The following is a 54,661-nucleotide window of genomic DNA, read 5'->3' on the forward strand; positions in this document are numbered from 1 at the left end:
GAGTGTAGGAACGGATCTCAGTCAGCTTGAATTTTCCTGGCTGGTGTATAATAGCAATGGGGCATTAAGTTTGGCTGCGCCACGGGTTATCATTTCTAATGCGTATGAATTGAACTATCAGATTAAGGGTGATCCTTTTATTTTGGGGGAGCCTTATGTGGTGCGTTTAACCGTAAAAAATAAGAGCACCGGGGTCAGTTTTTTTCTTAATTATAATATTATAATTGGAAATAAGTATGGTACCGGCTGGCTGGTTTTGGAAGATAAGAATGGCAGGGGGGATCTTTCTTTTGTATTTCCGGATCATACGCTTGAACATGGTATTTATACGGACCGGAATACAACTCCACTGTTTGGTCCTAGAAAACTGGAACTTACACCTTTCCCTGTGGGAGATGATATTTCTGCTGTAGGAAAACGTTTATATATTTTGGCACAGAGTGGGAGCCAGGAGTATAATTATTTAACGATGGTCAAAAAGTTCGACTACAGTTATGAGTTTTTTAGTGCCCCTGCGGTCGAAAATCCTCAGGTAATGACCTGGACCAGTCAATATGTATATAGCGGGGTAAGGAATCCTGCACTGGGTGTCGTGATTAATAATAATAAGGCTCATTCTAATCTTGTCGGTGGTTTCCCGGGAGTGAAGAAATGGGGGGACGTGGCACTGAATCCTCAGGGCAGTAACAATTATTCTCTGGCGCCTTTTGTTGTTGGTGGTCCAACCTATCCGGCGATTGTTTATGATAATAAAGATAAGCGTTTTTACCATATCAGGGCATATAATCCGAGCCCTGTAGCGGGTTCTCTGGAAGCTTTTCCGTCGGGAGGGACTGCTGGTGTAAGTACGGTATTTGAGATGAATAATGTTGGAATGACAATGCTTTTTCAGGACTCGGCTGATGTGGTGCATGAGTATAATGCCGTGATGAAGAGTGATGACAATCAGGCTTATTTGCTGAGGTATAAAACAACTAATACTACTGAGGCGCCTAATATTACCCTGTCTAAAACCCTAATGAATGCACCAGGTATATTGTTGTACACCGCTGCCGCGGGATCAACTTCAACGCCACACATTTATTATAGTAATGACAATAGAGTGTCGCGTTATGAGACAAGTTCAAATACTGTAGTTGAAACGTTTGCCTTCCCGGTCGGGGAGCAGGTGACGGCTATAAAGTATGCGAAGTATACGCCAAACGATACTGATCCGGCGAAGAAAGCACGGCTGGTTGTTGCGACCTGGAATGGTACTGAAGGACGTGTGTATTATTTTACCATTAGCAGTACCGGAAGTATGGGTACCTATACACATACGTTTGGGGGTTTTGGGAAGGTAGTGGATATGGCCTATAAATATTAAATCACATAAAAACAAGATACAATGATCCGATTAAAAAAAATAAAGAAGTATTTGGTGCCGAAGGTTTTCTTTGTAGCTGCAATGATCTGCAGCAGTGCTTCTGTTCATGGGCAGAGCTCCGGTAGCTACGTAATTGACGGTCATATCGAAGGACTGGACAGTGGTAAGGTTTTTTTAAGTGCAACTTATCAGGGTAAAAATTTGACAGATTCTGTGGTGGTAAAAAATGGCAGTTTCAGTTTTAAGGGTAATATACCGGGTACATTGCTTTACGGTTTGCGATTTGGAAAGCAACATTACATAACTGTGGTTGTGCAGCCAAACGAAGAAATAAGGGTAAAGGGAAATCTTACAAACCTGGACAATGTGGAAATTTCCGGGGCTAAAGAGCAAAAGGTATGGGAGGAATGGATGAAGGTCTGGACAATGATCAGAAATCAGGCGGGGCGTCTTTATAAAATGGCCGATAGTATTGGCAAAGGAGACAGGACTGCTGTGGATGCTGGATTTGAACAATTGAATCTTCGGCTGGTTGATTCGGTGGAAGCTTTTGTTAGGCGGCATCCATCTTCGGCCATTGCGCCCTTTGTCATCACAGATCGTTTTGTCAATTACCCTAATCCGGAAAAAGCGCAAAGCAACTATGCTGTTTTGACTTCTGCAGGAAAGAATACGATTTATGGTAAGGAACTTGGACAGGCCATTTCTGTAAATGCTAAAACAGGCGTTGGTGTGAGACCGGATTTTACATTGCCTGACCGTGAAGGAAAAAGTTTTAAACTCTCTTCTTTAAAAGGTAAATTGGTATTGGTAGATTTTTGGGCAAGTTGGTGCGGGCCATGCAGAAAAGAGAACCCCAACCTGGTCAAGGCTTATGAGAAATACCATAGCCAGGGATTTGAAATTGTAGGTGTTTCATTGGATGATAAGAAGGAGGCTTGGATAAAAGCTATTGATGCAGACAAACTAACCTGGATACATGTATCTGATCTAAAAGGCTGGAAAAGTAACCTGGCTAAGGAATACGGGATCAGATCTATTCCAACCAATTTCCTGGTGGATAGAAACGGAAAGATCATTGCAAAAGATCTGCGCGGGGAGGCTTTAGAAAAAAAGCTTTCTATGATTTACAAATAGTTGGTAATGGATCTTATAGCCTTTTAGGCTATAAGATCCATTACCTCTAAAATGACGCTGCAAACCTGACGGATCTCCTCTTCTTTAATAATTAAAGGAGGGGCGATCCGCATGGCGGTTTCACAATGTAAAAACCAGTCGATCACCACACCGCGTTCTCTACATAGGGTACTTACTTTTTCTACCTGCTCAAAGCTGTCCAGCTGAATGCTCAGCATTAAACCTTTACCGCGAACTTCTTTAATTAGCGGATGGACAAGAAGCGTACGAAAAAGTTCTCCTTTTTTATTGACGTCTTTAACCAATTCTTCTTCCAGTATAACCTCCAGACTGGCGAGACCTGCACTGCAGGAAACAGGGTGGCCGCCAAATGTAGTGATGTGTCCAAGGATCGGGTTTTCTTTAAGTACACCCATAACTTCTTTATTGGCAATAAAGGCACCGATTGGCATACCTCCACCCAAGGCTTTGGCCAGTAATAAAATATCAGGAACGATACCAAAATTCTCAAAGGCAAATAATTGGCCGGTACGACCAAATGCGGCCTGAATTTCATCGAGAATCAGCAAAGCGCCAACTTCTGTGCAGCGGTTGCGAAGTTTGCTCATGTAATTTTCGGACGGAACCCGGATGCCGGCTTCTCCCTGAACGGTTTCTATGATCACACAAGCGGTTTCCTCTGTGATCATGGTAAGTTCTGCTTCTTCATTGAAGTGGATAAATTGTACATTAGGAAGAAGTGGACGGTAAGCTTGTTTATAATGCTCGTTTCCCATGACACTTAATGCACCATGAGTGCTGCCATGATAGGAATTGAAGCAGGAAATAATACCACTTCTGCCAGTATATCTTTTGGCGAGTTTTAAAGCGCCTTCTGTAGCTTCTGCACCAGAATTGACAAAATAGACATTGTTCAATGTTTCTGGTAATACGGAGATGAGTTTTTGCGCAAACAGGATCATTGGACTTTGTACATATTCTCCATAGACAGTGAGGTGCATGTATTTATCCAGTTGTGCTTTTATGGCATCGATTACTTTTGGATGTCGGTGTCCGATATTGCTCACTGCAAAACCGGAAACCAGATCAATATAGGATTTATTCTGTTTATCGTATAAATAGATTCCTTCTGCGTAATCGATTTCCAGTAAGTTAGGACTGGTGGAAGTTTGCGCGTTGTTGAGAAGGAAAAGTTGTTTGTTACTGATCATAAAATTATAAAAATATTAGCTCTTTTTGGAAACGGATGTTCTTTTGAGGGCGATGGTGCCTAAAATACCTGCAACAACAGAGGCAAGCAGGATGCCGTATTTAGCTTGGTTGATCATGGTCTCACTTGTGAAGGCGAGATTGCTAATGAACAGAGACATGGTAAAGCCTACGCCAGCTAATAAGGCGACCCCCGTAATGTGGGTCCAGTTGGCCTGGTCTGGAAGACGGGAGATCTTTAACTTCACCATGAGCCAGGTAAAGAGTAAAATGCCGGTAAATTTGCCCACAATGAGGCCGGTGGTAACCCCCATACTCACAGGGTTTAGTAATGCACTGAAAAAATCGGATCCTATGACCATGCCTGAGTTGGCTAATGCAAATAGGGGCATTATAATAAAAGCCACCCAGGGATGAAGGGTATGTTCAATCTTTTGTAAAGGAGTTTCTGCGGCGGTACTCAATGCCTTGATCTCTTCAATAGTCTGATGCTGCTGAGGGGTGGTCAATGTACTGTTGCTGGGAATTTCCTGCTCAAAATCTGCAGCAAGTTTTTTAAGTTTTTTTGCATACATCAGTTCGTCGATCTTTGTAGAGGCTGGAATGGTAAAGGCAACCAATACGCCGGCAATCGTGGCATGAACCCCCGAAAGAAGGAAGCCCATCCAGACCACGAGCCCCATGATCAGATAAAATGCACTGCTTCTGATGCCCAGAAGGTTTCCAATCATCATGATCACCAGAAAGAGTCCGGCTATACCAAGTGGAATGAAGTTTAAGTCAGAACTGTAAAAAAAAGCGATGACCAGGACTGCCCCAAGATCATCGGCCACAGCTAAGGCAGATAAGAATACTTTTACAGAAGATGGGATATGTTTTCCCGCCATGGATAGCAGAGCAAGGGCAAAGGCAATGTCTGTAGCCATTGGAATCCCCCAGCCGTGTTCGGATTCCATTCCTTTATTTATGAAAAAATAAATCAGTGCGGGAACGATCATTCCGCCGAGTGCGGCCATCATCGGTAAGGAGGCTTTTTTTATACTGGAAAGTTCTCCGTCCATAAATTCCCTTTTGAGCTCCAGTCCAATGACAAAAAAGAAAATAGCCATTAAGCCATCGTTGATCCAGATGTGCAGGGGTTGATCGAATACATGTTTATCAAAGCCTACTGACAAATGGAGATCCCAAACCTGGTGGTAAGAATTGTGATATGGTGAATTTGCCCAAATAATTGCTGCAACAACACTGATCAGCAGAACAATTCCACTGGTATACTCCAGGTGGATAAATTTGCTAACCGGGGCTATAATTTTATCAATAGGAGATTTCTGCATAGTGTATCTATTTAGGGCGTATGGCAAAAATAGGGTTTTATATTAAAATAAGATTTTAATATTGGAGAGTCTGTAAACAATTAAAACCAGAAGGTTTGTTTATTGTTCCTACTTTTACAGTTCTAAATTAGAGTACGATGGCAAATTTTTCAGAAATTATAAAATCGGATAAACCTGTTTTGGTTGATTTTTCTGCTGAATGGTGTGGTCCTTGTAAAATGATGGCACCGATATTAGGTCAGCTTAAGGGGATGATCGGAGATAAGGCAACGATACTTAAAGTGGATGTGGATAAGAACCCTTCTGTTTCGAAGATCTATCAGATTCAGGGTGTACCTACCTTAATTTTATTTAAGGGGGGGCAGATCAAATGGAGACAGTCTGGGGTTATACAGGCTAGTCAGTTAAAAACTATTATTGAGGGGGTAATAAACAGCTGAAACTGACTATGTAATTATTCTTTCTTTGATTTTAATGGCCGGATTTCCTGAATAAATTGTAAATGTATCCAAATTAGAGGTGGCTACTGAACCTACTGTCAATACAGCATGTGCTCCGACTGTAATACCCGGGCATACGATTGCCCCAGTTCCTATCCATGCGCCATCTTCTACTGTAATTCCTGCATTGCGGAGGTCAAAGGTACTTTTTGTGTAATCGTGATTTCCTGTGAGCAATATAGCTTTCTGCGAAATACAAACGTTGTTTCCTATATGGACCTCTTCCAGGTTTTCTATGTAACAATCCGAGAGCCAGGAGTGGTTGCCTAATGAAAATTTCCATGGATATTTAATGTGGATAAAGGGTTTGATGCGTACGTCTTTCCCGATTTTTGCACCAAATAACTGTAGTATGCCGACGAGCAAGGTGCTGCATGGAAGCAGGCCGGACCTGAACAACAACAAGCTGGTCAAATACCAGAGGCTGATTTTAAGTTTACCTGCCCCCGGATGATAGGATCCTTTGTTAAAGGCTTTTCTTAGTTTTGTTTCCATATTGGTTCTTAGAACGTACCCATGTCATGATCAGGAACCCCATGATACTGTAGGTAATGAGGTTGAATAGAAAATGTAGGTTTATCCTATAGCCTGGCCGCCAGTAGAGTGTAATGAGCAACAGGCGGAGTAGATTGAGACTTTGGAAGCTTGCTGCCCCTAACAGCAGGAATAGTAATTTAGATTTAATGGATTTGGAGTAAGCCATGACAAACGCTGTGAATGCACTCATGATTCCATAACCGAGACAAGAGTAGACCAGGTGAAAACCAGATCTGCCGGTAACATGGAGGTTAAAAATACTTTTTTTTACTTCATATCCCATCAGGTTCAACAAGGCTGCAGAAGAGGAAATATTAATTTCACGCCAGTATCTGATATAGTTGAGGTGCTGGTCCAACCATTGATTGTAGAACCTTCCGGGAGTTGTTATTCCTATAAAGGCGAGGTTACCGATATAGAGGAAAAAGAAAAACAGAAGAAACCTTAAGGCAAATTTTCTGCCGATGGGGGGGTGCGGTTTTATGCCTTTTAATCTGAACTGTTCTTCAATTTTTATGTCAACAATTAACCTGAACCAGAATGCCTGGAGGAAATGGTATAAGATACCGGTTGCTCCATCCAATATTCCTTTTTGGATGAAGAGACGAAAAGCAAAGTAAAGATAGGGTCTAAGGTATCTTGGAAAGGTATTCCACAATTGTTTTAACCAAGCTATACGTTCATTGGGGCCAGCCCACAGGTTGGTTCTACAGGTTTTAACGGGGGTGTATAGGAGCCGGTTGACTTCTTCTTCTGCGAGAAGATCGCTGTAACGATTGTGTTTTTCCAGCCAGAAGGAAATGTTGTTCTCTTTTAGATTTTCTTCAATCAAATATCCTTTTCTCCATATTTGCGTTGGTCCGGAAACCAGAAAACGATGGTCCATATTCTGGCTGAGATCGGAATAACCGATATTGTACCGGAACATCTTGAGCATATATTTAGGAAAGTAGCCTCCATGTTTGATCCACTGGCCTCTGAAAAGGTACTTTCTGTTGAAATAGATTCCGGTTAAGTGATGATGGTTCTGGTGTTTGAAGTTTTTGAGCTGAAGGTACAGCTCTGGACTAAGTATTTGATCTGCATCAAGTCCAATCACCCATGGTGTACGTATAGGAAAGATATGGAGGGCATAGTCCCATTGTTTAGGATGGTTGTCAAAGGAGCGGCAGGTATATTGAACCTGATAGGTATTGCAAATATCGAGGGTTTTGTCTGTACTGCCGGAGTCTAAAATGAAAATGGGGGCTTGAAGTCCCTTTATGGAATCCAGTAGTTTGGAAAGATGTATTTCTTCGTTGAAAGTAAGGATGATAAAGGTGTAATCAGTTTGCATTTTTTAAGGTTTGTTGGTACATTTCCTGATAAAGAATGGTTAGACGAGGTGCGGAGAAATCTTTCAGAATTTGTTTGGGTGCATATTTTCTGATTTCAGCCCTTTTCTGAATATCCTTATAGGCTTTGTAAAAGGTATGTGTTAAGTCTGTAATACTGGATTTGCAGATCCAGCCAAGATTATGTTGAAGTACATAAGCTGCTAATCCAACTTCTCTGGTCAGTAGAACCGGTGTGCCACTGGCAAGACTTTCTATGACCACGTTGGCGAAATTTTCATTTTGGGAAGGTAAAACCAGTAGATCGTGTTTTTGGATAAAATCAAATTTCTCCTGTTCGTTGAGATAACCTGCCCAGTTGATGTACTGATGTATGTTTAAATGAAAGCTTAGATTCTTTAATGACCAGACGTAATCGGGGCAACCTTGACCGGCTATGGATAAGTTCCATGCAAATTTAGTTCTGCTCAGCGCTCTAAGCAGTAGATCAAGTCCTTTTTTTTCTTCTATCCTGGAGAGAAATAGAAATTGGAAAGCTTTCTTTTTGGTTGTATAACAAGTTTTGGAGCTCTGTTTCTGATGGAAAAGGGAGCTTGGACAGTTGATGAAATTGGGAATAATATAGAGTTCTTTTGGTCGTAGTCCTATCTTGTGGATATCTTCCTTTTCCTTTTCTGAGGTGGTATGGACAATACATTGCTTCAGTAGCCAGCTTCCAATGGCTTTATGAAAGAGTTTCTTTCCCAATGATTTTCTGTTTTGCAATGTATACGGGGTAAGCATCCCTCTGGGTGATAAAATTACAGGTATGTGGTACCATCTGGCCAGTGCTGTAGATAAAATGGCAACCATATTCCACCAGGAATGGATATGGATAATCAAATGTTGTTTGCGATGGTTTTTAATTTGTTTTCGAAGATTCCAGAGTAAAGCAGGCGAAAAATGACTGTGGTCTTTTGTGAGGCGTTTAAAATACCAGACTTTAACGTTGTCCAGTAAACAGGTAAGATTTGTTGGGGTCTGCAGAGCGGATTGCCCATTGGCATTGGTAGTCAGAACTTCGATTTCTAAATGGCTTTTGACCAGTTCCTCGCATAGTTTAGAAACAGAGGTAATGGTACCACCATAGAAGTAAGCGGGTTTATAAGATGGCGTGATCTGGAGGACTTTTAGCATGGTTTAATTTTTTGAAGTATTTGAAAATGTTTGAGGAGATGGAACAGCAAGAGCATCATAAAAAAGCCGTATGTTATGTTGTTGATTAGAAATTCCCAATTATTTCCGCGCCAAAGCGGTTGAAAAAAGCCGTTGAAGATGATAATGCATCCTAGTGGATAACCGCCAAATATGTTTTCAGCTTTATTGCAAAGCCATTGGGCAATTAGACCATAAAGGAACATCGCTACAAAAACAATCAAAGTACCCCCACTCAGATAGGCATCGGTTACTGGCCGGGTCTTCGCAGAAGCTGCAGATAAACGGTTTACAGCTCCGCAGGTATATACCCTTTCCATAGAGACTTTCTCTGTATTGGGTTTTTGACTCCAGAAAGTTCTTGGAATTAAGGCATAGAAGGAGTTTCTTAAAATTTCGAAGCCATAATAGGGTTGCTGGTCTGGTACGGATTTGATATACTGGCAAAACATATCTGTTTCACTGAAACGGTAGGTTAAGAAATTCCAATTGTTATCACTGATCTTGGCTCCTTCGGAACCACTAAGCAGAAATTCGAATGCTTCCCGACGGACATCCTTTGATGGTTTGTGATTATTCCAGGATGAAGTCCTGATCATCAGGCTGAGGGTAGGCAAGGTGTATAACAAGAGGTAGAGCAAGGGAAGGAAGAAGATTAGAACTGTTTTTCTAAAGTAGGGGAAGGATATGAAGCCGATCAGCAGCAGGTTAACAAGGAGACTTTCTTTGTAGCCACTTAATGTTTCACTTAAGAGTTGTAAACTGAGGGCTGCTCCGGCAAGTGTTATCTGAAATGGTCTCCTGTGGAAAAATCCGGAGATGAATAAGTAAGAAAGACAGCATGCAGATAAATGGAGTAAATAGTATTTGATTTGCAGAAATGAGGGATAGTGATCCAGTACTAAAGTACAGAGGAAAGAGATGAAATACAGGCGGATCAATAGCGGAGTCAACTGCATTGTACATTGGTATTTCTGAAACAGAGTTTTGGTTTGATACTGTATACCTGTAACTAATCCGATATGTCCAAGAAGGGCTATTTGCTGGGATTTAGCGATTATAAAAGTTTGTGGGCTAATAATGAAATTACCTTTTACCGACTCCAAGTATTTGTACCCAATATGATCTGCAAAGTAGAATATGGAGGTGCAACACATGAAACCTGCAAAAATGAGTTGTATCAGAACAATGGGGCGCATAACCTGCAAAACCTGTGTTTGGTTGCTGTTTGTGTATTTCCATGGCGAAAAAAGTGTGTAGTAAAAGATAAACCAGGATCCTGAAAAGGCAATTAGATAGGACAGAACAGGGTGATGTGCTAATGCGAGTGAAATGAGCCAGGGTATGGCAATTGTAAATAAGTTCTGAATTTTCGTAGAGGATGTTAAAGACATTTTAGTGTGCTTTTAACTTGTTCATAAAAGTTCCATTTAGAGATGAGTTCGGCTGAAGCGATGCCTGCCCTTTCAAGTTCTTCATTACACTGAAGAAGCTGGTCGAGTTTTGTAGTCAAATCATTCAGATCATTATTTTTAAAGACCATTCCATTAGTTGCTGTAACAAGGTCAGTAGCAGCGCCACACTGGTCGGATACCAGTACTGCTTTGCCGCAAGCCATGGCTTCATTAATAGAAAGACCCCAGGTTTCATGTAAAGAGGGCAAACAAAAAAGATTGCATGCTTTATAAAAGGAGGGCATGTTTTTTTGATTTTGAAAAGGGAGGATATGGATGTTCGGGTGTGTTTTAGCTTCTTTTTCTAGAAGGGTTTGAAGTGGTCCGGAACCAATGTAAAGAAGATGGTGGTTCTTTTTGTTCAATTTTCTGAATGCTTTTAGAAGTAATATCGGGTTCTTTCCTTTGTTGAATTTTCCGGCGAAAAGAAGGAGGCTGTCTGTTTCTTTTAACCCAAGACTTTTGCGGATGAATGTACCCGAGCCGGTTGAATTGAAGCGTTCGTTGTCTACACTATGTGGAAGAAAATGGAGTTTTTCTTCCTTAACACCATAATACTTAAAATAAGCCTTGTTGTTGGTTCCTGCGTATAGTATGGTGTCTGCATGACTATATAGCCAGGTGAGGAAGATCTTTTTGAAAGGTCTTTTCCATAATGGGTATTTACCAGGTAAAATGGAGTCTCCCCTGAAAATGATTTTAACTTTGCCTTCAAAATGCCTTATAATTTTGAAATGACTTAGATTTGACCAGCCATAAATCAACAGGTGCCGGGGGTTGAATTCTTCGATTTGGTGGAAGGCATCTGGATTGATGATTCCCAAAAAATGGTGCGTTCCTGGGTGTTTGGCTGTGTTTTTCAGGAAGGTGTAATCGTATCCTTCCAGGAGAGGAATATCCCAGTTGACCTGACAAAGAAACTTTCTGTCGTAAAGAGAGGTCGTTCCACAGGTGTAAAATACTTTAAGTGGGGTCCTTTTTGCCAGTAGTTGGAAGAATGGAGCATAGTATTGAATGGGATGACTGATTATAATGGCCAGTCCCATTTGCAGTTCTTTAATCACGGTCTAACAGGTTTTTAAGATGATATTTGTATTGAGGGTAATTGAAATAAAGAAGACACAGATGTTGTCGTGCATAGGCTGTTTCCTGTGGTGTTGCCTCCTCAAGATGGCTCAAAATCGTGTGATGAAGTGTTTCCAGGTCGTCCGGATCTATTAATGTACCCAGTGCACCATTGGCTATTGCTTCTTTACTGCCGTCTTTGTTGCCACAGATAATTCGGCAACCTGTAGCAGCAGCTTCTGTAAAAACAAGGCCGAATCCTTCTTTTTTGCTTGGAAGGACAAAAATATCACATAGTAAATAGTGATCTGTAAGTGTCTTTTCGGGAATAAAGCCAATTATTTTGATATGATTTTGTAAGCTTTCTTTCCTGATCAGTTCCTGCAGGAAAGCCTTTTCTTCTTTGTCCGGGAGTCCGCCCAGGAGGTAACATATGTTGGGAAATCTCTCTCTTAATCTCTTTAGTATTCGTATCACATTCAAATAACCTTTATCACGTTCATTTGAACCGAGTCTGCAGATACTTAATAGTAGGGGTTGTGCGGGTTGTAAGTTGTAATGCGAAAGCAGGTAGCCAGGTTTATGAAGTATTCCTGGAATGTTGAAATAAGGATCCAGGCAGTTGTTCAATACGAAAGCATTCTGTCCTGTGATGCCGTGTTTTTTTTTGATTGTTTCTGCTGTGAAATGGCTTACGCACCAAATTTGAATGTATTGCTTTATAAACAATACCTTCCATTTAGAAAGCTTTCCCCAGATTTCAATTCCATGTGCGAGAAGGATGATCCTGGTGTTTGGCCTTAAAATTTTGATCATTAAAGCTATAGGAAGCAGGTGGATGTGACTTAGAAGGATATTTGGGTGTGACGAACTCTTTGCAATAGCATGCAGTGTGAACAATAATTTTTGATTGTTAAACCCCTTGAACTGTGCGGATGGTATATATCTGGAATCTGCTTGTGTGGTTTGGTCTTTTAAGGAAAAGACCTGCAGTGCGGAGTTTCTTTCTGCACAAATATCTGACAGGGCTTTGCTCAACGTCCGGCATACTTTCTGAATTCCTCCGGTGTCGCAAAAGCTACTTAGCGTAAGGAATAGGATATCATGTTTTCTTTTCATAGATCTTTGCTGTAGTTATCGGGTAGGTTATAGTATTCTTGTTGAAAATGATCTTTCTCGAAGCCGTTTAGTATTAGAGAGATATTGGGTAACCTGAACTCTTTAAGTAGTTTTTCGGGCAGGGTAGCAGAATATTTTTTGGATATTCCGTATCTAAGGATAAAGAGGTTAATATCTGATATCTTAAGTAGGGGAACGGTGTCTGAGACCAGGCCAACCGGAGCTGAATCGAGGAGGATATAATCGTAGGTCTTCTTTAGTTCTGCTATAAGCGCCTTCATTCTTGGGTGTTGCAGCAGTTCGGAGGGATTAGGTGGGACAGGCCCGGAGGGAATGAAACTGAGATTATTGATAAAGGTCTTGTGGCAGATTTGAGAAGTTGTCTGCTGTCCGGAAAGATAATTGCTCAGGCCATAATGGTTGCTGATGGATAAATCGAGATGTAGCGCTGACTTTCTCAGATCTGTAGCAATCATACATACTTTTTTATCGATTAAGCTTAATGAAGCAGCAAGATTCAATGAAACAAATGATTTGCCTTCTCCCGAATTGCCTGAAGTTATACAGATCACCTTATTGCTACTTTCTGTACAGAGGTAATCGAGATTAATACGGAGTGCTTTTATGGATTCTGAGAAATGGGAGCGGGGGTCTTCTATAGAAAGAACAGATGTAAGCCTTCTTTTTTTTGAATCTGTTCTTATATAACCTATTATTGGAAGAGAACTGAGTTCTTTCACTAATGAAGTGTCATATAACCGGGTGTTTAATTTGTGTTGCAGGAAGATGAGGAGCAAACCTGTTAGAAAACCTCCAAGCACGAAGTCGGTGTAGATTTGAATTGAAATAGGATATACAGGTTCATCTGGTAGGGATGCATAGTCTATAATCTGTATTCCTGATATAATTGCGGCTGCGGCGATGCCTGCTTCCAGTTTTTTTTCTGAAAGGTAATTGTAAACTTTCTGATTTACTTCAAAGTCAGACTGTAGTTGTATAAAATCTTTTTCTGTTTTCGGAAATGAATGCAGCGTTTTGCGGAGTCCGGCAGTTTGATGAGAGAAGTAAGAAATGAGTTTTCCATATTGTTGCTCCTGATTTTTTAAGGTGGATTGAATAGATTGTTTGATATTGCTGATTTGGTTTTCTACATAAATAACGGGAGAGGCTTCGGGCTTGTAAAGCAGCAGAAGCTCTGTTTTTTTCTGTAGAAGGGAGTTGTAATTGTGCAGAAGTGCGATCAGCTGGGGGTCTTGGATGCCTTGCAAATTATAATTCAATTTATCTGTTGAGATTGGCTGATTTAAGCTTTTAAGGACCTCCCTGTTGATCAGGTTCAGGATAGATAACTGCTGTTTTTCTTTTTCAAGATCAGATAATTTAGTGATCATTTCTTTTGCGCTGGAAGAGATATCTGAAAAACCGCGGGCAGTTTTGAAGTTTTGTATTTCCGATGAGGAACGAAAAAGTACGATGGCCATTTTTTTTAACAAGGTGTCTATAAACAGGGAGGTTTGTTTGCTGGGCGCACTACGTTGTGATTTGTCGTACTTTTGATATTCATTAAGGATAGCGTTTAGGATATCCCTGGCAAGGAAAGGATTCGGATCGCTAAATTGAAGCTTAAGAATATTTGTGTTTTGATTGTCGTCAACTTTCAGTTTTTCGATGATGTATTTAAGGAGGTTGGTTTCTTCATTGAATTTGAAGTGATAGTGCTGCGAAATATTTTTCCGTGGATTAAGAATCCGAAAAAGCAGGCCTGGAAGTACGACTATTGAGTTATACGCATACTTTCGGATGGTTTTCTTTCCTGCCAACAGGTACGAGAGTTGGAAGGCCTTTCTGCTGACGGGTTCAAATTTAAAAAGTATTTTGTTGTAGTTTTTTCCACTTAATTCCAGGATTTGTATATCTAGGGGCTGGGCCGGATAGAGGTTGATCATCCTAAATGGATGCGATACAAAAAAAGAAATTTTGTAATTCAAGGCAGTTATGGCTTTCCCGATTACATTTCTTGATGTCATTATTGTTTTCTCTGCTTCACTTTTGCTATTTCGGTCATAAGTATTTCTGATGGTGATGAGTTCAGAAAGCTCAGATCTTCGGTCCTCGAGTTTCAGAGATGCGCTAGCGCAGTATATAGAGGTACTTGTATATTGGAACAGAAAGGCTAAACCGATAGATATAGCCATAACCGCTGCAATATAATTCCACTTTTTCAGGATCAAATCCCATGTTTTTAAATGATGGTTTAAATTTTCCATTAAATTAATTTTAGCCTTGTTAAGGTGTCATTTTATTCTTTTATTTAATTTATTAGTTTTAATTTTTATATTTAAAGTAAAACTATTAATAATAAATGAAAGTTAGTATAGTGAGTGTTGTTTTAAATTGCAAAGATTATATTGGTGATTGTATTCTAGCTGTTATCGGGCAGGACTATCCCGAAATTGAGTATATCGTAATAGATGGGGGTTCTACGGATGGTACATTAGATGTTATTCAACAGTACCAGGATCGTATTCATGTCTTTGTCACCCAAAAAGATCAGGGTTTTTATGATGGGCTTAATAAGGGGATTGCCCTGGCAACGGGAGATATTATAGGAATACTAAACGCAGATGACGTCCTTGCCGCGCCTGAAACGATTTCTATTGTTGTCCGTAAATTTATGGAAACACTGTGTTATGGGATATATGGGAATTTGGAATACACGGACAGGAAAGACATTGGAAAAGTAGTAAGGAGCTGGAAGCCTGGAGAATTCAGTCCGGAAAAGCTTAAAAGAGGATGGATGCCTCCGCATCCTACTTTATACCTGTATAGAGATCTCTATGATCGTTGTGGGAACTATTCAATGAATTTTGGTACTTCAGCAGATTATGAATTTATTCTAAGATTGTTTTGTTCATATGGAACAAGTCTGGTATATATAGATCAATTACTGGTGAAGATGCGTAAAGGAGGGATGAGTAATGCAGGTGTAAAACCATTCTTATGGGCTTGTATACACGACTACAGATCGCTGTTACTGCATGGATTTCACTGGCCTGTACTGATTACAATTTGTAAAAAGCTTAGAAAAATTAAGCAGTTTTTCTACTAAAAAGACATAATTAGAAATATCTAACCTACCTAGATAGAATATAGGTACTTTTGCGGAAAAATTAACTGTGTTCATGAAGATAGCGATAAATGGTTTCGGTAGAATCGGGCGTGTTTTCCTACGTACGGCAATAGATAGAGGGGTTGATGTGATTGCGATCAATGATCTGGCAGACCCGGCAACCCTTGCACATCTGTTTAAATATGATACCGTACATCGTGGGTTTAAAGGTGAAGTCTCTTTTGATAAAGAAGCGCTGCTGATTAATGGTAAGCGGATTTTGGTATATTCCAATCCAAATGCAAATGAACTGCCCTGGGCTGAATTAGGAATAGATCTGGTATTAGAGTCTACCGGTAAGCATACCTCAAGGACAGCAGCGTCATTGCACCTGCAGGCGGGAGCGAAACAGGTATTGATTTCAGCACCGGCATCAGATAAAGATATTCCAATGGTGATACTTGGTGTAAATGATGAGGAAATTGATCTGAAAGCGGATGTGATTTCCAATGCTTCCTGTACGACCAATAATGTAGCGCCAATGGTTAAGGTGCTGGATGACAATTGGGGAATATTAGATGGCTATATTACAACCGTACATTCGATGACTGGGGATCAGAATTTGCATGATGCACCACATAAAGATTTAAGAAGGGCGCGCGCAGCTTCTGCTTCTATAATACCTACTTCTACAGGGGCGGCGAAGGCGATTACACATGTTTTTCCTCATTTGGACGGGAAACTCGGCGGAGCCGGGATCAGAGTACCGGTCTTGAATGGTTCTTTGACTGATTTTACCTGTATTTTAAAGAATCCTACAACTATTGAAGAAATTAATGCAGCTTTTAGAAAAGTTTCTGAAAATGAGATGAGTGCTATTCTGGAATATACAGAGGATCCGATTGTTTCTGTTGATATTTTAGATAATCCCCATTCTTGTATTTTTGATGCCCAGTTAACTTCTATTGTTGGAGATTTGGTTAAGGTTGTTGGCTGGTACGATAATGAATCAGGTTATTCTGCGAGGCTGGTGGATCTGGTTTTAAAAATTGCTGAACTTTATGATTAAATTAATTACGGATAAAGATACGCTATCACTAAGGAGTACAGTGCTTAGAAATGGTGCCTCTGAGGATGATTGTATTTTTCCTACTGATGGCGAGGGGTTTCACCTTGGGAGATTTGTGAAAGAAAAGCTGGTATGTATTGCCACGTTCTTTCCTGAAGATTATCCGGATCAGGGGGCGGGTGGATATCGCTTAAGAGGAATGGCAACAGATTCTGCTTTTGCAGGCAAAGGTTATGGAGCTCAAATTATAAATTTTGCAATAGATAAGCTAATAGCTGAGAATGCTTCTTATATTTGGTGCAACGCACGCAGTTCTGCGGTTGGCTTTTATAAAAAACAGGGATTTGAATTGATCTCTGATGAATTTGAGGTCCCGGGAATAGGTATGCACTTTAATATGATGTACAACTTAAATAGAATATGAAGACAATAGACCAATGCGATTTTAACGATAAAAAGGCTCTTGTAAGGGTAGATTTCAATGTGCCTTTGGATAAGGATTTTAATATTACAGATGATAAAAGGATGCGTGCTGCATTACCTACTATTAACAAGATTTTAAATGATGGTGGTGCTGTAATCTTGATGTCTCATTTAGGAAGACCAAAGGGTGGTCCTGAAGATAAATATTCTTTAAAACATATTCTTGGTGATCTTTCCAGGATGCTGGATCTGGAGGTGAAATTTGCTGATGATTGTATTGGTGAATCAGCTGTTGAAAAAGCGAAAAATCTGGAGCCGGGACAAGTATTGTTGTTAGAAAACCTTCGTTTTTACAAAGAGGAGGAAAAAGGAGATCGTGATTTTGCAGAAAAATTGGCCAGATTAGGTGATGTTTATGTAAATGATGCTTTTGGTACAGCTCATCGTGCTCACGCATCTACTGCAATTGTTGCTGAATTTTTTCCTCATGCCAAGTACTTTGGTTACCTGATGGCTGAAGAATTGAAAAATGCCGAAAAAGTAAATCACGGCGCTGTTAAGCCTTTCACTGCTATTATGGGTGGCGCTAAAGTTTCAGATAAAATTTTGCTGATTGAAAGTTTGCTTGAAAAAGTTGATAACCTGATCATTGGAGGCGGTATGGCTTATACTTTTGCTAAAGCACAGGGTGGTGAGATCGGTACCTCACTTCTTGAAGAAGATCGGATGGCATTGTGTTTAGAATTGATGGAAAAGGCTAAGGCAAAAGGTGTTAACCTTGTTTTGCCGGTGGACACAGTCATTGCTGATAAATTTGATAATGAGGCTCAAAAGAAGGATGTAGATTCTGGTCAGATCCCTCAGGATTGGATGGGATTGGATATTGGTCCAAAATCTATTGCCTTGTTTTCTGATATCATCAAAAATTCTAAGACATTGCTTTGGAATGGTCCTATGGGAGTTTTTGAAATGGATAATTTTGCTCATGGAACACGTGCTATTGCGGATGCGGTTGTTGCTGCAACGCAGGATAATGGTGCTTTTTCCCTTATCGGGGGAGGTGATTCTGCAGCTGCGATTGCTAAATTTAATCTGGAAGATCAGGTGAGTTATGTGTCTACCGGTGGTGGCGCATTGCTGGAATATATGGAAGGAAAGGAATTGCCTGGTGTAAAGGCAATTAATTCTTAATTTGGTAAGATTTACTTTTTATTAAATTATTCTGATTGTCAGAGATATTTATTATAGGCGTCTCGGTTTTTCCGAGATGCCTGTTTTGTTTTTACCACTTGCTGTACAGCCTGTAAGGTGCTAGAATAGAAGAAAATGGTAAAAAACACCTATGTTGAAAACTTTTTGTGGTAGAATGTGGTAAAAAGTGGTAGAAGTACCTATTTTTACACTACATAAAAAGTGTACATATTATAATGGTTCAATTGTTAGGAGAATTTGATTGTAAGTTAGATGCGAAAGGCCGACTGATGGTCCCTTCGAATCTAAAGAAACAATTGCCTAATGTTGAGCAGGAAGGATTGGTTGTTAACAGGGGTTTCGAGAAACATCTTGTCATCTATCCGAAAAAAGTGTGGGAGGGAATCGTGGAAGATTTGAGTAAATTAAATCCTTATGAACAGAAAAACAGGGAGTTTATCCGTTATTTCACCAGAGGTGCGACAGAACTAAGCCTGGATGCGACAGGAAGAGTAAATCTTCCAAAGTCATTACTGGAATCAGTAGGGATTTCTATTAATACGGAATTGGTGTTGGCTTGCCAGTTTGATAAAATAGAGGTCTGGTCTAAAACGGCTTACGATGCTTTGTTTGACCAGGAGCCGGAAAACTTTGCAAGCTTGGCTGAAGAGGTGATGGGAAATAAGAATAGGAGGGATGATGGAAAGTAATTATCATGTTCCAGTAATGCTTGAGGCTTGCCTTGAAGGTTTGAATATAAAACCTGATGGGGTTTATGTTGATGTTACCTTTGGTGGCGGTGGGCATTCCAGAGCGATTCTTGAAAAATTAGGGGAAAATGGGGTGTTGATCGCATTTGATCAGGATCCAGATGCTCAAAGAAATAAAATTAATGACCCAAGGTTTTTGTTTGTTGATCAGAACTTTGCCTTTTTAAAAAATAACCTGAGGTTATTAGGGTACAGACAAGTGGATGGAATTCTGGCAGATCTAGGTGTTTCTTCTCATCAATTCAATGAACCAGAAAGAGGTTTTTCTACCCGTTTTGATTCTTCATTGGATATGAGGATGGATAAGCAGGGTAAGTTGACAGCGGCAGATGTCTTAAATACTTATGCTGAGGAAGATCTGCATAAAATATTCGGGATTTATGGAGAGGTGAAAAATGCAAAATCCCTGGCCAGAACTATTGTCACTGCAAGGGCATCGGCTCCAATTATAACTCTAGCTGAATTTAAGAAAACGATTGCGGCACACATTCCTAAAGGGAAAGAACATAAATATATGGCGCAGGTTTTTCAGGCCTTGCGCATTGAAGTGAATGGAGAGATTGATGTGCTGGAGCGTTTTCTGGAGCAAACGGCAGATGTCATAAAGCCTGGCGGCCGCCTGGTGGTGATGTCTTACCATTCGCTGGAAGATCGCCCTGTAAAGAATTTTATTGCAAAAGGGAAGTTCAGAGGAGAGGTGGAAAAAGACTTTTATGGGAATCAGCAAAAGCCTTTTAATGTGATTACACGAAAGGCGATTATGGCAGATGAAGAAGAGCTGGTGAGGAATACCAGATCCAGAAGTGCAAAACTTAGAATCGGAGAAAGAATATGAGTAACCGCTTCAGAGAAGATATAGAGGAAGAAGAGCCAGAGCCGGAAGAAGAGCCGGTGTTGAAGGTAAAAAAGGAAAAGGTAAAAAATACGGAAAGTGGAAGGACGTTTTTTACAAAGCTTTTTACTGAAGGCGTAGTGACCAAGGAAGCTGCAACGGAGATGTTGCCGTTTTTGTTGTTTATATCCTTTTTGTGTATGCTGTATATAGCAAACAGTCATATGGCTGTAAAGAACATAAGAAGTATAGATAAATTAAATAAAGAAGTAAAAGAACTAAGCTGGGAGTATAAGTCTTTAAAAGCAGATCTGATGTTTAAAAGCAAACTGACGGAAGTGGCTAAAAAGGTAGATACTCTTGGTATAAAAGAATTAACGGCGCCGCCGAAAAAAATTGTAATAGGTAACGATGAACATTAGAGCGAACATATTATTGCGTGTTTATCTGGCTTTTGGCCTGATTGTACTGTTTGCCGTGGCAGTACTGATCAGGCTATGCGATGTACAGTTTGTGGAGGGACATAAATGGCGTGCCATGGCCGACAGTCTCTCTACAAAGTATGTCAATGTGGAGGCGGCACGCGGTAATATTTATTCTAATGACGGAAGTTTGCTGGCTACCTCTGTTCCTGAGTACGAACTTAGAATGGACTTGTATGCGGGTGGTATAGAAGACCGAGATGTTTTTAATGGAAAGGTGGATTCGCTGGCCCTGCGTCTGTCACAGTTTTTTCAAGACAAAACACCTAAGGAATATTCAAGATACCTGCGGTCTGCAAGGCGGGATAGTGTTCGCTATCTGTTGATAAAACGTAAGGTGAATTATCAGGACCTGAAGACAATAAGGACATTTCCTTTATTTAATATAGGTAAATATAGTGGCGGACTAATCGCTATTCAGCAGAACAAAAGGATTCTGCCGTTTAAATCGCTTGCTGCAAGGACAATTGGCTATAAGAATGAGAATGTGGCTAATGGTGTCGGTCTGGAAGGGACTTTCGGGAATTATATCAATGGAGAAAGCGGAAAAAGATTAGTGCAACGTATTGCCGGAGGGGTTTGGATGCCTGTGAACGATGAGGCAGAGATCGCACCAAAAGAAGGTGCCGATATTATTTCCACTATAGATATTAATATGCAGGATCTTGCACAAAGTGCTTTAGAGAAGCAATTAATTGCGAGTGATGCAGATCATGGATGTGTAATCTTGATGGAGGTTGCAACAGGAGAAGTGAGGGCAGTGGCTAATTTTACCAAAGTGGCTAAAGGAGAGTATAAAGAAACCTTTAATTATGCTATCGCAGGAAACCAGGATCCGGGCTCGACATTTAAAGTGGCCTCATACATGGCCTTGCTGGAAGATAAAAAAGTAGATACCAATACGCTTGTGGCTACTGGGAATTATAAAATCCCAGGACATATGATTAAGGACTCTCATGGTAGTATTGGCGTGGTTACGGTGAAAAAAGCATTTGAAGAATCATCTAACGCGGCTATTGCCCAAATGGTGGATCAGCACTATAAAGACAATCAGGCACAGTTTACTGATCATTTGTATGATTGGCACTTAAATGAGAAATTACGGCTCCAGATTCCTGGAGAAGCACAGCCGGTAGTTAAAAATCCGAAAAATAAAAGCTGGAATAAGAATATGACGCTGCCTCAAATGGCTTATGGTTATGAAATGCAGTTAACACCTTTAAAGATGCTTTCTTTCTACAATGCTATTGCTAACAATGGAAAATACATCGCGCCAATCTTTGTGAAAGAAATCAGGAGATTAGGAAATCCTATTGAGCAGTTCAAGGCCCGTGTAGTTAATCCTAAGATCTGCTCTGATGAGACCATGAAAAAAATGCATGCCCTGCTGGAGGGAGTGTTTACAGAAGGAACAGGAAAAAGCTTGGCCTCTCCTTTCTTTAGAATTGCTGGTAAAACAGGAACTGCACAGGTAGCAGACGGCAATAAAGGTTATAAAGCTAAAAAGCAATATCAATCTTCTTTTTGTGGTTATTTCCCTGCAGATCATCCTAAGTATTCTTTAATCGTAGTCATTAATGATCCTAAAGGTACTTATTATGCGGCATTGGTTGCGGGTCCTCCTTTCAGAGAGATTGCAGACCGGATTTATGCCAGTGACATGCAGATGTATAATGAAGTTTCAGACCGGTTGGTTGGAAATACAAAAAGTCCGGAAGCAAAGTCAGGACAGACCAAAGATGTTAAAAGAGTATATAATGCTTTTGGTATTAAAGCCTTGTATGCTGCTAAATCAGACTATTTCAATAGTGTGGATACCAGTAATGGAATCGTGTATGAGGAATACAGTGCAGTTAAAGGAGCAATGCCGAATGTGAATGGTATGGGCTTAAAAGATGCATTATACTTAATTGGTAATGCCGGGTTAAAAGCACAGGTTAAAGGTAGTGGAAAAGTGGTGAGTCAATCGATTCCCGCAGGAAGTAAAATTGGAAAAGGATTATCAGTACAAATAGAATTGAAATAAAATGCAGTTGCAGGAAATATTATATGGAGTAGCTATAACAGAACTGGTTGGATTAACCAACAGGGAGGTTAGCGCACTAACATTTGATTCCCGTCAGGTGGCGAAAGGATCAGTATTCTTCGCTATTAAAGGAACCTTGTCTGACGGACATTCCTATATTGCCCAAACTGTTGAGGCAGGTGCGGAGGTGATCGTTTGTGAGCAGATGCCATCGGAATTAAAAGAAGGAATAACCTATATACAGGTAGAGGATTCGCATATTGCTTTAGGCAAAGCGGCATCCAATTTTTATGAGCATCCTTCAGCTGGATTAAAGCTGATTGGAATTACAGGAACAAATGGTAAAACGACCATTGCTACATTGCTGTTTAAATTGTTCCGTGCTTTGGGTTATAATGTAGGCCTAATTTCAACTGTTCAGAACCAGATTAATGAGGAGATTATTTTGGCGACACATACCACACCGAATCCAATTGCATTGAACGAGTTGTTGCAAAACATGGTGCGTAGCGGATGTGATTTTTGCTTTATGGAGGTAAGTTCCCATGCCGTTGCACAGCATAGAATTGAAGGCTTGGATTTTACAGGAGGAGTGTTCTCTAATATTACACACGATCACCTGGATTTTCATAAAACATTTGAGAATTATCTGAAGGCCAAAAAGGCATTTTTTGATGCTCTGCCTAAATCTGCATTTGCCTTGACAAATGCAGATGACAAGAACGGAATGGTCATGCTGCAAAATACCAAAGCTTTAAAGAAAACTTATGCATTAAAGCAATTGGCTGATTTTAAAGCAAGAATTATTGAAAATAAATTTAGCGGGTTAAACCTGGATATTGATCATGTTGATGTTTTCTTTAAACTTGTAGGCTCTTTTAATGCTTATAACCTCTTGGCGGTATATGGAACAGCAGTTTTACTGGGTGAGGATAAATTTAATGTTCTGACTCTATTAAGTAATCTTACTGGTGCTGAGGGGCGTTTTGACTATGTAAGTAATAAACTCAACATCATTGGCATTGTAGATTATGCACATACGCCAGATGCTGTGCAGAATGTATTGAGTACTATTCATGATATTAGAAAAGGAACAGAGCAGGTCATCACGGTGATTGGTTGTGGTGGCGACAGGGATAAAACAAAACGTCCGATTATGGCGCAGGTCGCTTGTGACTGGAGCGATAAAGTAATTCTAACTTCAGATAATCCCAGAACTGAGGACCCGCTTTCTATTGTGCAGGACATGGAGGCTGGTGTTTCGCCAACAAACAGACGTAAAACCCTGACTATAGTTGACAGAAAGGAAGCCATAAAAACGGCCTGTCATTTGGCTAAGCCTGGAGATATTATTCTTCTTGCTGGAAAAGGTCACGAAAAATACCAGGAAATAAATGGTGTAAGGCATCATTTTGATGATAAGGAAATATTATTGGAACAACTAAACCTCATTAGCTAATGTTATATCATTTGTCAGAATATCTTCGCCAGCATTATGATATCCCTGGATTAAGGTTGTTTCAATACATTACCTTCAGGACTTCTCTTGCCATTATTATTTCCTTAATCATAACGACAGTTTATGGTAGAAGGTTGATCAATTACCTGCAGAAAAAGCAGGTAGGAGAAACGGTCAGAAATCTTGGATTGGAAGGGCAGATGCAGAAGCAGGGAACGCCAACGATGGGAGGGCTTATTATTTTATTAGGTATTTTAGTTCCAACATTATTATTGGCTAATTTGACCAATGTATATGTTATCCTGATGATTGTGACCACGGTGTGGATGGGTGCTGTAGGTTTTCTTGACGATTATATTAAAGTCTTCAGGAAGAACAAAGAGGGGCTGGCTGGTAAATTTAAGATTGTTGGCCAGGTTGGATTGGGCTTAATTATTGGCTATACTATGTATTTTAACCCTAACATTGTAGTCCGTCAAACTGTTTCGGAGACAGAAAAACCGACTTCCACCGCTCCAATCATATTAAGAGAAAAAGGCGGGAGTTACTATTATACCCAGGATGTAAAATCTACGAAAACAAATGTTCCTTTCTATAAAAAGAATGAGTTTGACTATGCTAAAGTATTGAAATTCACAGGAAAGGGTTATGAGAAATACGCATTGGCTGTATTTCTGTTGTTTACTGTGGTGATTATTACGGGCGTATCCAATGGTGCTAATATTACAGATGGAATTGATGGCCTGGCTACGGGGACCTCAGCTATTATAGGCATAACGCTTGGCTTATTGGCTTATGTGTCTGGTAATACGGTGATTGCAGATTACCTGAATATCATGTATATACCGAATTCAGGTGAATTGATGATTTTTGCCGGTGCTTTTGTAGGAGCCTGTGTTGGCTTCCTGTGGTACAACTCTTATCCAGCCCAGGTATTTATGGGAGATACAGGAAGCTTGGCTATCGGTGGTATTATTGCAGCTTTTGCTATTATGATCAGAAAAGAGTGGCTGATCCCTGTACTTTGTGGTGTATTTCTGATTGAAATACTCTCTGTTATGATACAGGTAAGTTATTTCAAATATACAAAAAGGCGTTTTGGAGAAGGCCGGAGGGTCTTTTTAATGTCTCCTTTACATCACCATTACCAGAAAAAAGGTTATCACGAAGCTAAGATCGTGACCCGTTTCTGGATCATCAGTATTTTACTGGCTATTATCACTATTGTAACCTTAAAAGTAAGATAATGGAAAAGCACAGGATCGTAATTTTAGGAGCAGGAGAAAGTGGAGTAGGTGCAGCAACCCTTGCCAGGAAGCAGGGTTTTGATGTTTTTGTATCCGATCTTGGACCTATTGCCGAACGCTATAAAACGATGCTGGAGGATCTGGGTGTTTCATTTGAAGAAAAGCAACATACAGAGGAATTGATACTAAACGCAACAGAGGTGATCAAGAGTCCCGGTATTCCAGGAACGGTACCTCTGGTGAAGCAACTAAGGGCTAAGGGAGTTCCGGTAATTTCTGAAATAGAGTTTGCAAAACGTTACACTCAGGCCAAAACTGTTTGCATAACGGGTTCTAATGGGAAGACGACGACGACTATGCTTACCTATCATATTCTAAAAAGGGCTGGATTGAATGTTGGATTGGCTGGTAATATTGGTAATAGTTTCGCAGCGCAGGTGGCGACTGAAAATTTTGACTGGTATGTACTGGAGATTTCCAGTTTTATGCTCGATGACATGTACCAGTTTAAGGCAGATATAGCTGTCTTATTAAATATTACACCTGATCATCTGGATCGGTATGAATATAAACTGGCTAACTATGCTGCATCCAAAATGAGGATTGTGCGGAATCAGACTTCCGTGGATTACTTTATTTACTGTGCAGATGATGAGGAAACCCTGAAAGTTTTAAAAAACACAAGGGTGGAGTCCAAACAATATCCTTTTTCGATCCGTAAAAAGATTGAAGAGGGGGCCTATTTAGAAGGGAACAACTTACACATCAATATAAACCAAGAGGATCAACTAACCATGTCTATTTCAGATTTAGCCTTGCAAGGCAAGCACAACATCTACAACTCTATGGCTTCGGGAATCGTAGCCAAAGTGCTGGATATCCGGAATGCAACCATTCGAGAAAGTATGGGCGATATCAAGAATATCGAACACCGACTGGAACATGTGGCCAAGATCTCTGGTGTTGATTATATCAATGATTCAAAAGCAACGAATGTAAACTCAACCTGGTATGCGCTCGAAAGTGTAAATCCACAGGTGATCCTTATTATGGGAGGAGTAGACAAAGGAAACGACTATGAGATGCTTCGTGAACTGGTACAGGGTAAGGTTAAGGCAATTATATGTCTGGGTAAAGATAATAAGCGGATACATGAGGCTTTTGAAGGTGATGTTGAGGTGATTGTAAATACATTCTCTGCACATGAGGCTGTACAAGTTGCTTATCATCTGGCTAAAAAAGGGGATACAGTATTGTTGTCTCCTGCGTGTGCAAGTTTTGATTTGTTTAAAAATTATGAAGACCGTGGAAATCAATTTAAGATGGCCGTGAAAGAACTATAAAGATATGAGAGCTGTTCAGACGCTTTTAGAAAAAACCAAAGGAGACAGATGGATCTGGCTGATCATCATTCTGTTGTCTCTGATCTCTATACTTGCTGTTTATAGTGCAACCGGTACGCTGGCCTATAAACAAGGGAAGACTGTAGAGAAGCTCCTGCTCACCAAGCACTTGATCTTTGTGGTGATGGGGATTGGTATGATCTATATTGCGCATTTACTGGACTATAAATACTATGCAGGAATATCTAAAGTGTTGATGGTCATAACTATTCCCTTACTGATCTATACACTTATTTTTGGAACGAACCTGAATGATGCTTCCCGTTGGGTGAAGATACCAATTATTGGTTTAACTTTTCAGACTTCCGATTTAGCGAAATTGGCATTGATTACATTCCTTGCCAGAACATTAACAAAGAAACAGGAGAATATAAAAGACGTAAAGAAAGCATTTATTCCTATCATGGCCTCTGTTTGCGCGGTGTTTGTTTTGATTGCACTTGCAAATATGTCCACTGCACTTATGTTGTTTGGCGTAAGTATATTGTTGCTGATCATTGGAAGAATAAGTATTAAACAAATTTCCATTGTTTGTGCAGGAGGTTTTGTCCTGTTACTTCTTGTTGCGATGTTAGGCCCAAGAAGAGAAACGTATAAGTCCAGGATCAATACTTTTTTACATCCTGAGATGCAGCATTCTGACAAAACTTATCAGGCTGATCAGGCAAAAATTGCGCTGGCTGCTGGTGGTGTATTCGGAAAAGGACCAGGAAATAGTACACAGCGTAACTTTTTGCCACACCCTTATTCGGATTTTATTTTTGCCATAATTGTTGAAGAATATGGACTTTTTGGTGCAATGATCATTATTGTGCTTTACCTGATTCTGCTTTACCGATGTATACGGATCGTCACGCAAAGCCCTAAAGCGTTTGGTGCTTTACTGGCAGCCGGACTGAGTTTTAGTTTAACCATTCAGGCATTTGCTAATATGGCTGTTGCAGTGGGTTTAGGTCCTGTTACGGGTGTACCGTTGCCTTTAGTGAGTATGGGAGGAACATCTATGATCTTCACCAGTATTGCATTTGGTATTATTTTAAGTGTAAGCAGGGATATTGAGGAAAATGGTAAAAAGGGCAAGGATATTGAAGAAGAAATTAATAACAAAGTTATTGTAGGTGAGATTCCTGCAATGTAATATTTAGAGAGATGAAACCAACAAAAATAATTATTTCAGGTGGCGGAACCGGGGGACACATCTTCCCGGCGATTGCGATTGCCAATGCGCTTAAGCGTATGGAGGAGGGCTGCGAAATTTTATTTGTTGGTGCAGCAGGCCGTATGGAGATGGAGAAAGTTCCGGCTGCAGGATATAAGATCGTGGGCTTGAATATTAGCGGAATGCAGCGAGGCTCGATACTGAAAAATCTTTCTTTGCCTTTTAAGATCATTGGAAGTCTGAATAAAGCTTTAAAACTGATCTCTGAATTTAAGCCGGATGTTGTAGTCGGCGTTGGTGGTTATGCTTCTGGACCATTATTATATGCAGCATCCTTAAAGGGTATTCCTTATTTGATCCAGGAACAAAATTCTTATGCGGGAATCACCAATAAATGGCTTGGGAAAAAGGCAGCCAAAATATGTGTGGCATTTGATCATATGGAGCAGTTTTTCCCTGCGTCGAAGATCCTTAAAACAGGAAATCCGGTACGGAAAGAAGCAGTAGATGTTTTTAATAAACATTTTGCGGGTGCAGAATTGCTGAAACTGGATCCTTTAAAGAAGACTATTCTGGTTACCGGTGGAAGTCTTGGTGCTGGAACATTGAATAAAAGTATAGAAAAACATTTACAAGAGATTCTGGATCAGGATGTTCAACTGATCTGGCAAACTGGAAAATATTATTATAAAGGAATTGTTGAGCGTTTGGGGGAGAATACCTATCCTCAGGTTAGGATCCTTGAATTTTTAAATAGAATGGACCTGGCTTATGCGGCGGCGGATGTGATCATTTCCAGGGCTGGGGCAGGAACTATCGCAGAACTTTGTCTGGTTAAAAAACCAGTAATCCTGGTGCCTTCACCGAATGTGGCAGAAGATCATCAGACTAAAAATGCGCTCGCGCTTGCGAAAAATAATGCCGCAATTATTATTACGGACCGCTCAGCAGAAGACACACTGGTTGATGAGGCGCTGTCTTTATTAAATAATACAGAGAAGTGTATTGAATTGTCGCTGAACATTGGCAAAATGGCTCTGGCGGAAGCAGATGAGCAAATCGCTGAAGAAGTTTTAAAGTTAGCAGGAAGGAGAATGAATTAAATGGAACTGGAAGCAATTAAAAGGGTATATTTTGTAGGGATCGGAGGAATTGGAATGAGTGCGCTTGCCCGTTATTTTGCTAAACGTGGCTGCCTGGTTTGCGGCTATGATAAAACCAGGACCAATCTCACTATCGACCTGGAGCGGGAAGGAATCTTGGTTTCTTACATGGATGATGATTCTGCTTTACCGGTAAGTTTTCATGAAAAACATGAAGATACTTTAATTGTATATACACCTGCTATCCCTAAGAATTCTGTGTTGATTCACTTTTTCAGGCAACGAGGGTTTGCATTGAAAAAACGCTCCGAGGTATTGGGAATAATCAGCAAAGGACAATTTTGTATTGCAGTTGCAGGTACACATGGTAAAACGACAACTTCCTCTATTGTTGCACACATTCTGACTCACAGCGGTTTTGGATGTACGGCTTTCCTGGGAGGGATAACGACAAATTATAACAGTAACTTTCTTTTAGGTGATAACCATGTAGTTGTAGTTGAAGCAGATGAGTATGACAGGTCATTTTTAACCCTTCATCCGGATCTGGCAGTGATTACTTCTATGGACGCTGATCATCTCGATATTTATGGTGATTCCTCAAATTTACAGGAATCCTTCCATTTGTTTGCTGGTCAGCTTAAATCAGAGGGTACTTTATTTGTAAAAGCAGGTCTGCCTATTACGGATGGAATTACTTATAGTCTGGATAAATATGCCGATGTAAGCGGGTTAAATATCCGGGTAGAACAGGCACATTTTGTGTTTGATTATCATTCTGAAGCGCAGAATATCAATGACCTGAACTTGATGTTGCCTGGTAAACACAATGTGGAAAATGCGGTTGCAGCCATTTCTGTTGCCTTAAAACTAGGGATTTCCCCTGAAAAAATAAAAGAGGCGGTGGCTACTTTTAAAGGCGTTAAAAGGCGGTTTGAGTATATTGTGAATTCTCCAGAGCATATTTATATTGATGATTATGCCCATCATCCGGAAGAATTAAAGGCTTGTTTTGATGCGGTTAGGCAATTGTACCCGGATAAAAAACTAACCGTTATTTTTCAACCTCATTTGTTTACCCGTACCAGAGATTTTGCAGATGATTTTGCACAGGTTCTTGGTACTGCAGATGATTTGATTCTATTGGATATATATCCAGCGAGGGAACTTCCTTTGGAAGGTGTAGACTCACAAATGTTACTGGATAAAATTGACCTGGCATCAAAAGCGCTTTACGGAAAAGCTGAGGTACTGGATGTGATTAAAAATAAACAGCCCGAGTTGCTTTTAACTGTCGGTGCCGGAGATATAGATACGATAATAAAACCTCTAAAAACAATATTGAGCCATGCTTAAAAGGATCAATTGGACATCAGTTTTGAAGGGGCTGGCCTGGGTAGTTTGCCTGGCCGGGGTGGTTGTGCTGATGAGTTTTGTGGGTGTAAAAAAGCACGCCGTGAAATGTACCAATGTGAAAATCTTAATACCGGGTGCAGATAATTTTATAGAGCGTGAAGAAATTGATGCGATTTTGAAGCAGAGTCAGGGAACATTAATTGGTAGGAAACTGGAAGGCATTAATCTGAACGACATAGAGCAAAAAATTAAATCCAATCCTTATATCGCTTTTGCTAAAATTTATGCAGACATGGATGGGGTGATTCACATTGAGATCAAGCAGAGGCAACCAATTCTAAGAGTGATCAATGCAGGTAGCCAGGATTTTTATATTGATAGAAACGGGCTTAAAATGCCGGTTTCAGCAAACTTTACTGCTAATGTACTTGCAGCTAACGGGGATATCAATGAGCCCTTTGGCGGCAGGTTGGATACCTTGAAAACACAGTTGGCCCAGGATTTGTACAAGACCGCATTGTTCATCAAAAGTGATACACTTTGGGATGCACAGATTGAGCAGATTTTTGTAGATGACAGGAAAGATATTGAACTGGTGCCGAGAGTCGGTAATCAGCGTATCATTTTAGGGAATGCAGATTCTCTGGATGTTAAGATGCGAAATTTGCTAACCTTTTATAAGAAAGCAATGCCTAAGGTTGGCTGGGATACTTATAAAACAATTAATATTAAATATACTAACCAAATTGTGTGCGAAAGAAACAAGCTGGATTCACTCGCACCTAAAGTATATAAAGCACCCGAAATACGGAGAGATAGTGCCCCCGCAACCAAGAAAGTTATAGACTCTATGGTGTTGGATGCTATTCTCCAGGAGGAGGGTGCAAAACCACCTCCGGCAGCAAAAACAAAAGTGAAAACAGATACCAAGAAAAACAAATAGTAATAAACTCAACAATCAATAATATAGTTATGGGCAAAGAAAAATCTACCATGCAGTCTCCAATAGTAGTAGGCCTTGACATTGGTACTACTAAGATCTGTGTGATCGTCGGTCGCAGGACGCAACACGGTAAAATTGAAGTACTGGGTATAGGGAAAGCAGAATCTGCGGGAGTAACACGCGGTGTGGTCTCCAATATTCAAAAGACAGTCCAGGGCATTTCTCAAGCTGTTGAGGTGGCTAGCGGGCAATCCAACGTAGAGATACGTGTGGTAAATGTTGGTATTGCGGGCCAGCACATCAAAAGCCTTCAGCACCGTGGGATCCTTACAAGAAGAGAGTTAAATAATGAAATAGGAAAAAAAGATATCGACAAGCTGATCGATGATATGTTCAAACTGGTTATGCCCCCGGGAGAAGAGATCATCCATGTCTTGCCGCAAGAGTTTACCATTGACAACGAACCTGGGGTCAAAGATCCGATCGGTATGGCGGGAGTGCGTTTGGAGGCGAACTTTCACATTATATCAGGACAGGTGACTGCGGTTAAAAATATTATGCGATGTGTGTCCAATGCTGGGCTGCAGACACAGGAGTTAATCTTAGAGCCTCTGGCTTCTTCCGAATCGGTGTTGAGCGAGGAGGAAAAAGAAGCTGGTATAGCTTTGGTTGATATTGGTGGTGGTACAACAGATATTGCGATCTTCCATGAGGGGATTATCCGTCATACGGCCGTGATTCCATTTGGTGGAAACAGCGTAACTGAAGATATACGAGAAGGTTGTTCTGTAATGAGGAATCAGGCGGAACTGTTAAAAACCCGGTTTGGTTCTTCGCTTGCAGAAGAAAATAAAGAGAACGAGATCATCTGTGTACCTGGGTTAAGAGGCCGGGAGCCGAAGGAGATTTCAGTAAAAAATCTAGCTTATGTGATCCAGGCCCGTATGGAAGAAATCATAGAGCACGTTTATTATGAGATCAAGTCATCAGGCTACGAGAAGAAACTGATTGGTGGGGTGGTGATTACCGGAGGCGGTGCTTTATTGAAGCATTTAGCTCAGCTTGTGGAATATGTAACTGGATTGGATTGCCGTGTAGGTTATCCAAATGAGCATTTGTCCAAATATGAAGACATGCCGAAGACGATCTATGATGATCTGAAGAGTCCAATGTACGCAACTAGTGTTGGTTTATTGATCAAAGGGATTCAGAAGGCCGAAGAGCTGATTGAGGAAATGAAACAACCAGGTGTCTATGTGGAAAAACAACAGGAAGTAAAAGAGAAAAGTAAGCGGAGCGGGGGTGGACTTTTTGATAAGTTATTGGCTAAAACTAAAGACTTTATCAAGGATGACATGAACGTGAGCGATGAAGATTATATTAAACCGTAATATTTTTCCACAAAACATGATTTTTCCACATTTCTAACAATTGTGGAAAACGCCTGTTAAAAAAGTGTTAATATTACAAGGAGAGATGAACAGGTACAGCTAATTTTTAAATAACTGATTCATAAAGATATGCAGTTCGAAATGTTAAAAGATAAGTCATCAATCATCAAGGTTATTGGTGTTGGTGGCGGTGGTGGTAATGCGGTAAACCATATGTACCGTCAGGGAATTACTGGAGTGGACTTTATTATTTGTAATACCGATGCTCAGGCATTGGAATTTAGTCCTATCCCAAACAAGGTGCAGTTGGGCGCAAGTTTGACAGAGGGAATGGGCGCAGGCTCTATCCCTGAAGTAGGTAAAAACTCTGCTATTGAGAATATAGACGACATCAAGCAGATGTTGGGCAGCACAACAAAAATGTTGTTCATTACAGCAGGAATGGGTGGCGGTACCGGTACTGGTGCAAGTCCTATTATTGCACAGGCTGCTAAAGAATTGGATATACTTACCGTTGCGATTATTACAACGCCTTTCTCTTTTGAAGGAAAGCGTCGTAAAATGCAAGCGGAAGATGGATTGGATGAGCTGAAAAAATACGTGGATTCCTACCTGGTCATCTCTAACGACAGGCTGCGTGAAATTTTTGGTAACCTGACCTTGGGATCCGCATTCGCTCAGGCAGATGATATTTTAACGACTGCAGCCAAAGGTATTGCGGAGATCATCACTGTTCCGGGATATATCAACGTGGATTTTAAAGATGTGCGTACAGTAATGAAGGACAGTGGGGTTTGTATCATGGGTAGTTTTGCCTGCGATGGCGAAAACAGGGCCCTGACTGCTGTGGAAGGTGCTTTAGCTTCTCCATTATTGAAAGATAATGAAATTGAGGGTGCAAGGTATATTTTGTTAAATATCAGTTCCGGTGTTCGTGAAGTAACCATGGACGAAGTGACCATCATTACAGACTATATTCAGGACAAAGCAGGTCTTTCTGCTGATCTGATTTGGGGTAACTGTATTGATGAGAGTCTGGAAGATAAATTATCTGTAACTATTATTGCAACTGGTTTCCAAACCACAGAGCAACGTGCGCACGATAAGAAAAATGTGAAGAAGATCTCTCTTCTGACACCAGAAGAGGCGCCGTTGATCAAACCGGTAGAGCCTGTAAATTCTTTTATTGAGCCTAGGGTCCAGCCGGTTTCCAGCGAGCCCGTTTTAAAGGCTAAAGAGGAAATTAAACAATCTGACCTTTTTGGAGATTTGTTTAATGGAAACAGGACCAGAAAGACTGAAGAGCCCGAAAATGCAGTAATCAGACATACACTTGTAGAAGAAGAAAAACCTTCGGCAGAAACACAGCAGGAATCAGGTTTTGAGTTTGAAATAAAACTTGCCGAAACAGATTTTGTTTTTGAAACTCCCGCAGCAAATTTTGGGACACCGGTTTCGCAGCAACAACCTGAACCTGTACAGGAAATAGGTTTGGACGATGATAAAAACGATGAATCTATAGAAGACCAATTAAAGAAATCCAAAGAAAGGATTTTAAGGTTAAAGGATTTAAGTATGAAACTGCGTACAACCAATGGTTTACAGGAGCTCGAAAATGAACCAGCTTATAAACGTAAACAGATGCAGTTACAACAGGTTCAGCACTCTTCAGAGTCTCAGGTTTCCAGGTTTACGCTAAGTAATGATGAAGATGGAACTACAGAGATCAGACCAAACAATTCGTTTCTGCACGATAATGTTGATTAATACACAACTGAAATAAAAGAAAGCCTTAGCAAAACCACTGTTAAGGCTTTTCTCGTAAAAATGATTTGAGTAAATTTGCAGCAAAAAATAAGTTAACTTAACAACATATAGAATTGGATATTTTTGAAAAGATAGCGAAGCATATGGGCCCAATTGGGCAGCACCAAAAATGGTCACATGGCTATTTCTCTTTCCCAAAATTAGAGGGAGATATTGCGCCGCATATGAACTTCAGGGGGAAAGAACATTTGGTATGGAGCCTGAACAATTACCTTGGCCTGGCCAACCATCCTGAGGTAAGAGAGGCGGATCAGAAAGGAGCAACTGATTTTGGGATGGCCTATCCAATGGGTGCCAGAATGATGTCTGGTAATTCTAAATACCATGAACAACTGGAGCAGGAGCTGGCAGCCTTTGTTGGTAAACCCGATGCTTTCTTATTGAACTTTGGTTACCAGGGAATGGTATCTATTATTGATAGCTTGGTAGACCGTAATGACGTCATCGTTTATGATGCGGAATCGCATGCCTGCATTATTGATGGCCTGAGACTCCATATGGGAAAACGTTTTGTTTATAAACATAACGATATCGAAAGTGCAAGAAAGCAACTGGAACGTGCTACAAAACTTGTTGAACAAAGCGGTGGAGGGATTCTTCTGATCACGGAAGGTGTTTTTGGTATGTCGGGCGCCCAGGGGAAGCTTAAAGAACTAGTCGATCTTAAAAAAGAATTTGACTTCAGATTACTGATTGATGATGCACATGGTTTTGGTACTATGGGTAAAACGGGTGCAGGAACTCATGAAGAACAAGATTGTATTGATGGGGTAGATGTTTATTTTGGAACCTTTGCAAAGGCGATGGCCGGCATTGGAGCTTTTGTCGCTTCTACAGAAGAAATCACTAATTTCCTGCGCTATAACATGCGATCACAGACTTTTGCAAAGGCCTTGCCTATGCCCATGGTCATTGGTCTGTTAAAACGTTTGGAATTGCTCAAAGGAAAATCTGAACTCAGAGAGAAACTCTGGAATATTGCTACTACATTACAGAAGGGCTTACGTGACCGTGGTTTCGATTTGGGGATTACCAATACAATGGTTACGCCCGTATTTTTAAAAGGCGAATTACTGGAGGCAACAGCCTTAACAATGGACTTAAGAGAAAACCACGGTATCTTTTGTTCAATTGTTGTTTATCCGGTTATTCCTAAGGGATTAATCGAGCTCAGACTTATTCCTACAGCTGTTCACACACTGGAGGATGTACAGCGGACGCTTGATGCTTTTAGTGAAGTTGCTGAGAAATTGAAAAGCGGATATTATAAGGAAAATCAATTTGAAATGTAGCCATTTATAACAACATAAGAGAAAGGCCTTTAAATGCATTTAAAGGCCTTTTTTGTGCTTGTTTGTTTTGTATTATGTTGATTTTCAGATTATTGTCTTTATATTGTACAAGGCTATATGTGAATAACCGCCTTGATTGTGGAAAAAAAGCGCATTTTGGCGATTTATTTCTTGTGTCAAAAGTTTTTTTATTAAAATAAACATGCTACTTTAGTAATAGAGTATAAACCTAACCTTAAAAACCTAAAAGAAGAATTAAAAATGGCAAAGATCGAGAAATTCAATGAATTGAAAGACCTTATTAACGGTCTTGAAGCAGATGCTGACAAGTTTTATAACAAAGCGAACAGCGCTGCAGGTACACGCGTGAGAAAAGGATTACAAGACGTTAAAAACCTTGCTCAGGCCATCCGTTTAGAAATTCAGGCAGCTAAGAACAAAGAAGCATAAGAATTGCAGATTTGTATCTCATAAAAAAGGCCTTCAAATTTTTGAAGGCCTTTTTTATGAGATTTACTTTTTAAGCCATCAGCTTTTTAAGCTGGGCAATAATTTGCTCTTCCAGTCCGGTAGAAACCCCAACCAGCGGTAATCTTACTTTATCTCCACAAATATCAAGATATTTTAGAGCTGCTTTTACGCCAGCTGGATTACCTTCTGCGAAAACAAGGCGGGTAAACTCTATTAAGCTTAAATGCGCAGGAGTAGCCTGAACAAACTCGCCTTGAAGGCATAGTCTGATCATCTCAGAAAGCGCCTTTGGTACCGCATTTCCAATTACAGAAATAACACCAACTGCTCCAAGTGCCATCATAGGCAGAGCAACAGGATCATCCCCGGAGATCAGCATAAAACCTTCAGGTTTATCACGGAGGATTTGATTAAATTGATCAAAACTGCCGGAAGCTTCTTTAGTACCGATAACATTCTTAAAATCCGTAGCAAGTCTGCAAGTCGTTTCAGGGCTTACATTACTGCCTGTTCTCCCTGGTACATTATAGAGCAAAACGGGTAAAGTACTGGCCTCACTAATCGCTTTATAATGCTGGTAAATACCTTCCTGGGTAGGTTTATTATAATATGGGCTTGCAGATAAGATGGCATCATAACCATTAGCTTCAAATGTTCTGATGCTTTCTGTTACTTCTGCCGTATCATTGCCGCCAATGCCAGCAACAAGCGGCAGGCGACCATTATTAATTTCTGCAGTATATTCCCAGATCTTCTTCTTTTCGTCCTTATTGAGTGTTGATGCTTCTCCTGTAGTACCTAAAGATACCAGATAGTCTACCTTTCCATGAACCATGTAGTTGATCAGGTTTTTCAACCCTTCAAAATCTACAGATCCATCTGCATTAAATGGTGTAACCAATGCCACACCGGTTCCATGAAATTTTTTCATTTTTAAATTATTATTTCAACATCTCTAATAAATCGTCCTCCGAGATCAGGGGAACATTCAGTTTCTGAGCTTTCTCCAATTTGGAAGGGCCCATGTTATCTCCGGCAACCAGATAGTTCAGCTTTGCAGAAATACTGCTCAGGATCTTACCTCCATTACTTTCAATTAAATCCTTAAGTTCCTCACGGCTGAATTTCTCGAAAACGCCCGAAATTACAAATGTTTTTCCAGTTAATTTCTCACTTTGAAGGGTAATTTCAATTTCTTTTGCCTGAAACTGTAATCCAGCAGCTTTTAGAAGCTCAATTTGCTGCAAATGTTCGGTTTTACTGAAATATTCTATGATGCTTTCGGCAATCCGTTGGCCAATTTCGTCTATGGCTGTCAGCTCTTCCAGGGTAGCTGTGGCAAGACGGTCGATGTTTTTAGTGCCAAATGCTAGTTTTCTTGCAACAGTTTCTCCAACATACCGTATCCCTAAACCAAAAAGTACCTTTTCGAATGGCATTTCTTTAGATTGCTCTATGCCTTTGAGCATGTTTTCTATAGACTTTTCTCCAAAGCGTTCAATACCTTTCAGTTCATCCGATTTCTCATGAAGAGTATAGATATCGCTAATATGTCTTAATAAGCCCCTCTGATAAAAATTTTCAATGGTTTCATCGCCTAGTCCATCAATGTTCATTGCTTTTCTGCCAATAAAATGCTGTATTTTTCCAACAATCTGGGGTGGGCAACCTTCATCATTAGGGCAGTAAAAAGCGACTTCACCTTCTTTTCTGATCAGGTTGGTCCCGCATTCGGGGCAAACCGCAGGATAGATGATTTTTAAGGCATCTGGTTTTCTTTTGGAAAGGTTTACATTAATGATCTTTGGGATGATTTCACCCCCTTTTTCAACAAATACACTGTCTCCTTGATGTAAGTCTAAACGCTCAATCTCGTTGGCATTGTGTAATGTCGCTCTTTTAACCGTTGTACCTGCCAGTAAAACGGGCTTTAGGTTAGCTACAGGCGTAACTGCCCCCGTTCTTCCAACCTGATAAGTGACCTGATCAAGTATGGTCTCTACTTCTTCGGCTTTAAATTTATAGGAAATCGCCCAGCGAGGTGATTTTGCTGTAAAACCAAGTTCTTGCTGCTGGCCATAGCTGTTTACCTTAATCACAATACCATCAATATCATAGCCCAGGTTGAAACGTTCTTCTTCCCAGTATTTAATGAAATCAAATACCCCGGTAATGGAATTCACCAGTTTGCTGTGTTCACTCACATGGAATCCCCAGGATTTTAACGTCTGCAAACTTTCCCAATGCGTCTTAAAATAGATTTTGTCGGTATTTAAAGAATACAAGAAGCAATCCAGCGGACGTCTGGCCACTTCTTTAGAATCTTGCATTTTTACCGTTCCTGCTGCAAAATTTCTGGGATTGGCATAAGTGACTTCTCCTAATTCTTCCCGTTCTTTATTGAGGCGTTCAAAAGCCGCACGGTGCATGAAAATTTCACCCCTGATCTCAAAAAGTTCTGGCGCCTGTGTTGTCTTTAACTGATGGGGAATGGTATGGATGGTTTTAACGTTTGAAGTAACATCATCACCTTTTGTTCCGTCTCCCCGGGTCACAGCCCTGGAGAGTTTGTTGTGTTCATACGTAAGACTGATGGATAATCCATCAAATTTAAGTTCGCAAACGTATTGGAAATCGTCTCCTATTGCTTTTTTAATCCTTTCATCAAAGTCAAGGAGATCTTGTTCGTTGTAAGTATTGCCCAAAGAAAGCATGGGCCATTTATGTGGGACTGTGACGAAATTTTTAGTGATGTCTCCGCCAACTTTCTGAGTAGGGGAATCAGGATCTGCAAATTCCGGGTTTTCCCGTTCCAACTTTTGCAAGGCTTCTAACTTTTGGTCAAATTCATAATCGCCAATAGTCGGCATGGCGAGTACATAGTAATTATAGGTGTGCTGGTTAAGCTCTTTAACCAGGGCATCCATTGTGTCTTTTATAGCTGATTTCGACATACAGCGAAGATACGAATGATTATAATTTACTTTCGATTTCTTTAAAAATACTCAGATAATCTTTTTGGAGCTGACCGCGAAATAATAAAAGGATTTCCGTTAGCTGTTCAAGTTGTTCTTCCTGAAAAGGATTTTCCCACAAGCGCATACAGATCCGGTTTAAAGCGTAGGTTATGTTTTCAATTTTCTGATAACTGAGCAGATATCTGCTGGAGATGAAGTTATTTAGAAAACGAAGAAAATGATCCAGGTCCTTGATTCCTGCTAAATTGAGAAAAGACTGTAGTTCGGGCGTATTGGCTTGCTGAAGTTGTTCGTAGAATCGGTTGATATTGATTCGGCCTTCAATGGTCAGCAGGTGGTCCAGCATCAATTCCAAACCAATATGTGCCAGGAAGAAAGGTTTTACAGGACCAGATTGTAAAGAGGGCAGCAACAATTGTTTTAATGTTGCAGTCCGGGTGATGAAAAAATCTGAAGAATGGAATAATTTATCAACCTCAAGGTGCCTTTCCCACCCACAAAGCAAGGATTGATGGTGTGGATTGTCTAAAAATAAATGCGCTTCTTTTTGAGGGTTAAGGTTCCAGTCTTTATGCGCATTTTTAACAAAATCGGGCAATACAACACCAATTACAATGTTGTGGTCTGGATTATGTCTTTCAAAATAATAATGCGATAAGAAGTTCATCGCTTTAAATGTAATGAAAATTGTTTGGAAAGCGGATGATCTTCAGGTCAATTTGGGGAGAAGAAGAATTCAATTTAACAGATAACATAGCTTTTCCTATATTTGCCGCAAAAGGATAGAAACAATGACCAATTTTGTAGAGGAACTAAGATGGAGAGGCATGTTGCAGGACATGATGCCTGGTACTGAGGAAAAATTAAATGAGGGCATGACATCCGGGTATATAGGTTTTGACCCAACAGCGGATTCATTGCACGTGGGGCATTTGACCCAGATCATGACGCTTATTCATTTCCAGCGCGCCGGACATAAACCTTATGCCCTTGTTGGGGGTGCTACAGGAATGGTAGGAGATCCTTCTGGTAAATCTGACGAAAGAAATCTTCAGACAGAGGCTATGGTAGAACATAACCTGGCTGGAATGAAAAAACAACTTTCTAAATTTTTGAAATTTGAAGAGGCTGGTAATGGTGCAATAATGGTAAATAATAATGACTGGTTTAAAGATATGAACCTGTTTACTTTTATCAGAGACGTAGGCAAGCACATTACTGTTAATTACATGATGGCCAAAGATAGTGTGAAAAGACGTTTGGAAGGCGATTCTGGATTGTCCTTTACAGAGTTCTGTTACCAGTTGATCCAGGGTTTTGATTTTTACTACCTCTGGAAACACCACAATTGTCTGGTCCAAATGGGCGGCTCGGATCAATGGGGTAACATTGTAACGGGTACTGAACTGATCAGACGCAAAGATGCAGGTACGGCCTTTGCGATCACCACGCAACTTATAAAGAAAGCCGACGGCACCAAATTTGGTAAAACAGAAAGTGGTGCGGTTTGGCTGGACCCGGAAAAAACCTCTCCGTATAAATTCTACCAGTTTTGGCTAAATGCTTCTGATGATGATACAAAGAAATGGATCAGAATCTTTACACTGAAAACACAAGCAGAAATAGAAGCTTTGGAGAAAGAACATGATACTGCACCTCATTTGCGTATTCTGCAAAAATCTTTAGCCGAAGATATTACGGTTAGGACCCATTCTGTAGAAGCCTTGGAGACTGCCATCAAAACCTCAGAGTTTTTGTTTGGCAATGGCTCCCTGGATTTTTTTGCAACTCTAAGTGATGCGCAGGTACTGGAGATTTTTGAAGGTGTACCTCAGCATAAAATTTCTAAGGCAGAGTTAGAGGGTGGAATGGATGCTTCAACTTTACTGGCCGAAAAAACAAGTGTATTCCCCTCAAAAGGCGAAGCAAAAAAGACCATACAAGGTGGTGGGGTTTCTTTAAATAAAGAGAAGATTAAAGAGGCTTCTGTTGTATTCAATGCAGCACATCTGTTAAATGGTAAATATATTATTATACAGAAAGGAAAAAAGAACTACTTTCTTTTAACAGCAGAATAGTTTAAGACTTTTATAAAAAGAAAGCCGTTAAATGTAAGCTTTAACGGCTTTTTTTATGAAATAATTGGACCGATATCTAATCCGGCTATTGTACCAGTAAATTACAGCCCCGGATGTCTGCATTGTCAAAACGACCCAGTACTTCAAAAGAACCATCCGGGTATATTTTTCCTAGATCCTGCGTCGCAATAAAAGAGCAGGAATTCACATTGGCGAGGTCGATGATATTGATGCCGCCAGTTTGGTGGTTTCGAATTAAACTCAAAGGATCGTTAGTGTCGCGCAGTACAATTTTCATCCACGCAGGACAGTAAAAAATACCTTCTCCAAAAGAATAAGCTTGTGAAAGGAGCTCTGTCATTCCATATTCGCTGTGTATAGCACTTACGCCAAAACCAGCCTGAAGCAAATCATGAAGCTCTTCTCTCACCATTTCTTTTCTTTTGCCTTTCATACCCCCCGTTTCCATGACAATCAATTCAGGGAAATCCAGCCGATAGCGCTCAATAAAATCGAGCAGGGCATAAGTGACACCTATTAAAATGGTTCTTTGCTTATTGTCTTGTAGTTTCTTTAGCTTCTGGTAGAGCTCGTCATGGTTGTGCAGGAAATAGCCACTATCGGGATGTTTGCTCTGTTTTAGTAATGCATCTACCATATATATCAAAGAAGATCCATCTCTTTCCAGGTAAGAGGGTAAGAGTGCCAAAAGGCAGGTATCTTCTATCTTCCCATAAAACAGTTCAAAAGCCTTGTTAAAACTATCTTCATAGATACTGACATCTGTAACCATATGACGGCTTTGGACCATGCCGGTTGTACCCGAGCTACTGAAAATAATTTCCGGTATTTTCGGATTACTCAGTACTTCATGCGTTTTAAAAAAGGAAATGGGTAGATAAGGGATATCCAGTACGCTGCTGATGTGAGCAGGAATGATGTTGAGGTGCCGGATATAAGATGCATATACTGCACAATGTTCTGCCTGATGTTTGAAAATGGCCAGTGCCGTTTCATCAAACTCAGAATCATTGTTGATGGAAAATATTTGCTGGATAGGATTCACCTTGCAAAAATACACAAGATTTTTGTTTTAGAATGCGCTTTAGCCAGCATGTTGTCCTGATTTTGTTTTTTTACACAGGATAGCCTTGCGGAAATGATATCCGCAAATGCCGCTGATTGCTGCAATAAAACCACCAAGAATTCCAGTCAGTATCAATACCAGTATCCATGATTTTACGGCGAGCATTTCTGCAATGCGCCCCGCCAATATATTGTGATTTGGAATGCTCTTAAACAGAGCCATACCAATCCACAATAGGAAAATTGCTGCAAAAGGAAACCATAATGATATTTTAGCAGTTTTTCCGATCAGACCACAGGTTACAAAACTGATGATCACAATGACCCACCATGGAAAGATGATCTGTAATAGAAATGAAGCAATTAGTATAACAATAAAGACCATAATCTATTTGTTGGAGATGTGAAGGTTAGAAATTATTTTGGCGGATGGATCCTTTGGTGTCTGCATAAAGTACAAGTCATACAATTCTCCCCTGGACCAGGTTTCGATCATATTGTCATAAAAGGGGCTGCCTGGATTACCAGACTGACCACCCGGAAATACCCCATGTCCTTTGGGGTTTTTACCCAGTTCAACCACCATTCTCCATGATGGCCCGTTCTTTTCACCAAGGGCATTAATGGTACTTTTTGCACCACCCATCATTAAAGTCTTTGAGCCCAGTCCGGGAATATTGGCTAAATGGGGTACATGGGTTTGTTTCACCCTGGCCCATTCCCAGTTCTTCCCGATAGGACCAAGTTTTTTTTCCAGGCTGTCACAGGCATATTTAAAAGATTCATTAACCAGATCGTTCAGTGTTTCCTTTTTGGAAGTCAGAACATTGTCAAACCATTTGGAGTTCGGGTCTTTCAGGATGAGCTCTATCGTCCTGTCCCTGGATGGATAACGCATTGGAATTCCTTTAATAGTGAAATCGTCATCCCATATGTCAAAAAACAAACGTGTAGACCACAAATCAAAGACACTGGCGCCAATTTCTTTTGCATTATAATATTTATTCCATTTGCTGATGATGTTAAAGGCTTCCTTTTGCGTTGCGTTCAGGGCATTGTTGTCTACGCGGCTGAGCAGGGCAGGAAGCAGATTCTCTGCAAAAATACTGTAAGCGTCACTTTGCATGAGTCGTATACTGTCGGCTGTCGCATTAGTCATCTTACTTAAACGATCATTGATGCGCTTTCCCCGTTCATAAGAACTGAATTCCCAGTTGATATAATAGGGATAGGTTTGATCGGTAGAACTCTGATTGGCAGAACTTACAAAATGACGCGGCGGATTTTTAACTGTGGGATTTTGTGAAGCAGGTATCCAGCCCTGCCAGTCACTTTTAGGGTCGCTGCCGTCCAGAATAAATTTGCCCTGGTCCTTCCATTTTAAAGGAAATTTACCATTTGGTGTAATGGCAATATCGTTATCTGCGGAGGCAAAAATGAAGTTTTGCGCGGGAGCAGTATAATAGGTGAGTGCTTTTCGGTAGTCGGTATAGTTTTTTCCCCTGTTAAGGTAGTAGAAGGTCATGAGTTCATTTGACTTTTCATGGGCTATCCACCTCAAAGCATGGCCTAAAGGAACATTGTCTGCCCTGGAAAGTTTCTCTGGTCTCTGGAAATAGACCACCGGCCCGTGATGGGTGTAAATTACCGTATCTGTTTCTGTGTGACTTCCTCTGATTTTAATTTTCTCCAGTCTTTCTGCGGTCCTGTTCCACTTGTTGTCGTACCAGTATTCTTTGTGACTATTGTCTTTAAATTTAATTTGATAGAAATCCAGCACATCGGCTGCCACATTCGTTACACCCCAGGCAATATTCTGATTAAACCCTATAGTAATACCAGGCGCTCCTGGAAGTGAAACACCATAGGCATTTAAACCCGGAGCATGCAATTGTATCTGATACCAGATAGAGGGTAAGGTTAGATCCAGGTGCGGGTCATTTTCCAGAATTGGTGAACCGGAAGCTGTTTTTTCGCCCGACAATGCCCAATTATTGCTGCCAATTCCGTCTATTTTTTGCTTTGTTCTGATGTCACCGGTAACCATCTGATTGAAGGCCAAAGGAACTGCCGGAATAGGAAGAGGCTTAAAGTCCCATTTTGTACCTTTCGGGATGATAGGATCTTCTCTGAAAGGATAATCCGGGAAGAGATTATTGGTTACCTCAGGGCCATATTTTTTAAGGATATTGGACATGTAAAATTCGTCGGAACCCATGGCCAGAACGGCCGACATTTGTTTGAGCAGCAAAGCACATTTAAGTGGGGTCCAGTCTTCAGGTACAAAATCAAGTATCTTATACTCCAAAGGGAGGTTCGCTTTGGAAAGAGAGTGGATATAGGCATTAATCCCTTCGGTATAGGCGGTCATCATCTCTTTGGATTTTGGGTCCTGCATCATACCTTCCAGAGAGTTTTCAGCACCATAAACCATTCCCATACGGCGTTGGTAACGGTCAAGTTCAATGGCCTTACTACCTACTACTTCGGATAAGCGACCGGCAGCAAAGCGGGTCTGAAAATCCATTTGCCATAAGCGGTGCATAGCGGTAACATAACCCTGAGTATAATAAACGTCATAATCATTATTAGCAAAAATATGGGGGATCATCCGGTCATCAAAGACCACTTCAACACGGTCATGGGTACCTTTGAGCACAACCTTATGATTCAGGCCAATACCCGAGGGCTCCGCGTTTTGCCAGAATCCGGTAAAAGGATTTAGAAATTTCAGCAAAGGAGGGACAGCGCCAAATTTGGTGTTGAAAATATAAACTAACAAAAGGGGGATGACGACACAGAATGTAGCTTTAACTTTATTCATTGCAGTTTAGTTAATAAATCGTCCTGTCGGAACAAGCAATCCATTTAGTTTTCTAAGGCAATTTAATAAAACTTCGATCAATTTCCACCCTATCCAAATTTTCTAATCTTAATGTGGCTTAAAAATGAATTTGTTAGTTTCATTAATTGTGTTAAATTTATATACACTAAGTTAAACCCAAATCTAAATTACAGCGTATGATAAGAAATTTTACAAAAATTGCGTTGATTCTTCTGGTCTTTTGTTCTGTTGTGCCATCGGTACAGGCACAGTCTATTGCGATCAGCGGAACAATTACTGATAAACTCAGCCATGAACCGATACCGGGTGTGGGAATCATTGTTAAAGGAACTACGGCAGGGACCTCAACAGACCAAAACGGAAAATTTTCATTCAGTACAACGGAGAAAAGGCCATTTACTTTAGTCATTTCCTATATTGGATACGCTTCTGTGGAAAGGATAATTACAGGTCATACTGCGGCGCTGAATATAGAACTCGAACAGACGGGAATATTGGGGCAGGAAGTCGTAATTTCAGCCTCAAGAACACCAGAACGAATTCTGGAATCACCTGTCTCTATTGAAAGGATGGGACAAAGTACCCTTAAAGAATTGCCGGCTCCGTCTTTTTATGATGCCTTGGCCAATATGAAAGGTGTAGAGGTAAGTACACAAAGTTTGACCTTTAAATCAATCAATACAAGGGGCTTTAATTCCAATGGAAACAACAGGTTTAACCAATATGTGGATGGTATGGATAACCAGGCGCCAGGACTGAATTTTTCGGTAGGTAACATAGTGGGTATAAATGATCTGGACGTGGACAATGTGGAACTGTTACCGGGCGCGTCGTCGGCTTTATATGGAGCCGGGGGAATTAACGGGACAATGCTTATGACCTCAAAAAGTCCTTTTGAATATCAGGGGCCAAGTTTTCAGTTCAAGTCAGGAATTAACCATGTAAATGATAACAACAGCAGTACTCAACCATTTAATCAGTTGGATGTAAGGGTAGCCAAAGCCTGGAATAATAAATTTGCAGTTAAAGCGACCTTCTCGTTCTTACAAGCCCAGGACTGGCAGGCAGATAATTATAGCAATTTTGACCGGGCATCCAGGACAGTTATTCCGGGAGATAGAAAGTCGGACCCCAATTATGACGGCGTGAATGTGTATGGAGACGAAGTTAGCCAGAACATGCGTAATGTAGCCCAGTCTGTTTTGAACGCCGGAACTTCTGCTTTTGTGAAGGGAGCATTAGGGTTGCAAACAGATCCTACAGCGTCCCAGATCGCCGCTTTTAAAGCCAACCCTGTTACTCAAGGCTATTTGACGAACTTTTTAAGTACCAATGCACAAATGAAGCCTTTTTATGCAGGTATTGTTACTAATCCAGGATTATTGCCCAACCAGAATGTGTCCAGAACAGGTTATGATGAAAGAGATCTGGTAGATTATAAAACACAATCTCTAAAGGTATCAGGAGCACTGCATTATAAATTTACACCTACTGTAGAAGCTATAGCTCAGGCGAACTGGGGAACAGGTACATCAGTATATACCGGTTCCGACCGTTATTCTTTGAGAAATTTTAGCATCGGCCAATACAAACTGGAATTAAATGGGCAGGATTTCTTTGTGAGGGCTTACACCACGCAGGAGCGTTCAGGTGATTCTTATATCTCTTCTATTTTAGGAAGTTATATCAATGAGGTATCCAAACCTTCCACACAGTGGTTTCCTGAGTACGTAGGGACTTATGTTGGAGCAAGAGCACAAGGCGCAAGTGATGCCGCAGCGAACGCCGCTGCCAGAGCAGCAGCTAACCAAGGGCGATTTGAACCGGGTTCACCGGCTTTTGAGACGGCTAAAGATCAGATCATGAACACCACCATCGCCAGTACAGACTTTGCCAAAGGTAAATACGGCGCTAAATTTGATGATAAAACCAATTTGTACCACTATGAAGGTATGTATAATTTCAGCAATGCCTTTAATAATGTGGTAGAATTCCAGGTTGGTGCATCCTACAGGCTTTTCCAGCTTCGTTCTGGAGGTACTATATTTGATGATTTGAACAGGGATATTGATATTAAAGAATACGGAAGTTTTGCTCAGTTAGGTAAGAAATTTTTGGACGATAAATTAAAGCTTACTTTTTCAGGGCGCTATGATAAAAGTAAAAATTTTGATGGGCGTTTTACGCCAAGAATTACCGGGGTGCTTACTGTTGCACCAAACAATAATATCCGGGTTTCCTACCAAACCGGATATCGGAATCCAACTACACAAAACCAATATATAGACTTGTCTGTTGGCGGAGGATCGCAAAGATTAATTGGTGGTTTGCCTGAAATTCTCAATAAATACAACTTGTTTAGCAATCAGGCTTTTACGGATGTGAGTTATCGTGCGTTTTTGAATTCTGCGGCAACCGGAACACCTAATCCTGCTTTATTAACGCCTTATACCTTTGATCCCAGAGGGGTAAGACCAGAAAGTGTCCAGGCCTATGAAGTTGGGTACAAAGGTTTGCTGGGACCTAAGTTTTTGATTGATGCCTATGCCTACTATAACATCTACAAAGATTTTATTACTTCGGTAGATGTTTACCAAAGTAACGGAGCCGGTTCTTTTACGAAATTTGGAGTTCCTGTAAATGCTACTGGAAAAGTAACTTCGTATGGTGCAGCATTGGGCATAGATTATCTTCTGGGTAAATACAATCTAAGCGGTAATATATCCTATAATAAGATAGGCGATATTCCTGCTGACTATATCAATGATTTTAATACGCCTGAAATCCGTTATAATTTGGGTTTTGGAAATAAAGAAATCATTAAAAATATTGGATTTAACGTAAACTATCGCTGGCAGGGTAGTTTCTATTGGAACTCTTCCTTTTCTTCAGGAGAAGTTCCTGCTTTTGGAACGATGGATGCCCAGGTTAACCTGAAGATACGTTCCGTAAACTCTATGATTAAGATCGGAGGATCAAATATTTTGAACAAATACTATATTACTTCCTACGGTAATCCTGCTGCAGGCGCAATATATTATGTAGCCTACGCTTTTAACCTTTAGATACTTTTCTTATTCTCACAGGCCCTGGTATTTTTTTACCGGGGCTTTTTTTATGATGAGCGTTCCATTTTTGCAAAGCTTTCCTTTTAAACAAGGCTCAAAATGACCAACAAGAAAAATCAAAAAACTTGATTAAAGTGTCAAATACAAATAAATGGTACTAATTATATATCTAAATATCCTTTGCTTTTAATATAAAAATTAACACTTTAGATGTATAAAGTACACGATCTCAGGATTTCCAATTTTTATACAAACGATTTCATGGAAGAAAGAAACGAACAAGGAAAAGAAATAAAAGACAACGAAAATATTCAGGAAATAGTTGAAGAAACCATCCAACATTTAAACAATCCGGTAACTGTTCTTAAACCTATAGTAAAGAAATACCTTTCGTCTGTAACTAAAGTGGTTACGGAAGGTAATAAATTTTTCTTCTCTGATGGCGACGCCAGGGTCGAAGTTCGCGTGGTAAGCGATGAAATTATTCGCGTAAGACTAGCTCCGCACGGTGTTTTTTTGGATGATTTTTCGTATGCAGTAAAAACTGTGGATCAGAAGGTTACTACTTTTGGAATGGTAGAATTTGAAGACCGTTATTCTATCTCTACAAACACGATTACCTGCAACATCAGGAAGTCAGATTTCCTGATTTCATTTGTGGAAAATAGTTCGCAGATGGTGATGAGCGAAGACGAATCACCTATGCACTGGGAAGAAAATGTTGAATTTGGAGGTTATTATGTCTATGCTACAAAAAAATGTTTGCCTGAAGAGAACTTTTTTGGTCTGGGAGACAAGTCTGGTAATCTAAATTTAAGAGGCAGACATTTTCAGAACTGGAACACAGATGCCTACTCCTTCGGATGGGATCAGGATCCTTTATATAGAACCATACCTTTTTATAGCGGCCTGCACGATCATGCAGCTTATGGAATATTTTTCGATAACACCTTCCGTTCCTATTTTGACTTTGGTAAGGAAGATGTATCCAAAACAAGTTTCTGGGCAGATGGAGGTGAGCTGCAATATTATTATATCCATGGGCCCCATCTGATGGATGTGGTGAAGCGCTATCAAACCTTGACTGGTACACACCCTATGCCACCAAAGTGGGCTTTGGGCTATCATCAGTGCCGCTGGAGTTACTATCCGGAGAGCAAGGTAAAAGAAATTGCTGAGGGGTTCCGTTCCCGGGATATCCCATGTGATGCCATTTACCTGGATATCGATTATATGGATGGTTACCGCTGTTTCACCTGGAATAAGAAGTATTTTCCTGATCCAAAAAGAATGATCAAGGAACTGCTCAATATTGGGATGAAAACTGTAGTGATGATTGATCCGGGAATTAAAGTGGATGATAATTACTGGGTATTTAAAGAGGGCAAAGAGAACAATTATTTCTGTCGCAGGAGCGATGACTATTTTATGGAAGGGCATGTATGGCCCGGACGATGCCAGTTTCCTGATTTTACCAATCCTACTGTTCGTGAGTGGTGGGGAGGGTTGTACAAAGAATTGGTAGATATGGGCGTTGCCGGTGTTTGGAATGACATGAATGAACCTGCTGTTTTTGGCTCAGGAACTTTTCCGAATGATGTAAGACATAACTTTGACGGCTACCGCGGGTCGCATCGAAAAGCCCATAACGTTTACGGAATGCAGATGGTCCGTTCTACCTATGATGGGTTGAAGAAACTCATGCGCAATAAACGTCCGTTCACCATTACAAGGGCAGGTTATTCGGGCATGCAGCGTTACGGTTGTGTGTGGACTGGTGATAATGTAGCGACATGGGAACATTTAAAGATGGGAAATATTCAATGTCAGCGGATGTCTGTATCCGGGGTTCCATTCTGCGGAACAGACATTGGCGGCTTTAGCGGCGAACCAGACGGAGAACTGTTTACACGTTGGATACAGATGGGGACCTTTTCGCCTTTTATGCGGGCGCACTCAGCAGGCGATACATCTGAACGTGAACCCTGGAGTTTTGGAGAGCCTTTTACCAGCATCAACCGAAAGTTCATAGAACTACGGTATAAACTGATGCCTTATATTTATTCGGTATTCTGGGAACATCACCGTTATGGTTTTCCAATTCTAAGGCCTTTGGTGATGCTGGAGCAAGATAAAGTGAGTAACCATTACAGACAGGATGAATTTACTTTTGGCGATAAGATCATGGTCTGTCCGGTGTTAGAACAGGGGGCTATATCCAGGATTGTTTATCTGCCAAAGGGAAAGTGGTATAATTTCTGGACCAATGAATTGCTTGAGGGGGAAAAGGAACATGAGATTGAAGCTCCAATAGAAAGCATGCCGCTGTTTGTGAAGGCTGGATCTGTGATACCGGAATATCCGGTAATGCAATATGTTGGTGAAAAACATATTGATGAGGTGATGTTGAACGTTTATTATAGTGACTACGAAGTAAATTCTTTCTTCTTTGAAGATCATGGAGATACTTTTGCATATGAACAGGATATTTATTCAGAAAAGAAGTTCAGTGTAAGAGGTGATGCCGTATCTTTACTGATAGAGCAAACAACAGATGGACTGTATACACCAAATTATGAATTGTACAGCTATCAGGTCATTGGTATTCCATTTCAGGTGAAAAGGATCATTATTGACGACAGGGAGCTGACCGATTTTACATTGGATGAAAGTGGCCATCTTCGCTTTAAGTCTACTAAGAATTTTGGCGATATTAGAATATTTACTATATAACCTTATATAAACCCAGTTTCAATCCGATATCATGAGCAAGTCCTCAAAAAGTGTTTCTAAAAAACAAAGTACCCCGGTTTGGATCTATAGTTTATTTACAGATTTTGATACTTCCTTGTTCATATCTGGTAAACATTTCCGCTTGTATGAGAAATTAGGTGCCCATGTGATGGAGGTTGATGGAACACCTGGAACTTTTTTTGCAGTTTGGGCACCTAATGCCCAGGAAGTTGGTGTTACGGGTGGTTTTAATCAATGGAGCAAGACTGCTCATACCTTGTACCGGAGGCTGGACAGTTCGGGCATCTGGGAAGGGTTTATCCCAGAAATAGGAAAGGGCGAGGTCTATAAGTATGCCATTAAGGGTTTTGACGGCATTGATACAGAAAAAGGAGATCCTTTTGCCAGTAGATGGGAGCACCCGCCACGTACAGCTTCTATTGTTTGGGATACAGATTATAGCTGGAAGGATAAGAATTGGCTGAGCAAACGGCCTAAATTAAATACATTGAGCCAGCCGGTTTCCGTCTATGAACTGCATTTGGGCTCCTGGCAAAGAGATCCGAGTGATCCTGAGCGGATTCTGACTTATAAAGAAATTGCAAATACACTGGTACCCTACGTACTCGAAATGGGTTTCACCCATGTGGAGCTTATGCCCATTATGGAATATCCGTATTTTCCATCTTGGGGCTACCAGATTACCGGATATTTTGCTGCGAGTTCAAGGCATGGAACACCACAGGAGTTGATGTACCTTATTGAGCAACTCCATAAAAGTAATATTGCTGTGATCCTGGATTGGGTACCATCTCATTTTCCAGGTGATGCACATGGTTTGTATAAATTTGATGGTACGCATTTATATGAGCATGCAGATATGAGGAAAGGTTTTCATCCAGACTGGAAGTCTTATATCTTTAATTACGATAGGAATGAGATCAGGTCTTTTCTGATCAGTAACGCCTTATTCTGGATGGATAAATATCACGCTGACGGATTAAGGGTAGATGCCGTGGCTTCTATGTTGTATTTTGATTTTTCCAGGAAGGATGGAGAGGCGGGTACAAATGAATATGGGGGCAGTGACAATCTGGGAGCTATTCAGTTCCTGAAAGATATGAATGAAGCTGTATACGGAAATTATGAGGGTGTACTGACCATTGCAGAAGAAAGCAGTACATTTCCGGGCGTTACGCATCCGGTTTCGGAAGGAGGACTGGGCTTTGGTTTAAAGTGGATGATGGGCTGGATGAACGACACGCTCAAATATTTTAAGAATGATCCGATCAACAGAAAACACCATCATCACCAGTTAACTTTTAGCATTACTTATGCTTTTTCTGAGAAATTCATGATGCCTTTTTCGCACGACGAGGTGGTGCATGGCAAATCTTCTATGATCTATAAAATGCCGGGAGATGAATGGCAGAAATTCGCAAACTTGAGGACTTTATATACTTACATGTTTACCCAGCCTGGAAGTAAACTCTTATTCATGGGGAATGAAATTGCACAAAACGGAGAATGGAATTTTACAAAATCTCTGGACTGGGATTTGTTGCAGTATGATTCTCATAAAGGTATGCAGAATACTGTCAAGGCTTTGAACCATTTGTACCGAACGGAGCCAGCATTATATGCTAATAACTATTCTTATGACAGTTTTGAATGGATTAATGCTGATGACGCACAGCAATCTGTTTATGTGTATATCAGAAAAGGATTGAAAGCTAAAGATACACTGATCGTCATCTTAAATCTGACGCCGGTGTTCCGGGAAAATTATAGAATTGGCCTACCCTTTAAAGCAGAGTGGAAAGAAATCTTTAATTCTGACGCCGTTGAACTTTTTGGAAGTGGCAAAATCTACGAGGGAACCTATTTGCCAGAGCAAGTGGGGTGTCATTTCAGAGAATATTCTATAAATATGGATATTCCTCCTTTAGGTGCCGTTGTTTTAAAACAGGCAAAATAATTTAGAGAGGTGAATTGTGCGGAAAATTCTGTACAACTGCTTCAAGACTAACGATATCAGGCGGGCTGAAGAAGCCGCAGATCTCTGAGGTCTTTCCGCAGCGTACGAGAATTTTCCGTAGCAAACTGCAGAGGAAGGAGGTGATCAGGGTTCTGTGCAGTTTTCTTCCCGGCTGGATAAAATGCGCTAAAATGAAGACTTCTATTGGGGTGAATCGTATCTAACGCATATCTGGTTGGGGTCTTGTTGGGGTAAGGGTACCTTTATCCCAATAAGACCTCTGGCAGACCTCAAGCAGGATATGCGGGAGTATAGGTTAGGGTATATCGTGTATAGACCTATGTGTGGAGATACCTGTGAATCAATCCATTTGATCCAGGCTTTATTGCAATTTGTCCGGGTAAGGCACCCAGAAAAAAAGAATATATCTGCAGAGAATGCCTTTTAAGGTTTGCGGACTTTTTCAGTCTACCTAAGCTTAAGCAGCATTCGAGCAGATGTATTCTTTTTTTAAGCTAATCTAAAAATCACAGAATACAACGTTCTTTTACATCACGCTGGTACTGTCTTTTTTCATCGTTTTCATGCGTTTTTTCATCGTTTTCATAGAGTGCATTTTACCCTCCATATTGATCATGTCACCATTTTTCATCATGGAAGTTTTACCATCGGCCATTTTTACAGTGCCATCGGTCATGACCATTGTTCCATTTTTGAGGGTCATGGTTTCAGTCATCTCCATATGTTTTCCATCTTTCATGACCCACATTTTGCCATCTTTCATCATAATGTGATCATGCATTTTTCCCATTTTTTGAGTATGCATTTTTTTGTGCATCGTTGTGTCTTGTGCCATAGCAGCACTGCAGGTCAGCATAATTAATGCTGTAAATGCCATTAAGATTTTTTTCATTTTGTTGTTGTTTGTGTTGATGATATTTTGTGTTTTGTTTGTTGCTTAGAATAATATTTTTGTTTATTAAACAATTTCAGTTTAAATAGGTTTTAAATGATTCGTGTATTTTATGGTAAAGAGGATCTGATCGATTATAAACACGACTATCCTGGTATTGTAGCGCACTGGTCATAATTAAAAATGATCCCGATTTCATTGCAGTTAATTAAATTAGAATGCGATATTTACTTTTATATTTTTAAACCTGTTTAAGGAATAGTTATGAAGTTTATGAAATCTTTATTTTTTGCGCTGATATGTTCTGTATTCTGTTTTACAGTTGCTGCTCAGGTTCCAGCATCTATGCCTGATTTTAAGTTTTACACCTCCAATCAGACAGGGTTTACAAAAAATAATATTCCCGCCGGAAAACAATCGCTGATTGTTTTTTTTGATGCAACTTGCCCGCATTGCCAAAAGGTAGCAGGAGAACTTTCTAAAAAGACAAAAGAACTGAGTAAAATAAATATCTATATGGTTTCCCTGGATGAATTCAGGACCATAGATTATTTTATGGAGCATTATGCCAAACCTTTAATTGGATTAAAAAACGTGACCCTCTTGCAAGATCGGGATCATGTCTTTATCCCACTGTTTGCACCTTCTAAATATCCTTCGGTGTATCTGTATTCTGCGGAAAAAAAGCTGAAATTCAATAATTCTGGAGAGGTAGAAGTTTCGAAGATCCTGAACAAACTTTAAATACTTCTAAACTGCAGCCGACGGCTAGGGTTTTGTTTTTCTATTAATTTACGCTATCTTTATTAAAATGCGGTACTATTTACTTATGGCCGCTTTTAAAATTCAATGGAAAAGTTAAGTGCATTTTATTTAAACAGTTTATTGTGTTTCGCCTGCAAATCGCAGCGTGCCTATCTGTCTTATGCACGTATAAATAGTTCCCATTCTCCCTTTGGATTTTCCTTCCAGCAGAGCAGCAAAGACTTTCTAGTTTAAGCCCCAATCCATTTAGCTTCAAGGTTTGGGGCAAATACATGGAAAATTTTATGGGTGTTTTTAGGCAGTTAGAGGAATTTTTCCTTTAAAGCACTTTGTTACAAACCTTTGATTTTCATTTGTAGATAAGCCCTCCGGGCTGGGAAGCAGAACGCGGTTTTACATAGATTGCGAAATTCAT

General features: G+C 40.4%; 43 protein-coding genes. 27 read left to right on the forward strand and 16 right to left on the reverse strand.

Annotation, left to right across the window (positions count from 1 at the left end; genetic code table 11):
• Window positions 1-1,366: PKD-like family lipoprotein (locus DBR11_RS27700; RefSeq protein WP_146186694.1), on the forward strand; the 1,366-nt coding region annotated here is incomplete at its 5' end.
• Window positions 1,367-1,387: 21 nt separating this feature from the next.
• Window positions 1,388-2,503, forward strand: coding sequence for an AhpC/TSA family protein (locus DBR11_RS27705; protein ID WP_108555775.1), 1,116 nt, complete (start codon window positions 1,388-1,390; stop codon window positions 2,501-2,503).
• A 23-nt stretch (window positions 2,504-2,526) separates the two neighbouring features.
• On the opposite strand, the gene DBR11_RS27710 is transcribed toward DBR11_RS27705, so the two are convergent.
• Both DBR11_RS27710 and nhaA read right to left on the reverse strand, forming a co-directional pair.
• The gene (locus tag DBR11_RS27710) at window positions 2,527-3,714 is read right to left on the reverse strand and encodes an aspartate aminotransferase family protein (RefSeq protein ID WP_108555776.1); all 1,188 of its coding nucleotides are present in this window, start codon (window positions 3,712-3,714) and stop codon (window positions 2,527-2,529) included.
• 15 nt (window positions 3,715-3,729) lie between these two features.
• Window positions 3,730-5,046: a Na+/H+ antiporter NhaA gene (nhaA, locus tag DBR11_RS27715; RefSeq protein ID WP_108555777.1), complete on the reverse strand. Its 1,317-nt coding sequence runs from the start codon at window positions 5,044-5,046 to the stop codon at window positions 3,730-3,732.
• A 137-nt stretch (window positions 5,047-5,183) separates the two neighbouring features.
• On the opposite strand from nhaA, the gene trxA reads away from it, so the two are divergent.
• Window positions 5,184-5,486 carry a thioredoxin gene (gene trxA, locus DBR11_RS27720; RefSeq protein ID WP_108555778.1) on the forward strand — a complete coding sequence of 101 codons (303 nt, stop codon included), beginning with the start codon at window positions 5,184-5,186 and terminating at the stop codon, window positions 5,484-5,486.
• A gap of 6 nt (window positions 5,487-5,492) precedes the next feature.
• Here trxA and DBR11_RS27725 read toward each other — a convergent pair whose 3' ends face one another.
• Genes DBR11_RS27725 through DBR11_RS27755 form a run of 7 tightly spaced genes read right to left on the reverse strand, consistent with a single transcriptional unit; the run spans window position 5,493 to window position 14,516 of the window.
• Entirely contained in the window at window positions 5,493-6,041 is a 549-nt protein-coding gene (locus DBR11_RS27725) for a WcaF family extracellular polysaccharide biosynthesis acetyltransferase (RefSeq protein ID WP_108555779.1), read from the reverse strand.
• Window positions 6,013-7,419, reverse strand: coding sequence for a glycosyltransferase (locus DBR11_RS27730; RefSeq protein WP_108555780.1), 1,407 nt, complete (start codon window positions 7,417-7,419; stop codon window positions 6,013-6,015). The genes DBR11_RS27725 and DBR11_RS27730 overlap by 29 nt, the downstream gene beginning before the upstream one ends.
• Window positions 7,409-8,593, reverse strand: a complete 1,185-nt coding sequence (locus DBR11_RS27735; protein ID WP_108555781.1) for an XrtY-associated glycosyltransferase XYAG1 — start codon at window positions 8,591-8,593, stop codon at window positions 7,409-7,411. The genes DBR11_RS27730 and DBR11_RS27735 overlap by 11 nt, the downstream gene beginning before the upstream one ends.
• Entirely contained in the window at window positions 8,587-10,005 is a 1,419-nt protein-coding gene (locus tag DBR11_RS27740) for an exosortase Y-associated Wzy-like protein (protein WP_108555782.1), read from the reverse strand. The genes DBR11_RS27735 and DBR11_RS27740 overlap by 7 nt, the downstream gene beginning before the upstream one ends.
• Window positions 9,996-11,129, reverse strand: coding sequence for a glycosyltransferase family 4 protein (locus tag DBR11_RS27745; RefSeq protein ID WP_108555783.1), 1,134 nt, complete (start codon window positions 11,127-11,129; stop codon window positions 9,996-9,998). The genes DBR11_RS27740 and DBR11_RS27745 overlap by 10 nt, the downstream gene beginning before the upstream one ends.
• A complete protein-coding gene (locus DBR11_RS27750; protein WP_108555784.1) occupies window positions 11,122-12,249 on the reverse strand; it encodes a glycosyltransferase family 4 protein in 1,128 nt (375 codons plus the stop codon). The genes DBR11_RS27745 and DBR11_RS27750 overlap by 8 nt, the downstream gene beginning before the upstream one ends.
• The gene (locus DBR11_RS27755; protein WP_108555785.1) at window positions 12,246-14,516 is read right to left on the reverse strand and encodes a polysaccharide biosynthesis tyrosine autokinase; all 2,271 of its coding nucleotides are present in this window, start codon (window positions 14,514-14,516) and stop codon (window positions 12,246-12,248) included. Before DBR11_RS27755 ends, DBR11_RS27750 begins: the two co-directional genes overlap by 4 nt.
• A gap of 95 nt (window positions 14,517-14,611) precedes the next feature.
• Here DBR11_RS27755 and DBR11_RS27760 point away from each other — a divergent pair, with 95 nt between their 5' ends.
• The 19 genes from DBR11_RS27760 to DBR11_RS27850 all read left to right on the forward strand — a co-directional run bounded on the left by DBR11_RS27760 (window position 14,612) and on the right by DBR11_RS27850 (window position 35,781).
• The gene (locus DBR11_RS27760; RefSeq protein ID WP_108555786.1) at window positions 14,612-15,358 is read left to right on the forward strand and encodes a glycosyltransferase family 2 protein; all 747 of its coding nucleotides are present in this window, start codon (window positions 14,612-14,614) and stop codon (window positions 15,356-15,358) included.
• A gap of 73 nt (window positions 15,359-15,431) precedes the next feature.
• Window positions 15,432-16,427, forward strand: coding sequence for a type I glyceraldehyde-3-phosphate dehydrogenase (gene gap / locus DBR11_RS27765; RefSeq protein ID WP_108555787.1), 996 nt, complete (start codon window positions 15,432-15,434; stop codon window positions 16,425-16,427).
• Entirely contained in the window at window positions 16,420-16,851 is a 432-nt protein-coding gene (locus tag DBR11_RS27770; protein ID WP_108555788.1) for a GNAT family N-acetyltransferase, read from the forward strand. Before gap ends, DBR11_RS27770 begins: the two co-directional genes overlap by 8 nt.
• The gene (pgk, locus tag DBR11_RS27775; protein WP_108555789.1) at window positions 16,848-18,041 is read left to right on the forward strand and encodes a phosphoglycerate kinase; all 1,194 of its coding nucleotides are present in this window, start codon (window positions 16,848-16,850) and stop codon (window positions 18,039-18,041) included. The genes DBR11_RS27770 and pgk overlap by 4 nt, the downstream gene beginning before the upstream one ends.
• A gap of 236 nt (window positions 18,042-18,277) precedes the next feature.
• A complete protein-coding gene (mraZ, locus tag DBR11_RS27780; protein ID WP_108555790.1) occupies window positions 18,278-18,751 on the forward strand; it encodes a division/cell wall cluster transcriptional repressor MraZ in 474 nt (157 codons plus the stop codon).
• Window positions 18,741-19,646 (forward strand): 16S rRNA (cytosine(1402)-N(4))-methyltransferase RsmH, encoded by a 906-nt coding sequence (gene rsmH / locus DBR11_RS27785; protein ID WP_108555821.1) that lies wholly within the window; start codon window positions 18,741-18,743, stop codon window positions 19,644-19,646. Before mraZ ends, rsmH begins: the two co-directional genes overlap by 11 nt.
• The gene (locus DBR11_RS27790) at window positions 19,643-20,065 is read left to right on the forward strand and encodes an FtsL-like putative cell division protein (RefSeq protein WP_108555791.1); all 423 of its coding nucleotides are present in this window, start codon (window positions 19,643-19,645) and stop codon (window positions 20,063-20,065) included. The genes rsmH and DBR11_RS27790 overlap by 4 nt, the downstream gene beginning before the upstream one ends.
• Complete coding sequence (locus tag DBR11_RS27795; RefSeq protein ID WP_108555792.1) at window positions 20,055-22,151, forward strand: penicillin-binding protein; 2,097 nt, start codon at window positions 20,055-20,057, stop codon at window positions 22,149-22,151. The genes DBR11_RS27790 and DBR11_RS27795 overlap by 11 nt, the downstream gene beginning before the upstream one ends.
• Window position 22,152: 1 nt before the next feature.
• Window positions 22,153-23,610, forward strand: a complete 1,458-nt coding sequence (locus tag DBR11_RS27800) for a UDP-N-acetylmuramoyl-L-alanyl-D-glutamate--2,6-diaminopimelate ligase (protein ID WP_108555793.1) — start codon at window positions 22,153-22,155, stop codon at window positions 23,608-23,610.
• Window positions 23,610-24,857: a phospho-N-acetylmuramoyl-pentapeptide-transferase gene (mraY, locus tag DBR11_RS27805; RefSeq protein ID WP_108555794.1), complete on the forward strand. Its 1,248-nt coding sequence runs from the start codon at window positions 23,610-23,612 to the stop codon at window positions 24,855-24,857. The genes DBR11_RS27800 and mraY overlap by 1 nt, the downstream gene beginning before the upstream one ends.
• Window positions 24,857-26,200 (forward strand): UDP-N-acetylmuramoyl-L-alanine--D-glutamate ligase, encoded by a 1,344-nt coding sequence (gene murD / locus DBR11_RS27810; protein WP_108555795.1) that lies wholly within the window; start codon window positions 24,857-24,859, stop codon window positions 26,198-26,200. The genes mraY and murD overlap by 1 nt, the downstream gene beginning before the upstream one ends.
• 4 nt (window positions 26,201-26,204) lie before the next feature.
• The gene (locus DBR11_RS27815; protein WP_108555796.1) at window positions 26,205-27,398 is read left to right on the forward strand and encodes an FtsW/RodA/SpoVE family cell cycle protein; all 1,194 of its coding nucleotides are present in this window, start codon (window positions 26,205-26,207) and stop codon (window positions 27,396-27,398) included.
• Window positions 27,399-27,409: 11 nt separating this feature from the next.
• Window positions 27,410-28,522: an undecaprenyldiphospho-muramoylpentapeptide beta-N-acetylglucosaminyltransferase gene (gene murG, locus DBR11_RS27820; RefSeq protein ID WP_108555797.1), complete on the forward strand. Its 1,113-nt coding sequence runs from the start codon at window positions 27,410-27,412 to the stop codon at window positions 28,520-28,522.
• Window positions 28,523-29,878: a UDP-N-acetylmuramate--L-alanine ligase gene (gene murC / locus DBR11_RS27825; RefSeq protein WP_108555798.1), complete on the forward strand. Its 1,356-nt coding sequence runs from the start codon at window positions 28,523-28,525 to the stop codon at window positions 29,876-29,878.
• Window positions 29,871-30,821 carry a cell division protein FtsQ/DivIB gene (locus DBR11_RS27830; protein ID WP_108555799.1) on the forward strand — a complete coding sequence of 317 codons (951 nt, stop codon included), beginning with the start codon at window positions 29,871-29,873 and terminating at the stop codon, window positions 30,819-30,821. Before murC ends, DBR11_RS27830 begins: the two co-directional genes overlap by 8 nt.
• A 29-nt stretch (window positions 30,822-30,850) precedes the next feature.
• Window positions 30,851-32,212: a cell division protein FtsA gene (gene ftsA / locus DBR11_RS27835; protein ID WP_108555800.1), complete on the forward strand. Its 1,362-nt coding sequence runs from the start codon at window positions 30,851-30,853 to the stop codon at window positions 32,210-32,212.
• Between the two features lie 129 nt (window positions 32,213-32,341).
• Window positions 32,342-33,979, forward strand: a complete 1,638-nt coding sequence (ftsZ, locus tag DBR11_RS27840; protein WP_108555801.1) for a cell division protein FtsZ — start codon at window positions 32,342-32,344, stop codon at window positions 33,977-33,979.
• Window positions 33,980-34,092: 113 nt separating this feature from the next.
• Window positions 34,093-35,331: an aminotransferase class I/II-fold pyridoxal phosphate-dependent enzyme gene (locus tag DBR11_RS27845; protein WP_108555802.1), complete on the forward strand. Its 1,239-nt coding sequence runs from the start codon at window positions 34,093-34,095 to the stop codon at window positions 35,329-35,331.
• A gap of 261 nt (window positions 35,332-35,592) precedes the next feature.
• A complete protein-coding gene (locus DBR11_RS27850; protein ID WP_108555803.1) occupies window positions 35,593-35,781 on the forward strand; it encodes a histone H1 in 189 nt (62 codons plus the stop codon).
• A 70-nt stretch (window positions 35,782-35,851) separates the two neighbouring features.
• Here DBR11_RS27850 and dapA read toward each other — a convergent pair whose 3' ends face one another.
• The 3 genes from dapA to DBR11_RS27865 are packed head-to-tail and all read right to left on the reverse strand — an operon-like array spanning window position 35,852 to window position 39,447.
• A complete protein-coding gene (dapA, locus tag DBR11_RS27855) occupies window positions 35,852-36,733 on the reverse strand; it encodes a 4-hydroxy-tetrahydrodipicolinate synthase (RefSeq protein WP_108555804.1) in 882 nt (293 codons plus the stop codon).
• 10 nt (window positions 36,734-36,743) lie between these two features.
• On the reverse strand, window positions 36,744-38,756 hold the full coding sequence (gene ligA, locus DBR11_RS27860) for an NAD-dependent DNA ligase LigA (protein ID WP_108555805.1): 2,013 nt from the start codon (window positions 38,754-38,756) through the stop codon (window positions 36,744-36,746).
• Window positions 38,757-38,775: 19 nt separating this feature from the next.
• A complete protein-coding gene (locus DBR11_RS27865) occupies window positions 38,776-39,447 on the reverse strand; it encodes an ACP phosphodiesterase (RefSeq protein WP_108555806.1) in 672 nt (223 codons plus the stop codon).
• Window positions 39,448-39,571: 124 nt separating this feature from the next.
• Between DBR11_RS27865 and tyrS the strand changes: the two genes are divergently transcribed.
• Window positions 39,572-40,858, forward strand: a complete 1,287-nt coding sequence (tyrS, locus tag DBR11_RS27870) for a tyrosine--tRNA ligase (protein WP_108555807.1) — start codon at window positions 39,572-39,574, stop codon at window positions 40,856-40,858.
• An 85-nt stretch (window positions 40,859-40,943) separates the two neighbouring features.
• On the opposite strand, the gene DBR11_RS27875 is transcribed toward tyrS, so the two are convergent.
• Genes DBR11_RS27875 through DBR11_RS27885 form a run of 3 tightly spaced genes read right to left on the reverse strand, consistent with a single transcriptional unit; the run spans window position 40,944 to window position 44,768 of the window.
• Window positions 40,944-41,939 (reverse strand): acyl transferase, encoded by a 996-nt coding sequence (locus DBR11_RS27875; RefSeq protein ID WP_233260938.1) that lies wholly within the window; start codon window positions 41,937-41,939, stop codon window positions 40,944-40,946.
• Window positions 41,940-41,963: 24 nt separating this feature from the next.
• Window positions 41,964-42,329: a hypothetical protein gene (locus DBR11_RS27880; protein ID WP_108555809.1), complete on the reverse strand. Its 366-nt coding sequence runs from the start codon at window positions 42,327-42,329 to the stop codon at window positions 41,964-41,966.
• Window positions 42,330-42,332: 3 nt separating this feature from the next.
• Window positions 42,333-44,768 (reverse strand): penicillin acylase family protein, encoded by a 2,436-nt coding sequence (locus DBR11_RS27885; RefSeq protein ID WP_108555810.1) that lies wholly within the window; start codon window positions 44,766-44,768, stop codon window positions 42,333-42,335.
• A 197-nt stretch (window positions 44,769-44,965) separates the two neighbouring features.
• Here DBR11_RS27885 and DBR11_RS27890 point away from each other — a divergent pair, with 197 nt between their 5' ends.
• The 3 genes from DBR11_RS27890 to glgB all read left to right on the forward strand — a co-directional run bounded on the left by DBR11_RS27890 (window position 44,966) and on the right by glgB (window position 52,568).
• On the forward strand, window positions 44,966-47,854 hold the full coding sequence (locus tag DBR11_RS27890) for a TonB-dependent receptor (RefSeq protein WP_108555811.1): 2,889 nt from the start codon (window positions 44,966-44,968) through the stop codon (window positions 47,852-47,854).
• A gap of 264 nt (window positions 47,855-48,118) precedes the next feature.
• Window positions 48,119-50,590: a glycoside hydrolase family 31 protein gene (locus DBR11_RS27895; RefSeq protein ID WP_108555822.1), complete on the forward strand. Its 2,472-nt coding sequence runs from the start codon at window positions 48,119-48,121 to the stop codon at window positions 50,588-50,590.
• 31 nt (window positions 50,591-50,621) lie between these two features.
• Window positions 50,622-52,568 (forward strand): 1,4-alpha-glucan branching protein GlgB, encoded by a 1,947-nt coding sequence (glgB, locus tag DBR11_RS27900; RefSeq protein ID WP_108555812.1) that lies wholly within the window; start codon window positions 50,622-50,624, stop codon window positions 52,566-52,568.
• 547 nt (window positions 52,569-53,115) lie between these two features.
• On the opposite strand, the gene DBR11_RS27905 is transcribed toward glgB, so the two are convergent.
• Window positions 53,116-53,481, reverse strand: a complete 366-nt coding sequence (locus tag DBR11_RS27905) for a DUF6799 domain-containing protein (RefSeq protein ID WP_146186695.1) — start codon at window positions 53,479-53,481, stop codon at window positions 53,116-53,118.
• Between the two features lie 273 nt (window positions 53,482-53,754).
• Here DBR11_RS27905 and DBR11_RS27910 point away from each other — a divergent pair, with 273 nt between their 5' ends.
• On the forward strand, window positions 53,755-54,225 hold the full coding sequence (locus DBR11_RS27910) for a peroxiredoxin (RefSeq protein WP_108555823.1): 471 nt from the start codon (window positions 53,755-53,757) through the stop codon (window positions 54,223-54,225).
• Window positions 54,226-54,661 lie beyond the last annotated feature (436 nt).

Source organism: Pedobacter sp. HMWF019 (assembly GCF_003061025.1).
Classification (GTDB): Bacteria; Bacteroidota; Bacteroidia; order Sphingobacteriales; family Sphingobacteriaceae; genus Pedobacter.

What these genes read in the sequence shown, in the direction of transcription:
- DBR11_RS27705 (WP_108555775.1), top strand. Translation starts at nt 1,388, where the DNA reads ATGATCCGATTAAAAAAAATAAAGAAGTATTTGGTGCCGAAGGTTTTC.
- DBR11_RS27710 (WP_108555776.1), bottom strand. Translation starts at nt 3,714, where the DNA reads ATGATCAGTAACAAACAACTTTTCCTTCTCAACAACGCGCAAACTTCC.
- nhaA (WP_108555777.1), bottom strand. Translation starts at nt 5,046, where the DNA reads ATGCAGAAATCTCCTATTGATAAAATTATAGCCCCGGTTAGCAAATTT.
- trxA (WP_108555778.1), top strand. Translation starts at nt 5,184, where the DNA reads ATGGCAAATTTTTCAGAAATTATAAAATCGGATAAACCTGTTTTGGTT.
- DBR11_RS27725 (WP_108555779.1), bottom strand. Translation starts at nt 6,041, where the DNA reads ATGGAAACAAAACTAAGAAAAGCCTTTAACAAAGGATCCTATCATCCG.
- DBR11_RS27730 (WP_108555780.1), bottom strand. Translation starts at nt 7,419, where the DNA reads ATGCAAACTGATTACACCTTTATCATCCTTACTTTCAACGAAGAAATA.
- DBR11_RS27735 (WP_108555781.1), bottom strand. Translation starts at nt 8,593, where the DNA reads ATGCTAAAAGTCCTCCAGATCACGCCATCTTATAAACCCGCTTACTTC.
- DBR11_RS27740 (WP_108555782.1), bottom strand. Translation starts at nt 10,005, where the DNA reads ATGTCTTTAACATCCTCTACGAAAATTCAGAACTTATTTACAATTGCC.
- DBR11_RS27750 (WP_108555784.1), bottom strand. Translation starts at nt 12,249, where the DNA reads ATGAAAAGAAAACATGATATCCTATTCCTTACGCTAAGTAGCTTTTGC.
- DBR11_RS27755 (WP_108555785.1), bottom strand. Translation starts at nt 14,516, where the DNA reads ATGGAAAATTTAAACCATCATTTAAAAACATGGGATTTGATCCTGAAA.
- DBR11_RS27760 (WP_108555786.1), top strand. Translation starts at nt 14,612, where the DNA reads ATGAAAGTTAGTATAGTGAGTGTTGTTTTAAATTGCAAAGATTATATT.
- gap (WP_108555787.1), top strand. Translation starts at nt 15,432, where the DNA reads ATGAAGATAGCGATAAATGGTTTCGGTAGAATCGGGCGTGTTTTCCTA.
- DBR11_RS27770 (WP_108555788.1), top strand. Translation starts at nt 16,420, where the DNA reads ATGATTAAATTAATTACGGATAAAGATACGCTATCACTAAGGAGTACA.
- pgk (WP_108555789.1), top strand. Translation starts at nt 16,848, where the DNA reads ATGAAGACAATAGACCAATGCGATTTTAACGATAAAAAGGCTCTTGTA.
- mraZ (WP_108555790.1), top strand. Translation starts at nt 18,278, where the DNA reads ATGGTTCAATTGTTAGGAGAATTTGATTGTAAGTTAGATGCGAAAGGC.
- rsmH (WP_108555821.1), top strand. Translation starts at nt 18,741, where the DNA reads ATGGAAAGTAATTATCATGTTCCAGTAATGCTTGAGGCTTGCCTTGAA.
- DBR11_RS27790 (WP_108555791.1), top strand. Translation starts at nt 19,643, where the DNA reads ATGAGTAACCGCTTCAGAGAAGATATAGAGGAAGAAGAGCCAGAGCCG.
- DBR11_RS27795 (WP_108555792.1), top strand. Translation starts at nt 20,055, where the DNA reads ATGAACATTAGAGCGAACATATTATTGCGTGTTTATCTGGCTTTTGGC.
- DBR11_RS27800 (WP_108555793.1), top strand. Translation starts at nt 22,153, where the DNA reads ATGCAGTTGCAGGAAATATTATATGGAGTAGCTATAACAGAACTGGTT.
- mraY (WP_108555794.1), top strand. Translation starts at nt 23,610, where the DNA reads ATGTTATATCATTTGTCAGAATATCTTCGCCAGCATTATGATATCCCT.
- murD (WP_108555795.1), top strand. Translation starts at nt 24,857, where the DNA reads ATGGAAAAGCACAGGATCGTAATTTTAGGAGCAGGAGAAAGTGGAGTA.
- DBR11_RS27815 (WP_108555796.1), top strand. Translation starts at nt 26,205, where the DNA reads ATGAGAGCTGTTCAGACGCTTTTAGAAAAAACCAAAGGAGACAGATGG.
- murG (WP_108555797.1), top strand. Translation starts at nt 27,410, where the DNA reads ATGAAACCAACAAAAATAATTATTTCAGGTGGCGGAACCGGGGGACAC.
- murC (WP_108555798.1), top strand. Translation starts at nt 28,523, where the DNA reads ATGGAACTGGAAGCAATTAAAAGGGTATATTTTGTAGGGATCGGAGGA.
- DBR11_RS27830 (WP_108555799.1), top strand. Translation starts at nt 29,871, where the DNA reads ATGCTTAAAAGGATCAATTGGACATCAGTTTTGAAGGGGCTGGCCTGG.
- ftsA (WP_108555800.1), top strand. Translation starts at nt 30,851, where the DNA reads ATGGGCAAAGAAAAATCTACCATGCAGTCTCCAATAGTAGTAGGCCTT.
- ftsZ (WP_108555801.1), top strand. Translation starts at nt 32,342, where the DNA reads ATGCAGTTCGAAATGTTAAAAGATAAGTCATCAATCATCAAGGTTATT.
- DBR11_RS27850 (WP_108555803.1), top strand. Translation starts at nt 35,593, where the DNA reads ATGGCAAAGATCGAGAAATTCAATGAATTGAAAGACCTTATTAACGGT.
- dapA (WP_108555804.1), bottom strand. Translation starts at nt 36,733, where the DNA reads ATGAAAAAATTTCATGGAACCGGTGTGGCATTGGTTACACCATTTAAT.
- ligA (WP_108555805.1), bottom strand. Translation starts at nt 38,756, where the DNA reads ATGTCGAAATCAGCTATAAAAGACACAATGGATGCCCTGGTTAAAGAG.
- DBR11_RS27865 (WP_108555806.1), bottom strand. Translation starts at nt 39,447, where the DNA reads ATGAACTTCTTATCGCATTATTATTTTGAAAGACATAATCCAGACCAC.
- tyrS (WP_108555807.1), top strand. Translation starts at nt 39,572, where the DNA reads ATGACCAATTTTGTAGAGGAACTAAGATGGAGAGGCATGTTGCAGGAC.
- DBR11_RS27880 (WP_108555809.1), bottom strand. Translation starts at nt 42,329, where the DNA reads ATGGTCTTTATTGTTATACTAATTGCTTCATTTCTATTACAGATCATC.
- DBR11_RS27885 (WP_108555810.1), bottom strand. Translation starts at nt 44,768, where the DNA reads ATGAATAAAGTTAAAGCTACATTCTGTGTCGTCATCCCCCTTTTGTTA.
- DBR11_RS27890 (WP_108555811.1), top strand. Translation starts at nt 44,966, where the DNA reads ATGATAAGAAATTTTACAAAAATTGCGTTGATTCTTCTGGTCTTTTGT.
- DBR11_RS27895 (WP_108555822.1), top strand. Translation starts at nt 48,119, where the DNA reads ATGGAAGAAAGAAACGAACAAGGAAAAGAAATAAAAGACAACGAAAAT.
- glgB (WP_108555812.1), top strand. Translation starts at nt 50,622, where the DNA reads ATGAGCAAGTCCTCAAAAAGTGTTTCTAAAAAACAAAGTACCCCGGTT.
- DBR11_RS27905 (WP_146186695.1), bottom strand. Translation starts at nt 53,481, where the DNA reads ATGAAAAAAATCTTAATGGCATTTACAGCATTAATTATGCTGACCTGC.
- DBR11_RS27910 (WP_108555823.1), top strand. Translation starts at nt 53,755, where the DNA reads ATGAAATCTTTATTTTTTGCGCTGATATGTTCTGTATTCTGTTTTACA.